The sequence below is a fragment of the Halobacterium sp. KA-6 genome, from assembly GCF_021029015.1.
Taxonomy (GTDB): Archaea; Halobacteriota; Halobacteria; order Halobacteriales; family Halobacteriaceae; genus Halobacterium.
Window position 1 is genome coordinate 169606 of the sequence record NZ_JAJJZH010000005.1, and the last position, 56890, is coordinate 226495.

The window sequence follows — 56890 nt, forward strand, 5'->3', positions numbered from 1 at the left end:
GATCGTACTCGGACCAAGAGTGACCGGCGTCATCGAGCGCCGTTTTTATCTCGTTTATCCGCTTACCCTCAATCCGAAATGCGAGGTGGTGGACGTGCCCCGGGGCGGGATCCGACAGCGACGCTGAGTCACGCTCGTCGGTCACGAAAAACGTCAGGAGACGTCCGTCACCCGTCTCGAAGAAGAGGTGGGTGAGCTCCGATCGATCAAGGTTTGGTTGACTGAGGACGAGCGGCATGCCCAGAATGTCGCGATAGAACTGGATCGTTTCCCCAGGATCGGTCCCCTCTACAGTGATATGATCTGTCCCTTGAACGCGGAGTTGACTGTCTGGCCGGTCTGCCGTGACGGGAACGTCAGTTCGCTCTGCCATGATTGCCACTTTCATCTACAGCGATTACGTGCATATAAGTTTGGGTCAGCCCAAGAGGTCGTGCGTGGGAGCGATACCGTGACAGTCACCCCTGGTGGCGTTCTGCCTCCATACTGTCTAGCACCCAGACGCTGTCTGTCCCCCGCTAGGTAGCGAATACAATCACGTATCAGTCCGGGTGCGTTCCGACGGAGAGATCCGGGAGGACCGCTTCGAGCCTGTCCCGCTCCGTCTCGAGCGAGGGCGGAAGCTTCAGTGCCGTCCCCAGCGAGTCCCTCGCTTCGTCGCGTTCGAACCCCGGACCGTCAGTCGCGATCTCAAGGAGGATCCCGCCGGGTTCGCGGAAGTAGATTGACTTAAAGTATTGCCGATTTTTTACTCGTGTCACTCGCAACGGGAGATCCATGTCCGATAGCCGTTCACGCCAAGCAGCCTGCGTGTCTTCATTAGCAGTCCGAAACGCGACATGGTGTACTGTTCCTGCACCGGGGCGCCCCGGCGCTGCCCCCGGGCGATCCAAGAGGTCGACGACAGTCCGTGGATCACCGGGAGTGGAATACCGAATCCGGTCGCTCTCTCGGCCACGCTGCTCGTAGCCAAGCACGGCCAGAATCCTCTCGGTTGCCTCAAGATCGGCGGATAACAGCGTCACGCCATGTATCCCACGCAGTGCATGCTCCGGCGCTACGGGACCCTCACACCATGGCTCGGCAGCGGCAGGTCCCGTAACAAGTTCAAGCGGTTGCCCGTCGCTATCTTTGAACGGGATTACAGTCCGGCCGAACCGCTCCTCCGTCTGGCCGCGGTTGACGTCGTGGGCATCAAGTCGATCGATCCAGTACTGCACGGCGCCGTCAGGAATGGTGAACGCAGTGGCAACCGGTTGGCCCCGTCCGATCTGCCCTCGATAGCCGGTTCCGAACGGGAAAAACGTCAGCAGCGCTCCCGGTGCTCCAGTCTCGTTGCCATAGTACAGGTGGTAGGTCGTGGGATCGTCAAAGTTTACGGTTCGTTTGACCAGCCGAAACCCCAGCACTTGCGTGTAAAACTCGGCGTTGTGCTGAGGATCACTTGCGACTGCGGTCACATGATGAAGTCCTGGCACGCTTTGCTCGCGCATTACACGAAGCAACAATGCAACCACCCAATAAAGCTTTGCCACGGCCGGTGTCCGGCACTAGGAGCAAGCCGCCCGTCACTCACTGCCTGTGTAGATTTTCTCCGGATCGAGTTCCTCACGAATGAGTCGCAACTCTTCCGCAGTTGGCGGCCGAGTTTCCCTCACAGAGTCGTCGAACTGTAGGTCCCACCCGGTTGCCGCTTGGATCCGCTGACGGGACGCCGTGGGGTGGACTTCCGTGACATACATCTCCCCGTCGTCGTCGAACCGCATAACCGCTTTGTCTGTGATCACAGCATCTGGTCCACCTCTGAGGCCCAACTCCATGCGATTGTCGCGCCCACCGACATACCCAGGACTCGTGACGAAATCGACTGCTTCAGGGAAGCGTCGTTCCGTATGGGGGGAGATGATGATCGTTCTATGGCTGTTGCTAGCAATCTCGCAGGCGCCGCCGCTGCCGGGCAGGCGAACCGTGGGATCATCGTAGTCCCCGATGACCGTTGAGTTGATATTGCCCCAGCGATCGATCTGTGCACCGCCGAGGAACCCAACGTCGATCCGACCCGCCTGGAGGTAGTAGCCGAAGCCGCGGGCCATCGGAACGATGCTCCGTGCTCCGGTGGCAAGGACAGGATCACCGATGGACAGCGGGAGCGAGGAGGGGTCGGATCCGATCGTTCCCGACTCGTACATCATCTCTAGGCCGGGCGCATGTGTCCGTTTGGCTAGGTTACAGGCGAGATTCGGGACGCCGACGCCGACCAAGACCGTATCATCGTCGGTGAGTTCCTGTGCTGCCCGCGTGATCATCAGCTCCGTCTCGGTATAACTTGTCATGAGTTCGAGTAGCGGCCCATGTTGACCGGGGCGGCATAGTTCGTTTCGGGCTGGAGGTCAAGCACGCGATCCGCCCCAAGCTTCTCAAGATACTCCGTGTGGGTTGCGGTACCGTACACCCACTCTTCGAGCCATGCAACCGTCGATTCATGCGTCTCGGAAATGGTGTCCCACTCCAGATAGGCCTCGTTATCGCGATTGTAGTATCCTTGCACGTACGATGGATGCGTCCCATACGGCTCTTTGACGACGTAATCCACCGTCGTTTGGGGGATCTCGGTTCGATTTGGATCGCTCCGAATCACCGATCCATCGACGAGTTCTTCGACGCTCAGGACGACGGTGTCCGCAGCGAACGCCGCTTCGATCGTCTCACCGCAAATCCCCCAAAGATGGGCGTTCCCTGACTCGTCGGCCCGTTGGGCGTGTATGATCGCAACATCCGGCATCAGCGGCGGGACAACGGCAATCTCGGTGGGCCCCTCCTCGTACGGGTTCGTCACTGTTCGAATGTTGTCGTTGGTGTCGATTAGATCCGATCCCGTGTACGACTTAAGCGGAAGAAAAGGCAGTCCCTGTGCCCCGGCGGCGAGGCGGGAAACCATCCCGAAATGGGAGTACTCCTCAATCTCGATGGGGGCCGGGACGCCGTCCTCGACAGCCCGTCGGAACGCGCGGAGACTGCCGACCCCTGGATTTCCCGCCCAGGAAAACGTCACTTTGTCCGCACACCCGGCCGCAATCATCCGGTCGTAGATTAGGTCCGGCGTCGCACGGATTAGGTTCAATCCTTGATACTCCTGCCGGATGATTTCGTGCCCGGCGGCGAACGGGATGAGGTGTGTGAATCCACCTAAGTAGACATCCTGTCCATCGTCAAGTGACCGCTTGATCGCGGTCTGCATATCGGTTACTTTGCTCATGGTGTGGTCCTCCCCGGTCAGTGAGACCCGCCTGTAGCGCGGCCACAGAGGGTTCAGCCCACCTCGCGGCAGCGGTGTTCGTTTCCGTAGGGGATGGCGTCCATGCCGGAGTGGCGGGACATCCTGCGGACCGGAACTCCATCCCGGTTTTCCATCGGTCACCTCTTAATGGTATGGGCTCTGAACCGATGCGGGTTGGACCTTGCTGTCAGGTATAGGCAACGATGGGTGATACCCCAATATATTTGTATTGTGGCAAAGAACCCCGAGGTGTAGTATGGCAGATCAAGCCATGGACCAGACCACGGACGAGTATAGCGTGTACGTGCCGGACAAAGATGATGCCGAAGGATTTCCGATCGACATCGACGATCCGGTGCAAGTCAACCTCATCGAGGAGACTGGCATGGAGAGCATGCGGGCTCGCCTCTGGTATTTCGAGCCTGGCGAGAAGGTGAGTTATCACTATCACCACGAACAAGAGGAAATTTTCTACGTTGTACAAGGCACCGGCCAGGTTGTCGTCGGGGAGGACCAAGAGGAAATTGAGGTCCCGGAAGGCGGGTTCTTCCGTCCCGAGACAACGACGCCACGCCAGCTGCGCAACGATAGCGACGAGGAGGTCGTGTGGCTGATCATCGGTGCACCGCCCGAAGTCGAAGCAAAGATCTGGGACACGTACGACGAGGCCGGCCAGCCTGCTGACGACGGCGAGTTCAAGGACTTGGACCACTTCTTCTGACTTCGCCGCCTTCCAGCCATTCTTCCTGCGGAGTCCGGTGGTGGATATGCTATTTCGTAACGTTACAATCCGGCGTCTTGCCGATGTCTGGCGTCTGTCGATCAGCCTATTGCGGTTCGCGCTGCCCCACAGCCACCCATCATCACGGTGGCTGCCGGTGGTGTCGCTCATAGCGGCTGCCTGCTGTCCGGGCGAGTGGACACCGTTGACCGGCGGAGATGGACTGCAGTCCTAGTGCCGGTAGGACAACCCGCCACGCACCACGGCGCAAGGCCCGTGCTGTCAGGCTGCGACAGACGCCGTCCTGCCGGCCGATGCGCTCGCCTCTATCCCCACGGTACACGGCCTAGGTGGCCAGTCTACGCTGAACGAATCCGAACCACTATTACCTAGGGCCAGCATAACTCTTGCTGTCGCATGACTACTAATGACACACCATCTGCCGACGACCAGCCCAGCACTCACCACACGGCAGTCCGGAAGGCGTTTGCCCACCTTGGGCATGAGGGGCGCTTACTCGTCCTATACGACTTACAGACGGGATCGAAGCGATTTACTGAGATCAAACGCTCAACCGGCCTGTCCGCGGCGACGCTTTCGCGAACGCTTGCGTCCCTGCAAGCCCGTACGCTCATCACGAGCCGTACCGCACAGACGTCCCACGCCGCGACGTACTACTGTCTCACCGAGAAAGGTGCGGCACTACACGAGATGTTCAAGACGCTCGAAGAGCAGGTCACACCGGCCGAGTGGTCAGAGTAGCTGCACATCACGTACGTCCTACCACGACAGCGCGGACGAGTATGGCCATCAGCGGCGCTCTATTGGGCCTCGGTTGATGGTCGTGTTTCAGGGTACTATGCCGTCGATCGCGGCGATAGTGGCGCATCGATCGTCGTAGCTGGTGTCATTCCCGCCAGCGCCGGACCTGTGTCCACGTCGGTCGCGTTCCCTACCACATGGATGCAAACACCTCCTCGAGCTCCGACGGGTCGGGATTCAGGTCCGGGGGGGCGTTCGACATAAAGGCGTCCTCGATGACCGCCACCGCGAGCTCGGGGAAGTGGTGTTGCTTGGCCTCAGCCACGTTTCGCAACCGAGCGGGGAGCTCAAGCTCGTTGCGGACGGCCGCCACGGCGTTGACCACCGCCTCAGCGGTCGCCTGCTCGCACCTGGCGCCGTCGCCGACATTCAGTGCTTCCGCGAGCAGGTCGCGACGGCCGTCCACAGTCGCAAAGAGATAGTCTAAGACGTGCGGTGCGGCGATTGCGTGGGCTACGCCTTGCTGGATCGGATACCGGCGCGTGAGGGCGTGGCCGAAGGCGTGAATGATTGAAACCCGATACGTTCGCGGGGTCGACAGCCCGTACTGGACGAGCGCAGTCCCCTGAAGCACCTGCGCAAGGGCCGCCTCGCTGGTCGCCTCGTCAGTAATCGACGGGAGCCCAGCCTGTAACAGTCGGAGGCCTCGCATCGCTGTCGCGTCGGTAATAGGCGTTCGGTGGCTGGAGTAGAGCATCTCGATTCCCTTGTCGAAGCCGTTCATCGCCGAGCGTGCGAGAATCCGCTTGGGGGTTGTCGCGACCAGCTCGGTATCATAGAACACCGCGGTCGGCATCAACCGTTGATCGCCCACACCTCCGCTCGGGATGTCGGCGAGGGGTGTCTCCTCAGGTTCCATACTCAGTTTCACACCCGCAACTTGCGAGAGGTCCGCGCCCGGCAGGGTCGTTGGAATCGCGAACAGCTCCGGTAGAGCCCGGTCCGCGGGGGGTAGGAGCATCTCCTCACGGGCCAGAATTTCGCCGGTAACAGCGTCCAGGGGACAGTCATGACCCGCAAGCACGCTGATGATCTTCGCCGTATCGAGACTGCTCCCACCGCCGACTGGTACAAGAGCATCAATCTCCTTCTCACGGACCAAGTGTGCCCCCTCGTAGGCGGTCTGCAGGTACTTCTCCGGAGTCACTTCCGCAAACACGTCGATGAGACTCGAACCTAGACCGTCGCGGACCGGGTCCAGCACGGCCGGCGTGGCCGCGATTGTCGACCCTGTGATGATAAGGGCTCGTGACAGCCCCTGTTGGCGGAGTACTGTCTCCAGATTGGCGACAATACCGGGGCCGTGATGCATTGCTGGCGGCGCGTATTCGAAGGTAAATGACTCGTCGTCCATCGCAACTCGACATGCAGCGTAGAGTGGTATAATAGTATGGCCCCCTTTTCGTGTGCCGGACCCTCACTGCCTACTGCGGGTAACGACCATCCCATTAGTAGCGTTGGCACCAGACTCCCACCCAGCATATGCCCTTCCTTTTTATCCCCTTACAGATACACGTGTGTCACGCTGCTCGCCTGACACTGTTCATGCCCCGCCATACTGCTGCCAGCATGGCCGCACCGGCGCCGCTCCGAACTAGTCGAGATCGTGTGCCGCTCCGGTGCTGCTGCGCTCGCTGCACCGTTGATACCCATATTACTATAATAGGAGAATTACAGTACTACAGATGTAAAGTTAGTTCGAGTACCGTGACTATCAGCAGAGGTAGTCCTTCCCATTACACTAACCCATGTGTCATGTTATATAATACCATTATCTCAGCACGGATAGGCGCTTGAACCCAGATCACCAGCCGTAGAAATACATATTTAGAACATCTTCTGTAGTCTAACCTGACACTATATAGTATCGATTAGAAATAGTTGCTCACTTTTGGAATAGAGGTGGTTGAGAACGGTATCGATCACTGCTGTAAGATCGTCGTACAACGCAAAGAAGTGGTGGCTGAGACATGCTAGATGCTGGCTCCAGCGTTCCTTGACAGGGTTCAGCTCTGGCAAATACGACGGGAATGTCCGGAATTTGAGGGCGTCACGGCCGCTAGATCCGTGACGGGCGACACCTGAAAATACGGCGCTCCATCTAAGACGACAATCAAGCCATCTTCGAATTCTTTGTATAATGCTAAAATGAGATGTTTCGCGTGCTCTGCGATGACGTACTCTTCGAATAGGAAGAAGCGATCACCGTTCTCGGTGATCGCGCCCAGCAGACACGTCCACTCACGTTAGCCTGAAAGCTCGACTGAGGGCCGCGTGCCCTGTGGAAACCACGCGGCACGCGGCTCAACTTGGACGGATTTCTTGGTTTGGTCGATACAGACTACGGTGGCGTCCATTTCCCGCCGCTTTTTTTGAGCTCGTCGTGGAACGCTTCTTGCTCGTCTTCATCGGCTTCGGCGGCTGAACAGCGTGGTTTTTGATAGCTCAATCCCGCTTCTTTCAGCAACCGCCGACAACTCGGGATTGAATACTCAGCGCCGTATGTTTCTTCGAGATACTGTTGGGCAAGCGCCGGCGTCCACGCCGGCGCGTCGATCCCGACCTCGCTCGGTGGGTCGTGAACGGTTTCTTCGAATTCTTTCTGCTGTGGTTCTTAGAGTTTCCGTTTTCTCCCAGTTCGTTTATCATCAGAAACTGCTTGCTCAAGCGACTCGTCGGTGTCGAGTCGGTTGAGCCAGCTGTAGATGGTCCGTCGCTGAACGTCGTACCACTCGGCTAGCTCGGTTTGGGTGACACCGTTCTTGTACGCGATTGCGGCTAAGAGCCGTTGTGTCGGCTTCTTTCCGTCCACGTTGTCGAGAGCGTCTTGCAATTCCTCGACGGAGATCTCGTCGAGATGGTTCACTAGCTACTGCAACTATCTCTGAGTAAAAAGTTCTACCGGTTACTATAGTTTCGTAGGTGTAATATCCGTTTTGGCGTCGGTGAGATCAGTTGGTAAGGGGTCCGTGTAGACAACGTCAGGAAGAGTAACACCCCATCGTATGGGAGTGTAGTGCCAACTGCGGGAGTTTCAATGAGCGCTGCGAGAGTCTCGACTACGTCGGTTGCCGGAGTTCGCGTTACTGGTACATCTTGAGCGGAGAGAGACTGTGTAAACGCCTCCACGTTGGTACTTAACATATGGTGACGAATAACTTGAGGACAATTAGTTCTTCTCCAAGCGCCACCCATCCTGACAGTACGAGCTTTCAGGACGGAAATCCACGCTGAAAGTCCAACCTTTCGGTGAAGCTATCCGTATACTAGGGAACGAATGGTGAGGATGAGGCGACGCGCTACTCTGCAACGACGTTGTTCTTGAGGACGCCAATGCCCTCTATCTCCGCCTCAACATTATCACCTGGCTCAAGTAGTTCCGGTGGGTCACGGAAGATACCGACGCCGCCAGGCGTTCCTGTCGAAATTACGTCGCCAGGACAAAGTGTTGTGAACCCGCTAATATACGAGATAAGGTCGCCGATGTCGAAGATGAATTCGTCAGTATTCGACGCCTGCTTGACCTTCCCGTTCACCCGTAGCTCCACGTTCACAGAGTTCGCGTTGAAGCCGTCGCCGGCAACAAGCGTTGGCCCCATCGGCGCGAAGGTGTCGTAGCTCTTCCCACGAAAGAACTGTCCGTCATCGAATTGAGCGTCCCGCGCACTAACGTCGTTCAGCACCGTATACCCCGCAACGTAGTCTTCAGCGTTTTCCTTCGAGATATTAGATCCCGTCCGGCCAACTACTGCCGCAAGTTCCACCTCGTAGTCTACCTGAGAGATGTCCTCGGGGTGTATAACTGCATCCCCAGGGTTTGCGACGGCGCTCGGCGACTTCGTGAACAGCATCGGCTTCTCGGGCGGTTCCTCGTTCTGTTCCTCAGCATGGTCATGGTAGTTTAGTCCTGCACAGATGATTTTCCCTGGAGAAGGGACCGGTGCAAGCAGGGAGACCGATGAACGGTCGTTGGTCGGGAGTACGCCATTTTCGACGTCCCGTTGAATTGCACTTCTGACGGCTTCGTCCCCAATCTCCGCAAGTAACGGGGCTCCGTTCGGTCGTGCATCAAGCGCGTGAATGCGGTTATCGTCAAGTACACCCCAAGCTGGTGTTTCACCGGTCGTGTAACGGACGAACTGCATACTAACCTGAGCTTGCGCTGCGGACATAAATCTTCCCTCTGTGGCGGTATTCCGGCCTCACATAAATTTAAGAACATGCCGGTGGAACAACGTGTGCATGGCGCCCGAAATAACCCATATCGAGAGCGTCGAATTCACCTATCCCCTAGAGGATGTCGGCACCGACGAAGCGGGGTTCAATCTCGTCTACGATCCAGGGGCATCGACTGAACGCGCACTCTACGGTTTGCGTATCTACACGGATACCGGAATTACAGACAAATATGTTGGCGGGAACTCCCCTGGCGCCGCACAAATTAACATGTTCGCGGACTACCTCGTCGGGCGAAATCCGCTTGAACGAGAGAAGCACTGGAGCGAAATCAAGCGTGCGCTCCGGAAGTACGACCGCATGGGTATTGGGCCAGTTGACATCGCGCTCTGGGATTTCGCGGGGAAATATTACGACGCGCCAATTCATGAACTTCTCGGAACCTACCGGACCGAACTCGATGCCTACGCCTCAACGTACCACGGCGACGAGAACGGCGGCCTTGACTCACCAGAGGCGTTTGCAGACTTCGCAGAGGAATGCCGGGATAAGGGATTTGGTGGCTACAAGATTCACGGCTGGGGTGGTAGCGATGCATCCCGGAAACTGGACAGAGAAATAGAGACGGTGCGAAGGGTCGGCGAGCGCGTCGGTGATGATATGGATTTAATGCTTGACCCGGCTTGCGAATACGAGACCTTCGCAGACGCGCTAAAGGTTGGCCGCGTGTGCGACGAGCAGGACTACTACTGGTACGAGGACCCCTTCCGGGACGCTGGTATCTCACAACACGCTCATCGCCAACTCCGCGAGACTCTCGACACGCCTATTCTCCAATCCGAGCATGTCCGCGGACTGGAGTCCCACTCGGACTTCGTACAGGCGAACGCAACTGATTTCTTACGAGCAGACCCCGAATACGACGCGGGTATCACGGGTGCTATGAAAATTGCACGGACAGCCGAAGGATTCGGTATCGACGTGGAGTTCCACGCCCCGGGCCCCGCACAGCGTCACTGCATGGCGTCATGCCGGAACTCGAATTACTATGAGCTGGCTCTCGTCCATCCGAATTGCAATAATACCCAACCCCCTGTTTACAAGGGAAGCTACTCGGATCTTCTTAACGACGTCAAGGGCGGTCGCGTTCCCGTGCCTGACGGCCCGGGACTCGGAGTAGAATACGATTGGGAGTATATTGAGGCTAACCAGACTGGCAGCAAGCACGTTTACAACTAACTCATGACTTACAGAGCTGGCATCATCGGCACCGGCGGCATCGCGGGTATGGGCATCCTCGGCATGCATGACGAGGAAGCGATCGGGAAGGAGAAGATTCGTGCGAGCCACGCAGGCGGCTACGACGCGACCGCCGGCGTCAAGCTTGTCGCGGTGGCGGACGTCGACGAAGAGAAACTTGAGCGGTTCGGTGATGCGTGGGATATTCCCGAGGAGCGCCAGTATGTCGGCCATAAGGCGATGCTTGACGCAGAGGACCTCGACGTAGTTTCGGTCTGCACGCCGTCATTCCTCCATCACGACCACGTTGTTGACGCCAGCCGGTCCAAGGCGTCACCTTCGGTCATCTGGTGCGAGAAACCCATCGCGTCCCGGGTAAGCGACGCCAACGAAATGGTTGAAATATGTAATGAGAATGATACTGAGTTACTCGTCAATCACTCGTTCCGATTCACGGACAAGCTTCAACGCCTCCGTGAACTCGTCCACGATGAGGAAATACTCGGTGACATCCACTCTGTGACCGCACAATTCCGTATGGAGCTACTGCGGAATTCTACGCATCTCCTCGATACGCTTGTCTACCTTCTGGATGCCCGCGCTGACACGGTCAGCGGACACATCACCGAGGAGAACGAGGCCGTGGAGTCGCTGGATGCCGATAAGGCGGTTGACGACTCGGGTGGCGGTGGGTTCGTCGTATTGGACGACGGCACGTTCGCAACCATCGATTGTACAATTCCCCGAGAGAATTCCTCAATGACGTTTCAGTTCATCGGTAGCGAGGGGAAGCTCTACCTGAATAATGACGATGGTGAGTGGCGGTACTGGCGCCTTGAGGATGGCGAGCACGTTGAGAAGCCCTTACCGGGTATTGAGGGGTCGTGGACGTGGAATAACGACTACACGGACTCGTTCGCGAACGCAGCAGAACATGTCGTCAACCTGCTAGATGGTAGTGCCGACAACCATTCTACTGGGGTTGAAGCGACGCGGTCGCTGGAGATTATTGTCGGTTTCTACCTCTCCCATTACACAGGGGGGCAGGTCGACGTGCCTTTGGAACGTCCGCTTCGTGAGGTCAACATCACTTCCTGGTAAGTAGCCGGAATCTCAGCGGGGTTGAAAACCCAGGAAACTATTTACGGATTGATCACGGCCGTTCAAAATGATGAAGTACCGACAACTCGGCAATGCTGGCGTACGCGCCTCAGAACTGTGTTTCGGGACATGGCGATTCGGTCGGAAGACGAACGGCGTTAGGGAGACAAACGAGGAGCGCGCTCACGAACTCCTCGACGCTGCCCACAATATAGGTGTTAATTTCATCGACGGTAGTGTTCAGATAAGCTGATTCCATGCGAAGCTGAACGATCTGACCTAGTCGTCAGCGGTTTCTGCTTCGGCGTTGCTGAAACAGTTTGAGAAACAGAGAGTCCGGCGTTTTATCTTTCTAAAGCGCTCATGGGAAGCACATTGTTGGTGAGTTAGAGCACGGTTCGGACGATCTCTTTGAGAGCCTTTCGACCTGGTTTGCGGAAGATTCGTCGCCGGAGCTGGAATGCTCTGAGATAGGGCGTCAGCTTGTCTTTTGAGACGCCTCGATGCGGCGAGAGCCACCGTCGCGTCAGCGACACCTGGCTCTCGCAGGTATTCACGTGAGTGTCTCCAGCAACGTACTCTCCGTCGCCGTGGACGATGTATTCGCGGTCAAATGCGTCGGCCTCGTCGAGCGGGTACGCCCGAAAGCCGTCAGTATAGACGGTTAACCACTCCCGCTGGCGGTTGACCAGCAGGAGTCGAATCGTCGATTCATCTGCGGCTTTCGCCGGGATCACGTACCGGTCACCGCTGCCACGATTCGCGAGAATGGACACCGGTGGCTTGTCCTCAGGGTACGTGCCACGTCCGCGCGTGGAGAGGCCACGCGAGCGCGACTCCTGGTCGCGCTCGCGGCCTTTGAGTCCGGCTTTCACGTACAGTTCATCTACTTCGACTGGGCCTTCGAGCTGTGGCCGAGGCGCGTTCAGCGCTCGGAGGAAGCGCTGGACGCGCCGGTAGATCGTCTTGTAGGAAACGTCGAGTTCCGCGTTTAGTTGTATGAGACTGGTGTTAAAGCGGATGGAGGTGTAGATGGTGAGATACCACTTTCTGAGTGCGTCCGTCGAGTGTTCGAAAACGATGCCGGCCTGATCGTTGAACGTGCGGTCGCAATTCTTACAGCGCTACCGCTGAAACACGTGATCGCTGTCGTGCCGAATCCATAGTGACTAACGCAACTTCTGAATGAATCCGTCGAGGTGATTTTCGATCCACGAGCCTGCGAAACTCAGCTGGTCGGTCAACTTCGTGAAGATGTCATCGGATATCTGTTCCCTACTGTTTCAAAAGAAAACCAAGGCGGATTCCCCGCCCCACCGTGGGTGGGGAGGAAGCCGACAGTCGCTGCATCATACCAGTCTTTGAGTGAATCCCATCCCAGATTTATAGTAGTGGTCGGCGGCCAACAGTTGTCGCCGGTCACGGGCCGCGGTCAACCGGCCCCCAAGGTCAGGAATGATGAAGACAAATCCGTTAAACAAGCCCAAGCTGACCTCTCTCAGATCCTCTCAACATTAGATACGACCGTAATCCCAAGCTGGTGCCGGGACACACTTACTGAGCAACTCAACACGATTGGGGAACAGCGCCAACAAACGCTCCAAAGACGCACGCACGTAACATACCCTGATGAATTTCCACTCTGCAAGTATCTCTATGGCGATCAATCTTGGAACTATCCAGTACTAACAGCAATCGCACGGCTTCGAGAAACAGTCACGCTTGAGGATACGCATACGACGAAACTCACCCCCTTCGACTACAGCAGGCCTTAGGAATTGCAAGCTAATTGAGTGCGGAAGGGTTGCCTAGAGGACACTGTAAGCCAGGAAAGGGTACAGAACTCTCAAGTAAATGCCCGCGGCTTTAGCCAGAGAACGCCACTCTATTGATGTCCCGCTCCGCCTTCAAGCGGAGAATATCGAGCGTTATGGATTGCAGCCTCTTTGTGCTCTCTGTGTGAACCGGTGGCTCTCGCGGTCGAACAGGTGGACTGCGGGCTGTGCCAACCAGCAGTTACTCATCCTCCGTTGGGGGAGTTATCTTTCGGCAGCTGTTCACCGTGCCGTTTACGTCTGCGTTCATCTTCGTCTCGCAGGATGAACAGACGTACAGACCGCGCTCCACATGGTTGTTATCACGCATCTCCCCCGCGGTGTTCAGATAAGGATGAAGAGTGAGGCGGTTCGTTTTCTAAGTGGTTCATGCCCGAAAACGACCACCTCAACGGGTGTTTAGAGGAGATTGACTTAGAGTTTGTTGAACGAGAAGCGCCATCGCGATTGCTGATGAAGCTCAGTAACTGTTTCTATTCTTGAGATATTCGGTGTCGAGCGCGCTCGATCCACCGTTCATAATTGGGTTCATAAGGCCGATCTACAGCCCGACCCTGGTCGGTGCCCGGATCACATCGCGGTTGACGAGACTGTGATCCAACTCGACGACGAACAATATTGGCTGTACGCCGCTGTTGATCCCGAAACAAACGAATTGCTCCATACAAAGCTTGAACCGACGACAACGAAGGTTCTCGCTCATTCGTTTCTGACGGAGCTCTCCGAGAAACACGACGTCTCCGACGCCGTGTTTCTCGTCAATGGATCGCACTCGTTACAAGACGCGTGTCAGCGTCACGGCTTCGATTTCAGATACGAGAAACATGGAAATCGGAATGCTGTCGAACGTGTCTTTAGAACGCTCTTCGGAAGCAGGTTGTTGGTCGAGTAGAGCTGGCGCTGTTGAAGCGTAGCGGGCAAGGGTGACGCGAACGCGTCACCCGATGCAATGTTCCCAGTTGAATTGCTGAACTCAGAGGCGAACGCCGCGAACCTGCTGGAGCAGGTTCGCTGGCGCGATAGCCTCTACTGCCCGCACTGCCGGTCTGAGTCAGTGATCAAACACGACAGCTATCGACAGTATCAACGGTATCTCTGTACGGATTGCGACCGCACGTTCAACCCCAAGACCGCCACGATCTTCGCGCACGCGAAGATCGGCCTTGACAAGCTCTTGTTCGCGTTCTACACGTTACTCCGGTTCAACACGAGTATTCGTCAACTAGACGCTGAACTCGACGTCTCCTACCGGTCGCTTCGGCGGCGCGTCGAGCAGTTCGCCAGAACGCTCGACGCGCCAGCTATCGATCTCGTTGGCCCAGTCGAAATCGACGAAGTGTACGTCACTGCAGGGCTGAAAGGCTGCGAGCGCGACCAGGAGTCGCGCTCGCGTGGCCTCTCAAAACGTGGTCGTGGAAGCTACGCCGAAGACAAGCCATCAGTGTTCACACTCGTTGATCGCGGCACCGATCAGCGATACGTCGTCCCAGCGAAATCCGCTGACGAATCAACCGTGCGACTCCTGCTGGGCGACCGCGAGGAGGAGTCGCTTACCGTCTACACCGACGGATTTCGAGCATACGATCCACTCGAAGACGACGAGAATTTTCAGCGAGAAGCGGTGATTCACGGCGAGGGCGAATACGTCGATGAAGACGCACACGTGAACACCTGCGAGAGCCACGCGTCGCTGACGCGACGGTGGCTCTCGCCGCATCGAGGCGTCTCAAAAGACAAACTCACACCGTATCTCAGAGCGTTCCAACTCCGCCGTGAAGTCTCCCGAAAACCAGGAAAAGAAGCGCTGAAAACCATCCTCGAAACTGCACTCTAACTCCCCAATAACCTACGCCACAAGAGCGTCGATTGATTAAGGAAGTATCTATACTTCTAACCAGTATGCGTCGGCTGTTGAGCGGACAAAGAATTGGTCGATCACGATCAACATCAGCTTACTTGCCTCCGCTTACGACATGCTCCTACGTCAACGTGCAAATCTGAGTTTCGAAAAATAGTTTGTTACATCCATACGATCGTAATTCCTTATCGGGAATAGTTGCTTTAACGACAGTATCGTCTGTCGCTCTTGGGTAGCAAATTGTTGGTGAGGTCTCAGCAGTAGCTGGAAGCCGTAGCGTACAAGGGTGGCGCGAACGTGCACCCGACGAAGCATGATTCCACTCAAGACGTTCGTCTCGGAGCGTCGGGCCGGGAATCTGCTGGCACAGGTTCGCTGGCGTGTCGGCGTCTATTGCCTGCGCTGCCGTGCCAAACCATACCTAGCGTAACTTCTGGAGGTATCCGGCGAGATACTCGACAATCCACGAGGCTGCGAAACTCAGCTGAATCGTTAGTTGCTCAAAGAACTCAGTAAGGAGAGCGCAGTATTCTGCCGCGCTCCCCACAATCAACGGCGACGCTTTCCATTTGAGGCTTTTCCAGACCTGTTCGATTGGGTTGAGATCCGGTGAGCCAACCGGAAGGAACACGAGATCGAGACCAAGTTGGTGGGCTCGCCTCCGCGTTGTACTCGTACACGTGCGATTAGAAGTTATCCAAGATGAGCAGAATCCGCTGGCTCGGATTCTGCTCGTGGATCCCCTCCAGACACTCACAGATGCGTTCTTTCTCTTGATTGACCGGAAACTGAACAACACTCTCACCAGCGAGGGCATAGAATCCGACCACTGGTTCGTCTACCTTCACCAGCGGTCGGGTGATGTGCGGATCATCTACGGTGTAGAGCGGCTGTGAGTTGTCCCATGGTTGCGGATGGGATGTGTCCAGAAATCCAAGGCCGGTTCCGCCGTCCGTCCGAATTTCCTCGTCAACGACCCAGTCTTCCTCGTCGTCACCATCGCGTTTGTTGTGCGGAGTGTCGTCAGACTCCTCGTCGAACGCGTCAGCGACGCGTTCGTCGAGAATCTCTTCAACATTCTCTGGGCGTGATGGGCGCTTAGTCCGGGAAATTGCGTAGGAAAGACCGAGCTTTTCGAGGAACGCACTCAGGTAGACCGGGTAAAACTGGATGTCGAATTCTTCGTTGATGAGGTGCTGTATTTCCTGTTTCTTCCACAGTTGCCCGTCACAAAGAAGTTCCAAGAGGCGTTCGCGTTGGTCCTCGCCGATAGGCCCCCGAAGTTCGGCATCAGGAGACGGAGACCACCCTTGTTCCACCGGCGGGCCCAGCGTGTTCCTGTCCGGAGGACACTGCCGACGATGTCGGCAGCGTCCTCCAGGGTGGCTCCCTTGTAGATCCGTTTGATGAAGATCAGCCGCTCAGTGAGTTTTTCATCAGTAGACTCCGCAAGGAGTCGGTCGAGACCGTCCTCACTGAGGTGACGGACGATCTCTTTGCGGCAATCTCCAGATATACTTTCATATTAGACATCACTTCGATAACTTCCCCTAACCATTACCGGTCGTTCAGGCGTTCACCTCCGGTGGGTCATACCTGTCACCACGGATCGGGGGCAGCGACTCGTCGAAGTCCCCAGATGCGACGCCGGACCGGGCGCCCCTCTCGCTCGCCGAATCTTTCATCAACGATAAAATGGGTCGTCGCAATCGTGGAAGTTACTGTCACGATTTTTCCCCACGTCGAAGCCGCCGTTTTCACGGGTTCTGAACGGGATACGTAACGCACTGACGACGGAGCGGGAGTCACTGATGGTGCCCCCGTAACAACACCAACGGTGTTAGTGGACCCACTGGGTCTCACCTGCTTTGACGCGTTTCCGTCGTATCGGGGCTTTCCGACCGTGACAGGACGTGGCCTGTAGGGTTTGTCACTCACTGTCGCGGCCCTTAATACGTCAGACGGTGCCAACCCACCTTTCAACTTCGCCAAAACCGCTGCGGCGCCTGTCGCCTTTCTGACTACCAAGGCTCCTATCGCCGGTTTTCGGCGGAAAAGGTCACGAGCGTCCAATCGGACGTGGCGGATTCGGTATCGCCGGGATTTGTCGTTTTGCCGGGGGAATAATTAATATTGCATAATTCGGAAAGGACTGCTGAACCACTTGGGACGGAGTGTACCCTGCGACCGGTCGGGGGTTTCACTATGACCAAATATCGATCCGGTCGTGGTGGGGAATTGTTTTATACTCGGCCATGTATTCACTACCAACGAATGAAGGGCAACGGATCGAGCAACACCATCAACGCCGTCGAAACGACGCTCACGATCGTCGAAGTCCTCAAGCAGATCAACGCCGCCGGCGTCTCTGAGATCGCCGACGAAGTCGGGATCCCGGTGAGCACGACCTACATGCACCTCAACACGCTTCGCCACCGCGGCTACGTGACGAAGTCGGACGGCGATTATCGTCTCTCCCTGCGATTCCTCGAACACGGAGGGGCGGTCCGTCAGCAGATGGAATTTTTCGGTATCATCCAGGACGTCGTCAACCAGACTGCGTATCTCACCGGGGAGATCGTCGGTTTCGGCGTCGAGGAACAGGGGCAACGCGTCGCCCTCTATCGAAGCGAGGGAGGGGGCGCCGTCGGCGATCAGATCCCGATCGGGGAGTACACGTACCTCCACTGGACCTCGCTCGGTAAGGTGATACTGGCACACCTCCCGGACCGGCGTGTCGACGAGATCATCGACGAACACGGTCTCCCGCAGGGAACGCCGTTCACTATCACCGACCGATCGGAACTGGAAGCGGAACTCGCGTCGATCAGAGCGGATGGATACGCCACCGACGACGCCGAGCGACGACGGGGCATTCGCGGCGCCGCGGTCCCTATTATGGACGCGGACGAGACGATAGTGGGCTCGCTCGGAGTCGCCGGTCCGGAACACCAGTTCACCGAGGCGTACCTCTCCGAACTAATCGACACGCTGCTCGAGAAACGGAACGTCATCGAAATTCGGAGCGAGTTCTACGAGTGACCTGATCACGGTTGCCGGCCGGTTCGTGTCGACGCGGGTTCTTCTCTGTGGTCTCGCGCCCGGGCGACAGCAACGGGGCAGGCGTGGACGCGGAACGGCGGTGATGTCCGTCAGATCGAGACCTCGTACTTGATGCCCGACCCCTCGGAGACGCGGTACTCCTCGATTTTCTCCTCGGAGACGGAAACGCCAAGGCCGGGTTCGTCGGGCACCGGCATCGTTCCGTCGTTGACCCCGAAGGGAGTCTCGATGACGTCGTTTTCGAGGGTGTAGTTGACCCGGTCCGGGGGGAGGTTTATCGTCGGCGAGGCGGCGGCAAACTGCAGCACTGCCGCGGTCTTGATGCCCAGGTCGAACGTCGAGTGGTGGGCCACGGAGATCCCCGCGTCGTCGTACAGCCCCAGGTTCTTCTTCGCGGCGAGGAGTCCCCCGGCGGGGATCACGTCTATGACGGCGGCGTCGATAGCGTCCTCGCGGACGAGTTCGAAGACGTTACGGGCGTGGTAGGCGTCTTCGTTGACCCCGATCGACGTCCGTAGCCGCTGGCGGAGCCGCTTGTAGCCCCCGATGTTGTCGATCCGGAGCGGTTGTTCGAGGTACTGCAGGTAGACGCCGTTCTCTTCGAGACGTGCGCCCGTCTCGGCCGCCTCCTCGAAGCTCATCGTCTGGTTGCCGTCGAGGCGGAACTTCATCTCGCCGTCAACGGCCTCGTGCATGGCGACGAGGCGTTCGATGTCCTGATCGACGTCGAGTCCACCTTTTGTCTTCAAGACCTCGAAGCCCCGGTCGTGGGCCCACTGAGCGTACTCAGCCGATTCCTCGGGGTCCATGATACCCAGACAGTACGCTACCGGCAGGTCGTCGGTCTGCTTGCCGCCGAAGAACTGGTGGATCGGCGCACCGAGTTTCTTCCCGAAGGCGTCCCAGAGCGCCATCTCTACACCGCCGACGTAGGGCGTGATGTGCATGTACGGGAATTCGAATGCCTCGATCAGGTCCTCGACTTCCCAGACCTGCCGGCCGACGACTTCGGGCGCGATAACGTTCTCGATGGCGGCCATCGCCATACTCGGGTCAGGGCCCCACGAGGTCTCCCCCCATCCGACGATACCCTCGTCCGTCTCGACGCGAATGACGAGTCGGGGAGTCGTCTCCTGGGTCATGTACCCAGCGACGTACGGCGCGATGCCGAACTCCTCGCCGAGCGGCTTGATGTCTATCTCCACTGGAATGGCTTCGACACTAGTGACTTCCATACAGGACGATTAATTCGCTAATAGTACAAAACACTTCTTCCAGGGCGGACGAGTATCGGTTCGTTTCCGAACGAGACGGCGTCGGATGCACCCTCGACGACTGCCTCTCGACGGGGGCAGTGTTCAGATTAGTTGGTTCCAGGCGAACGCGAAGGTTTGCAACCATGTTTCTGCAGAGTCAGCAGTTGCGTGGCGGAAGTGGGCGGCGAACTGCTCAGTTCGGCGTTTCAGCTCCTTAAACACGCGTTCGACGGCATTCCGATTCCCATGTGTGACGTGTTGGAATCGGAGCTCGAGCTCGAATAATGCGGCTTTGAGCCACGGTGCGCCATCGACGAGAAACACGGCATTTTCGACGCGATGTTTCTCGCGGAGTTCCTCCACGAACTGTTTTGTTAAAACGGTTGTTCGAGTGGGGAAGAGTCTGACATGCAGGAATTCGTTGGTTTCGGGATAGACAGCGGCGTACAGCCAGTAACGCTGATCGTTGAGTTGAATCACGGTTTCGTCGAGTGCGACGTGATTCGGATTCTTCCCGGGATTGGGCTGTAGACCGGTTTTCTAGACCCAATTGTGGATAGTTGAGCGAGCATGTTCGACACCGAAGGAAGCTAAGACTGAGACGGTATCCGAGAGTGATAATCCGGCGGCATGGAGTCGGATACCCAATTTCATCGCGGGCTCCGGTGTCGCTTCTCGCTCCACAATTCTAACTCGAAGCAGTCGCTATCACCGGTGAGGCGGCAGATTTCGGGCATGGACACCTATAGTAATTTTCAGAAGTGTCTACTCACAACTCTCACCAAATCCTCAAGAACCGACTAAGCTCGCCGACCTACGATGGGTGCCACTACAAAGACTTCCAGATTCTACTATAGAAATCCCTCCGCCTCACTCTTCAATCCTAATCTGAACAGTGCCCCGACGGGGCTACCAAACTTTTATATGTCGGGACTGAGCAACAGAGATTGTACCATGGTAGAAGATAACAGCCGAAGAACGTTCCTGAAAGCAACTATCGGTTCTGGCATCCTGACCGGACTGGCTGGTTGCGGACAACAGAACAACACGGTGGCCGTCACGCCCACCAGCGAAAGTAACGCCGACGGGGGCGATAGCAGTGGAACCGGGAAGAAGATAACTCCGGCCGAGGGCGAAGCGGACAACTACGAACCGTTCGATGAACCGTTCAACTGGGTCGGGATATCCCGAGACAGTTCCACGACGCGATACACGGCGCAGAATCTGGCGAAGAACACTTGGGAGCAACTCGGGATTACGTTCAACCTCCAGCCGATGAAACTACCTCCGCTGTTTGAGCGGTGGACGAGCAACAACTTCGACGTACTCACTCTCTGGTGGGTCGCTCGTGCCTCGCGGCTGGACCCGTACTTCATGCTGTACTTCAACTTCCACTCCAAGTTCACCGACGAAGGTGAGAACATGGAGCAGTACGTCAACCCGAAGTACGACGACATCGCCGATAAGTTCAAGACGACCTACGACAGGGAGGAGCGAAAGAAGTACGTCTACCAGGCCCAGGACATCATCGCTCGGGACCAACCCGGGATCCACTACTGGCACACGTACTCCCTCGCGGGCGCGAACAACCAGTCGTACTCCGGATGGAACCCCCAGATTGGGACGCAGGCCTACTGGAACATGGCCAATCTAACCAATGTCAGTGCGTCCGGTAACGATCAGGCCCTCATCTGGGCGTCCACGCGAAGCCCGACGGCCATCAATCCGATGTCGATCCAGGGCAACGCCGCCGCTCAGGCGACGAAGATGATCTACGAGCGACTCGTTCGCTGGACGGCGAACGGAACCGCCGAGCCGTGGGCCGCCGACGAGATCATCGTCCAGAACGGGACGACGATCGATGTCCGCCTCAAAGAGGGACTTACTCACCACGACGGTGAGCCGTTCACCGCCGAAGACGTGAAGTTCACGCTCGATTACTACAACGAGTACTCAGTCCCGTACCTGTCGGCGTACTACGGACCGGTCGAGGGCGTGGACGTTCAGGACGAACTCACCGCCAGGTTCCACCTCAGCGAGGCGAACTCCGCGTTCCAGAACGTCCACCTCTCCCAACTCAACATTCTCCCGAAGCACATCTGGGACGGCGTCGTCGAGGAGAACGGACTCAGCCACCCGAGAGACTGGAGCGATCCCGACCTCACCGGGAACGGACCATTCGAACTCGACCGGTACGAGTCCGGCGGCCGCATCGTCTACTCGCCCTACGAGAACTACCAGCTCGCCGACTTCGGGTTCGACCAGCTGGTCTGGAACATCTTCTCGAACCAGGCGGCAGCGGTCGGTGCCGTCCAGAACAACCAGGCCGCGTTCGTCCAGGAGATCAACCCGAACAGCTTCAGCCGCCTCCAGGACGCTCAAAACGTCAGCGCGGTCGCGAACCCGTCTCACGGCGCCTCGAACTTCTGGGTGCAAAACCAGCGCGACCCGTTCAACGACGTCGCCTTCCGGCAGGCGCTCTCGTTCGCGCTCGACAGGGAAAGCATGATCAACACGGCCATGAGGGGACGTGCGGACCCGTCGATTACCCCGATCGCCCCCGCTAACGAGTTCTGGTACAACCCCGACGTTCCGTCGTACTCGGGCGGTGTGGAACGGGCCATCGAGGTGCTGAAGGAAGCCGGCTATCGGTGGAACGATAACGGCCAGCTGCTGAAGCCCATCGACCGATTCTCCGGCGACGGTCCGCCGAAGCTGGGGAACGAGGCCGACCTCGAAAACGGGTACACCTACACCGTCGGCAACTAACACTACACCAGGATCACATTATATGGCCTCACGACTCGAGTTTATTGTAAAGCGCCTGGCGATGATGGTGCTGACGCTGTTCTCGATAGCGACAGTGCTGTTTCTCCTGTTTCGACTGATGCCGGGGAACCCGGCCGCTGCAGTCGCGAACCCGTCTATGCCGCCAGGCGTGCGCGAACAGTTGCTTGAACAGTACGGACTGGACGAGCCGCTAACTGTCCAGTACGCGCTGTTCATGAAGAACCTAGTGATGGGCGACCTCGGAGTCTCGTTCTCCCGGCAACAGCCCGTCACGGGTCTGTTGATCGGCAAGGCGCTGAACACGATGGTGTTGATGCTCTCGTCGCTGCTGATCGCCTTCATCATCGGTCCGGCGCTTGGGGCCCTGTTTGCGTGGAAGCGCGGATCCACGCTCGACACCGTCGGCGTCGGCACCGTCCTGACGATGTACGCGGCGCCGGTGTTCTGGACGGGAATGCTCGGTATCATGGTGTTCTCGTTCAGGCTCGGCTGGTTGCCGAGCGGGGGCATGCACTCACCGGGGTTCATCGCGTACTCGATCTGGGACCAGTACTTCTCAGTCGACTTCCTGCGACACCTGATACTCCCGCTCACCGTGACGACACTCTGGTGGCTGACAATGCCTACCTTCATCATGCGAAACAACATGCTCGACGTCATGAACGAAGACTTCATCGAGATGAACAGAGCGGAGGGTCTCTCTGAGTTCCGCATCATGTACCGCCACGCGGCCCGCAACGCGTTGCTCCCCGTCTTACACTACGGAGCGACGGCAGTTGGGTTGGCGATGGGGACCTCCGTCATCATCGAGAAGGTGTTCTCCTGGCCGGGGCTCGGACGAATGCTCTGGAAGGCCGTCATCGCGTCCGATTACCCGCTCGCGCAAGGCGGCTTCCTCGCCATTGCAACCATCATCGTCGTCATGAACTTCCTGATAGACGTCCTCTCGGTGTACATCGATCCACGACTGTCGGAGGGTGACATATAGCATGGCGACCACAGGTAGTCTCCTCGAATCGTGGCTGTCGCGGTCCCAGCGAGCGACGCTCAAGCGGACCGGCGAGCAACTCAGAAACGTCTGGTCGGCGATCAGGAATTACCCGACGGCGCTTGTCTCTCTCGGGCTCCTGGTCGCGTTCGTCCTGATCGCCGTCTTCGCTCCGCTCATCGCCCCGTACAACCCTGATACCATCTTCAAAGTGCAGTCAACCGGCCTCCCGCTCGCGCTAGAGGGTCCGTCCCTGGCGCACCCGTTCGGAACGACCCACCTCGGGCGCGACGTGTTTAGTCAGTGGGTCTACGGGAGTCGGGTCTCGCTGCTCGTGGGCCTCCTGTCCGGGTTCTCCGTGATGATCGTCGGAACGTCAGTCGGGCTCATCGCGGGATACTACAAGGGGACGGTCGATCTGGTCGTGATGCGCGTCGTGGACGTCCTCTACGGCATTCCGCAGACGCCGCTCGTACTCGTCATCGCGATGTTCATGGGCGCGTCCGTCTGGAACGTCGTCGTCGCCATGACGCTCGTACTCTGGCGAACGATGGCGCGTATCATCCGGTCGCAGACGCTCTCGCTGTCGGAGCGGCCGTTCGTGAAGTCGGCCCGCGCCTCCGGGGCGAGCGACTTCCGGATCATCTTCTATCACATCGCACCGAACATCCTCCCACTGATGTTCATTCAGACGACGATCACGGTCTCTGGGGCCATCGTCCTCGAGGCCGGCATCTCGTTCCTGGGCCTCGGGGCACAGGACATGACGAGCTGGGGGACGATGCTCCAGCTCGCGTTCTCCACCGGCGCGATCCGCGAGGCCTGGTGGTGGGTCCTGCCGCCGGGCTTTAGCATCACGCTCCTCGTGCTTGCCTTCTTCTACATGTCGCGGGCGCTCGAGGAGATCACGAATCCCGAAGTCGACACGGAGGTGATCTAATGTCGGTACTCGAACTCGACGGTATGTCCGTCGACTACGCCACCGAAAACGGTCGGTTGAGAGCCGTCGACGACGTCGACCTGACCGTCGAGGAGGGCGAGATCCTCGGCATCGTCGGCGAGAGCGGCTGCGGTAAGACCACGCTTACCAAGGCGATCCTCGGCCTGCTCGCCAAGAACGGGCAGGTGAGCGAAGGGGAGATCCGGTTCAAGGAACAGAACCTCCTCGAGTGTTCGCAAAAGGAGTTCAACGGGCTCCGGTGGGCGGACATCTCGTACATCATCCAGAACGCGATGAACGCGCTGGATCCGGTGTACACCGTCGGGCAGCAGTTCACCGAGGTCATCCGGAACCACGAGTCCGTCTCGAAACGCGAGGCCCGGGAACGTACCCAGTCGCTGCTCGAGAGCGTCGGCATCGACGGAGATCGCGCCAACAGTTACCCGCACGAACTGTCGGGCGGACAGCGACAACGCGTCGTGATCGCCCTGGCGCTCGCTTTGCAGCCTGACCTCGTCGTCGCCGACGAGCCGACGACCGGGCTGGACGTCGTCGTCCAAGACGAGATCCTCGACCTCCTGACTGACATGCAGGAGGAGTTCGGGAACTCGATGATCATCATCACGCACGACATAAGCGTCGTGTCGGAGATCGCAGACCGCGTCGCAGTGATGTACGGCGGCGAGATCGCGGAACTCGGGCCCACCGGCGACGTGTTCAAACGGAGTGGCCACCCCTATACGATGGGGCTGTTCAACGCTTTCCCGTCGGTAGACGAGGGCGACCAGGAACCGGTCAGCATTCCCGGCTCGCCGCCGGACCTGACAGAACCGCCCGAGGGATGCCGGTTCGCCGCCCGGTGTCCGTTCGCGACGGTGGAGTGCGAGACGACACCGCCGTTCGCCGAGGTGCGCGACGGCCAGCGAGCGCGATGCCACTACGTCGACGACGCCGCGGCGTTCAGGGCCGAAAGCAAAGACCCCGAAACCTGGATGGGCCAACAATGACCGAGAACGCACTCTTCGAAGTGAACGGACTGCGAAAGCTCTACCAATCGCGCGAGGACACGCTCCTGGCGAGCCTCAAGGCGACGCTCACGCGTGACCACGACTACCTGAAGGCGGTCGACGGCGTCAGCTTCGATATCCGGGAAGGCGAACTCCTCGGTGTCGCCGGCCAGAGCGGCTGCGGGAAGTCCACCCTCGGCGAACTCCTCGTCGGTTTACAGGAGGCGACGTCCGGAGACATCCGATTCAGGGGCGAGGACATCACGGAGTACTCCTCCGACGAGATGCAGGAGTTCCGTCGTCAGTGTCAGGTGATCTTCCAGGATCCCTACGAGTCCCTGAACCCGCGCTTCCCGGTTGCGCGGACGGTGGCCGAACCACTCGTGATACACGACATCGGGACGAGCGGCCAGCGCGACGAGAGAGTGAGAAAGGCACTGGAGGACGCCGGTCTCCGGCCCGCCGAGAAGTACCTGGACCAGCTCCCGTCGGAACTCTCGGGAGGCGAGCGCCAGCGGGTCGCCATCGCCAGGGCACTCGTCCTCAACCCGGACTTCATCGTCGCCGACGAACCCGTCTCGATGCTCGACGTGAGCGTCAGAACGGGAATCCTGCGCCTGTTCAAGCGTCTCCAGCGCGAGCGCGACCTGACGATGTTCTACGTCTCTCACGACCTCTCGACCATCCGGTACCTCACCGACCGGACGATGATCATGTACCTCGGGAACGTCGTCGAGCTCGGACCGACCGAGCAGGTTATCGAGAATCCCCAGCATCCCTACACCGAGGTGTTGCTCGATTCGGTTCCGAACCCGGATCCAGAAGCCATCAGGGAGAAGGCGGACCGGAACGTCGAAGCGCCGGACCCCGTCGACCTCCCGTCCGGCTGTCGGTTCCAGCCCTACTGTGAGTACGCCACCGAAGACTGCGCGGCGTCGGAACCGGAACTCGACTACCACGTCCGACGTAGCGCAGACGGAGACGAGACGCAGATGGCGGCGTGTTACCACCCGCTCGAAGCGGAGGAGGTCGATCGACCGCGTTCGTAAGTCGAAACGGACCCTGAGACGCCTCGGTCCGTCGAACCATCGCTCGGACGGAGTTCCGGGCAAACTTACGATTCTGTGCTGTGACGTTCCGATTCGGATTTTCGTGACGACAGAGCGGACGCCTCCGCTCGCATACCCCTGGCGGCAGAGTTACGACGGGTCCTCCTCGCAAACGATACCCGATCGCCGCTCGGGCTACGCGTTCCGCTCGTGAATCTCGGTCAGTAGTTCCTCCATCTCATCGCCGAGTCGTTGATATATTTCCTCGCCCTTCGCGGCGCTGGCCAGTTCGGGCGCACCGATGGCGCCTGTGTGGGAGTACTCCTCGAACTCCCGATAGACGGCGAGAGGGCCCCCGTCGAGCAGGTCGTGGGTGCCGAGTTCGTACGGTTCGTCGAGCATCGGCGCCTCGATCTCTTCTTCCTTGACCAGCTCCTCGCGGAGATACTGCATGAGCGAGGTTTCGAACTCGCCGCCGTGGGACATCCCGCCGACGTCGCTCTCGCGGATGTCGTCAATGAAGCGATCGGCGAGGGTGAAGTAGGTCAGTCCCAGCACCTCCACGTCGCCGTGTTCGTCGCCGATCGTGCTGACCGCCGCGGAGATGAGGGACATGTTCCCGCCGTGGCCGTTAAGCAAGAGGAGGGAGTCGAACCCGTTCTCGAGCGCGCTATCGGCGATATTCTCGATCGCCTCAAGCATCACGTCGAAGTCGAGCGTTATCGTCCCGCCCAGCGACATGTGGTGGGGCGAAAAGCCCGACCAGAACGGCGGCGTCACCATGACGGGCACGTCGTCCTCGACGCGCTCGGCGCCCAGGTGGGCGACCGCGTCGACGAGGATCGTGTCCGTCGCGACGGGCAAGTGGTGGCCGTGCTGCTCGATACTCCCGATTGGGAGGATCAGTAGCGACCCATCCTGTTCGCCGACCGCCTCGATGTTCTCGTACGTCTCCCCTGCCCAATCCGATCGGGCCGATCCGAAACTCTCGTACACCATACGGGATCCTCCGCGCTCTGGTACTTATATCTAGGTCGTCGACAGGGCCTGTCGCAGCCGGCCGGCGCGCTCGACCAGTTCCCGGCTCGAATTAGTTATAATACGTTGTATACTGATGAAAATTAGAGTGCTTATGATGATATTCCGTCTCTCGACGTCGTTCAATGGGCCGACGCGAAACGAGCGACACACACGGAGAAGCGAAGCTTAGGCCCCTGATCCCGTCCATACCGGCCTGGTTCCGAAGGATCGTTCTCAGATGATCGCATCGCCTCCACTCCGGACCTGTATCCGGAGTGCATTGCCGTAAACGGCGAGTACGTCGGGTTATTCCCGGACAATCACTTTGAACCGCTCGCTCGGACGCCGTCATGATAGCCGAGTTGGAGATACACGAACACGAGCACGACGAACGCGACGGCCACGAACACGGCTGCCACAAGGACCATCTGGCCGCGCCGACTCACGCGTACCACATCCGGATGGTTACCGGTCCCTCGGTGGTCGTGACGGTCGCTTGGCCGGTCTCGACGCCGCGTGGAACCGGATACCCGACGGCACCGCGGGACGTCACAAGGCGAAACAGCAGATTAGCCGGCAGGACCCGTCCGACGCGCGGTCGAAGTGATCCTCGCTCACGCCGAAACGAAGCGTCATCAGGTGAGACGCCTCTTGGCTACTACGTTGGAAGCCCGAGGCCGGGCGAGAGTGGATTGTCGGTGCGTACCTCGACCGCCTGGCTGAACACGTCAACTACTACTGTTTACTGGCCTACGAATCCTCACGTGCGGCTGTCCTCGACGATTACCGGACGGTCGATGCACTTACGCCAGACGTACCACTCCACGTCGGCATCCTGCCCGGGTACCCTGCCAACCACGACGAGATAACTGTCGTCGACATCGTCGACGAACTTCAGTCCATGAGCGTCCCGCGAGTGTCCTTCTACAACTACGGACTCCTACCCGAACAGTCACTCAACTGGATCGAACCAGCGATTCACTGACAGCGCTGAGTTGCCTCGAATCTAGTGTTGTTCGGCGACAAGCCGGTAGATTCTTTGGGCCTTCGGTGCCAGAACCTCACATGGAGATCATCGACGTGACAGCTACGACTGTCGACGTACCGCTCGTCGATCTTGAGGAACGCCTTGGGATCGGTCCGTACGTCACCAATCACGGACAAGTCAACTCGATGGAGCGTGTTCTCGTCCGCGTAGACACCGACGAAGGAATGTCGGGGTGGGGAGAGATGCGCACCTTCCTCTCGCCCGCAGCCACGGAGTCAATCCTCGAAGACGGTATTGCCCCGCTAATCAAGGGCCAGTCCCCCTTTGAGACCGAACGCCTCCGTCGGCAGGTGTTCATCGAGTACACGAATGTTGAACTATTCTTCGCTGCCGTCGAAACCGCCTGCTGGGACATCGTTGGCAAGGCACTTGGAAAGCCCGTGTTCGAACTCCTCGGTGGTGCGAGCGCTCCCCAGCAAACCACTGCAATGAACGCCGACGCGGCGAACGCCAAGTCTGAGACCGATCGCGACATCGAGTTCGCGTTCTGCCTCGGTATCCTCCCACCGGCTGAATCCCGCACCAAAGCTCGCGAGGCGCTTGACTCCGGATTCTCGGTCCTCAAGACGAAGGCTGGCCGTGACTGGCAGCAAGACATCGCCCGCATCGAGGCGATGCATGATGAGGTCAATGGGGAACTTGAGTTCCGTCTAGATCCAAACCAGGGCTGGTCGCTCGACCAGGCCGTCCGTATCGGGGCCGCCCTCGAGGACTCGGGAATATACCTCCAGTATATGGAACAGCCAATCCGGGTTAATTCCCACGACTCGCTCTCGACGCTTCGACAGCGACTCCGACAGCCGATAGCCCCCAACGAAGACACCTATATACCCAACAATATCCGTTCACTCATCGAGACAGGATCGATGGACGTAGCCGTCCTCGACCTGACGCCCGCAGGTGGTATCGGCGGTCTCAGACAACAGGCCGCCATCGTCGAGGATGCGGGTATTCCGTACACTCACCACTGCGCTTTCGACCTAGGGATCAGAACCGCAGCCATCCTCCATGCAGTCCATGGTCTTCCCGGCTTCTCGCTCCCGCCAGACACTACCTACTACGCCTGGGAGGACGACATCATCGAAGAGCCATTCCAGGTCACTGACGGCTGTATGACCGTTCCAGACGACCCTGGATTGGGCATCGACATCGATCTTGACGTGGTCGAAGAATATCAGGTTTGATCGAAGAGATTCCGTCCTAGCTGCTGCTGGAGAGTATCCTTCTTTGTTTCGGCAAGCTTCGCTTACACCGATATGATTGAGCTATCCCTATCTGACCGTCCAGCAATCATCACTGGCGCGTCCAGAGGGATCGGCCGCCAAATTGCGACGACATTTGCCGCGGCGGGTGGCGATGTCGCCATCTGCTTGCGGTCGTACGAGGATGTCGAACCAGTAGCTGTAACAGATTATGGACGCACATGACGGGCGCGTCGTCCCTGTTAAGTGCGACGAAACTGAGGGCGAAGAGGTTCGCGAATTCGTCGACACTGCTATCGAGGAGTTCGGTAACCTACACTCTCTGAGTTCACGGGTGTTACAGTCTCTCCGAACAAAGACACAGTCTGGCGAGGGAAAATTTCACTATCTGGGCGGAAAGAATGACCTCAATTCGCGGCGTGGAATCCCATGAATACTCTCGAACCGGACTACCATCAGCCGTCGGAGTTCGGGCGTCTCGTCTTCGGGTAAAACAACGACCGACAGATTCAATGGAGAGTTGTGTCTTCGTGGTCACATGGAGGAGATTGAAACTAAGCACGCCCCGAGTGCAATCGGACCGTACTCACAGGGTATCAAGGACGACGGCCGCGTTTATGTGTCAGGACAAGGGCCAGTAGATCCCGAATCAGGAGATGTTGTCTCAGACGATGTCCGCGAGCAGACCGCTCAGACGGTGGAAAACCTCGCCGCAATTCTGGAGGCCGCAGGGGCGTCACTCGACGACATACTGAAGGCAAACGTGTACGTCACCGATATGGACGATTACGAGGCAGTAAACGACGTGTATGCGGAGTATATGAACGAACCGTATCCAGCTCGAGCGGCCGTCGAAGTATCACGTCTCCCAATCGACATAAAGGTCGAGGTTGAGGTCGTTGCAGCCACAGATTGAGATTCTCCTCACGCTAAACGCAAGGATTTCACCGGCACTGTCTAGTTGAGTTAGTTTGAGAAGCGAGCAGGTCTTGAGTAACTTGTTCAGAGATGCTCGCAGACCTGCTCAGCGAGAGCTATGAACCGGATGGAACTGGGATCATCGAAAGAAAGGTGATCAAACAGCGCTAATTTGTTTGAGTTGGGATTGACGGCAGCGTACAGCCAGTACTGCTGGCCGTCGATGTGGATCACCGTTTCGTCAACCGCACTGATCCGGACACACATCGCTGGCGGGCTGTAAATCAGATTTCCCCAACCAGTCATGGATGGCTTTCCGCGAGCGCTCTTCGGAAGCAGGTTGTTGGTCGAGTAGAGCTGGCGCTGTTGAAGCGTAGCGGGCAAGGGTGACGCGGTAGCGTCACCCGATGCAATGTTCCCAGTTGAATTGCTGCACTCAGAGGCGAACGCCGCGAACCTGCTGGAGCAGGTTCGCTGGCGTGATGGCCTCTACTGCCCGCGCTGCCGGTCTGAGTCAGTGATCAAACACGGCAGCTATCGGCAGTATCATCGGTATCTCTGTAAGGATTGCGACCGCACGTTCAACCCCAAGACCGCCACGATCTTCGCGCACGCGAAGATCGGCCTTGACAAGCTCTTGTTCGCGTTCTACACGTTACTCCGGTTCAACACGAGTATTCGTCAACTAGACGCTGAACTCGACGTCTCCTACCGGTCGCTTCGGCGGCGCGTCGAGCAGTTCGCCAGAACGCTCGACGCGCCAGCTATCGATCTCGTTGGCCCAGTCGAAATCGACGAAGTGTACGTCACTGCAGGGCTGAAAGGCCGCGAGCGCGGCCAGGAGTCGCGCTCGCGTGGCCTCTCAAAACGTGGTTGTGGAAGCTACGCCGAAGACAAGCCACCAGTGTTCACACTCGTTGATCGCGGCACCGATCAGCGATACGTCGTCCCAGCGAAATCCGCTGACGAATCAACCGTGCGACTCCTCCTCGGCGACCACGAGGAGGAGTCGCTTACCGTCTACACCGACGGATTTCGAGCATACGATCCACTCGAAGACGACGAGAATTTTCAGCGAGAAGCGGTGATTCACGGCGAGGGCGAATACGTCGATGAAGACGCACACGTGAACACCTGCGAGAGCCACGCGTCGCTGACGCGACGGTGGCTCTCGCCGCATCGAGGCGTCTCAAAAGACAAGCTGACGCCTTATCTCAGAGCATTCCAGCTCCGGCGACGAATCTTCCGCAAACCAGGTCGAGAGGCTCTCAAAGAGATCGTCCGAACCGTGCTCTAACTCACCAACAATGTGCTTCCCATGAGCGTTCCGCGAGAATGGTGATAGTATTCTCGACGGTGATCTCAAGGTCATCGTGCTAATGACGTAACATTCGGCGCTCGAATGGTTTCCGGCAGTAGATTTTTGCACCATGTTACTGTAAGACACACGTATGAGAGATGCAGATAGTAAATGGAACCCACAGTACTTCGTGGACTCTCTCCAGCAGCACGTGCTCGCGCCGCTGTCGACGGCCGAGTGCCGCCTCGATCGGGAGCACGCCGAAGTGAACGTCGAACGAGTCGCTTTTAAGGCGTTCCGCGAACGCCTGGATAGCATCGACCCGGCACCGTCGACGCCGCCGGACCGGGCGACACGACTTGCGAATCACGCGTCTACGACCGACAGAGTCGACCGCGTTCGTACTGCCTACCGCGAAACCGTCCTGAACATGCCACACTATGACGACACGTACGACGAGTCGCTCGTCGAACACCTCGCCGGCGAGTTCGGCCCGGAAATCGCGGAGGGCGTTCAGCCCAAGTCGTCGGTGTCGTTCACTGCAGCGTACAAGCACGTACTCATGGGGGCAGCGGCGGAAGCAGTGCGCAGACGTGAGGACTTCCTCGAAACGCTCGACAAAGAAGTACGGTCAATCGAGTCGGCGCGGACGATCCTCAAGGACGTCTTCGCCACGCTGGACACGACAATAATTCCAGAGTGGCACTGCGAGTCGTTCACGGAACAACTCGATGCCGTCGCGCAGCGCCGTCAACGAACGATTCAGCAACGGAACTCCGTTCCCCGCTTTGGCGAACACTCCCTATGCGCGTACCTCTACGATGATGAACCGTGGACGTACCCAGTGTTGACGGCGGTTGCGCGGACGCGGGAAGCTGTCAGCCTCGAACGCTCGACCAGCCCGGGAACCACGAACTCCGCTCGCGGCTGACCCCATCTCGGGAGACGGAATTCGTGTCGAATCATCTATTCTATTCGCATCGATAGGTGACAGATATTTCTCGGGGAGATCGGCCTTGGAGCGGGCTATCTCACCGACCACTCCACTTCTCGTACGATTTCCTCGTCAAGAGCGACTCCGAACTTTTCTTTCGTCATAGCTACGACAAGCGAAGAACAGCGTGCACCAAGTACACGGCGCTTTCAATTCGTCAGATCCGATTCAGCAAACCATGTGAACCCTTCTATGACACCCTCGTTGTCGGGAACGATGCCGGTTCAGTCGTTGTCACCACGGTCGCTGGCGGCCCACTCGGGAGTCCGATCTCGCTCCACAAACGACAAGTCTATCCACGCGATACTCTCACTGAGGCGGTCGATTTCTGCCATAGACACTCAGAACTCGTCCGACTCATCCTCTAACTTAACGCGACCATGGGGCACAACCAAACAGTCATTAGTATGGGATTACGGGTTGGCTACATGGAGTTACATGGTCGGAGCGTGCGGCAGGACGTTCGCGAACTCGGTGAGACTCTCGGAGATGTCATTTCCAGCCACGCATCGGATATCTCGTTCGAAGCCGTCGAGGCAGCCCGCACCGCCGCCATCGACTATCGCAACGGTGACGCACCGGACCGACGACCACTCGAACGATCGCTCAGACAGAACTCGGAAGACGTCAACACAGACATCGCCCGCGCGTTCACGAACTACTTCGAACTCATCAATCTCGCCGAAGAACGCGAACGCGTCCGGGCCCTCCGCCGCGGCGAACACGAGAGCCGCCTCGGGGACAGTCTCCGCGCGGCCGTCGAAACTCTCGCCGACGAGGGCGCAACATCCGAAGCCGTCGCCCGCGTCCTGGAGGACGTTCGTGTCACACCGACTTTCACCGCGCACCCTACCGAGGCACGTCGCAAGACCGTAAAGGCCACCCTCCAGCGCGTCAGCGACCTTATTGAGGAGCTCGACGAACGCCGCCTCACCGACAAAGAACGGGAGGCCAAACTCAAGCGCCTCGACGCCCTCGTCGAGAGCCTGTGGACGACCCGCCAGGTCCGCGAACGACGGCCGGAACCGTTCGACGAATCCCGAAACGTCCACTGGTATCTCGCCAACGTCATCTTTGACGTCGTCCCCCAGGTCTACGAGGAACTCGAAGACGCACTCGAGGCCGAGTACGACGACCCACCCGAGGTTCCCCAGGTCCTTGACTTCCGCTCTTGGGCCGGTAGTGACCGTGACGGCAACCCTTACGTCACCCCCGAAGTCACCGAGAAGACCCTTGACCGCCAGCGCCGACTCGTCGTCGAGCGCTATCAGGAAACCCTCGCCGACATCGCCGGCGTCCTCAGCCAGGACGCCACCCGCGTCAATGTCAACGGCCTCCCCGAATCCCTCCAAACCGACGCCCACGCCGTTCCTAGCGTCGTCGAACGCACGAACGAACGCTACCCCGACGAACCCTTCCGCCAGAAGGTCGCCGTCATGCTCGAACGCGTTACCCGCGTCGACGGCGTCCAGCCCGGCGGCTACGAGGATTCGGCGGCCTTCCACGACGAACTCGAACTCCTCACCGAGGCACTCCGGAACGCCGGCCTCGACGACGTCGCTACGGAGTACGTTGACCCACTCATCCGGCAGGTCGAGACCTTCGGCTTCCACCTCGCCGCCCTCGACCTTCGCGACCACCAGCAGATGCACACCGGTGCCCTCGAACAGGCCCTCTCGCAGAAGAACATCGACTACACCGGGATGAATGAGGACGAACGCGTCGAGTTCCTCACGGACGCCATCCTTCAGGACCAACCCGTCCTCGACCTCACCGACACCGAGGGACTCAACGACGACGCGAGCCGCGTGTTGCACCGTTTCGACGCCCTTGCGGACTGGCAGCGCGAGTACGGCCCCGAGGCCATCGACATGTACGCCATCAGCATGACCGAGGAACCCAGCCACGTCCTCGAGGTCCTCTTCCTCGCCGACCAGGCCGGCGTCACCAGCCTCCCCGACCACGCCGGCATCGATATCGTCCCTCTCCTAGAGACCGAATCCGCACTCTCCGGTGCCCGCCACATCATGGGCACCCTCTTCGAGAACGACGCCTACGGCCAGAGCCTCCAAGCGCGCGACGGCGTCCAGGAGATCATGCTCGGGTACTCGGATTCCAACAAGGAGAACGGCTTCCTTGCCGCGAACTGGGAACTCGACCGCGCCCAGCGCCGCCTCGCCCAGATCACCGACGACTATGGGGTCGGTCTCCGTTTCTTTCACGGCCGCGGCGGCTCCATTTCCCGTGGTGGCGGCCCCATGAACGAAGCCCTCCTCGCCCTCCCCAAAGAGACCATCTCTGGCGAGGTCAAGTTCACCCAACAGGGCGAAGCCATCGCCGAAACATATGGAAATCCGCGCGTTGCCGAGCGCGAACTTGAACAGATGCTCAACGCCCAGGTCCGGTCCCGGCACGCCGCCGTCACCAAGCCAGATGACCCCCTCCCCAACCACTGGGAGGATGCCATGGACACCATGGCCGAAGCCGCCCGCGGCGCCTATCGTGACCTCCTCGAAACCGAGGGATTCGTCTCCTACTTCGAGCAAGCCACCCCAATCACTGTCATCGAACAGCTCAACCTCGGCTCCCGCCCCGCTTCCCGAAGCGGCGAGCGTAGCGTCGAGGACCTCCGCGCCATCCCCTGGGTGTTCTCCTGGACCCAGTCCCGCTGTATTATACCCGGCTGGTACGGCCTCGGCACCGGCATCCAGACCTACCTCGACCAGGGCGGCAACCCCAAAGTGCTCCGCGAGATGTACGAGGAGTGGCCCGTCTTCCAGACCACTCTCGATAACGCCGCGCTCAGCCTCGCTCGCACCGAGATGGAGATCGCCAGCAAATACGCTAATCTCGCCGAAGACAACCTCCGCGAGGATTTCTTCCCACGCATCCAGGCTGAGTACGAAACCGCGAACGGCCACGTCCTCGACATCACTCAGCGCGACGACCTCGTCGACCGCCCATGGCTCCGCGAGAGCCTCGACCGCCGCAACCCCTACGTCGACCCACTCAACTATCTCCAGATCAACCTCCTCAACCAAAGTCACCGTACCGACCAGGTAGAACGCACACTCCGCCTGACGGTCAAAGGAATCGCCGCCGGCATGAAGAACACCGGCTGAAAATTTTCACCGGCCACTCATAGGCGATGCCACAAGAAAAAGTAGAACGCTCTTGCGTAGGAGATTGCCGATTCGCTCATGGGAAGCACGTTGTTGGTAAGTCAGAGTATAGATCGAACGGCCTCTTTGAGAGCTTCTTGACCAGGTTTACGTAGAATTCGCCGACGAAGTTGGTGGGCTCTAAGATAGGGCGTGAGCTTATCTTTTGAGATGCCTCCATACAGCGAGAGCCGCCGTCGGGCTCGCGTGGTCTGAACGATACGCCCGGAAGAGAGTATTCCCGACGGTTGCGAATGTATTCGGTATCTGTAAAGTGCGTCATCGAGGCAGAGCTCACATCATTGACGAGCGAACCATCGTTGTGGGCGAGCAGGTGGGTGTGCCACCACCCCGGCCGTCGAATGTAAATGCCGCATAACGCCACGTCTGACGCATGTACGACAGCATCAAAAACTCTGCGTAGCTGGCAATGTTACAGAGTACGACAGGACACACCAGGTGTCGAATGAAACCAGTTGCCCGCTCCTAGCGCGTTAAATGTTTACGTTATTAACGTCAGCAAATCGGTCATCCTGGTGAATAACTTGCTTAACGACCTCAGGATCTTCCATCAGGAAGTAGTAATGTGTAACACCTTGCCCGCGGCCACGACCGACGCGTTCAGACCGGCCGAGAATATCAAGGAACACTTGTTCACCGAGCCGGTCAGCCATCCGCCGATGCGAGAGTGTATCCATATCTAAGAGTGCCGTAAGTTGCTTGTACACGTCGTATATCTGGCGTGTCGAAAATTCGCTGTCGTCAGGATTGTTGTCTGCGAGGAGTGAAAGAGAGTACACGGTGGCTTTAATCTGCGGTGGCTGCCCCTCGAGAAGTTGTGCGAACCGATCGATGTCCGCTTTCTCCCGTGCATCTCGAACGTGTTCCTCCAAGACTTGGTCCGCTCCAGCATCTTTGGCTAGCTCTCCCGCATTGCGAAGGATATCGAGCGCTTTCCGAGCATCACCGTGTTCTTGCGCAGCAAATGCAGCACTTAATGGGATCACATCATCTGTGAGAACACCATCATGGAACGCGTCAGACCGGTTATGCATGATATTTCGAAGTTGGTTGGCGTCGTACGGTGGGAATACGAATTCCCGGTCTTGCAGACTACTGAGCACGCGTTCATCGAGCGTATCTTTGAACGAGATCTTGTTACTAATGGCGATGATGCCGACTTTACAGGAGTCGACTTTCCCAGCTTCCCCCGCGCGTGACAGTTGCATCAGTATCTCGCTGTCCTTGAGTTTGTCAATCTCGTCGAGGATAATAACGGCTACATCGTACAGTTCGTCGAGAATATCCCAGAGTCGGTGGTAGTAGACGTCGGTTGAGAGTCCGGTAACAGGGATCGAGATGTTCGTTGCTTCTGGGCTGTTGAGGTTTCGAGCGATATTGATGACGACGCGGGTTTCCGTTGTGGATTGCGTGCAGTCGATGTAGACACGCCCCATGTCTGTGTCGTTGGTTTCAGCGAATTGCTTGGCGCTTTGTGTGACGTGTTTCGCTACGAGTGATTTCCCAGTCCCGGTTTTCCCGTAAATGAGTGTGTTCCGTGGGGATTTGCCACGGACTGCGGGGTGGATACTGGAGGCCACGTCTTCGATCTCTTCGTCACGGCCGATGATCCGATCTTCGTCGGGAATATGGTCGATGTCAAGGAGTTCTTTCCTGGCGAAGATGGCGTCCTCACTCGCCCAGATATCGTTGAGTGATTGTTGCGACCCGGTGTTATCGGCCATACACTCGACACCCGGTTGAATGCATATAAATCCACAGGTCTGTCCACCCCAGGTGTCGAATGTAAACACCGAAAATCAGGACTTTTACGCCCTATAGACAGGACTAAGTAAAGTACGCCACACCATCCGTCGGATGAAGATTGAGGGTCGACCGTCGAGTGTAAACCGTGACATGTGTGGCGGTAATTACGGCACGGTTCTGAGACACCCACACCCCAGGTGTCGAATGTAAGTCCCTAAAATACCCAGGTAAAGACGCTTACAACGCTATACAGTATTAATAACAGATTACAGATGATGTGGGAATTCCCAAAACAGGCTATCCTAGGGGAAAGATATAACTTATTAGCGGTAAAACAGTAACCGTACTGCAACAAAGTAAAAGAGAAAAGGAGCGGCTAGCTCCTTCTTCCTATTCCTCCAGAACAAAAACGCGAGTATTAGCCTGTCTCTCCTGCTTCTCGTATGGATTTACACTCGACACCTGGGGTGTGTGCCCGAGACCATCTATCTTTCTTCGAGGAGAGAAAATCTCTCTCCAGGAAACGTGAATCCGACAACGCTCGACCAATCCACGGCCAGCGGGAAGTTGCATTCCAACGCGCGGGCCCAGACACGCTTGTCATCGACCTGGACCCACAAACGATCCTCTTCGATGTCGGTGAACATCGCAGCGACCCAGACGCCGACAACATCGGCCGACACATCCTCGAACGGCCAAAGGGTGAATTTGGAGATCTCATCGAGACCAGCAGCGAGGGTGTAGACATCGTTCCAAGTCACGACATGCTTGGTGATTTTACCAGCAATCTCGAGCAGAAGATCACCTACGAGGCACAGATGGAGAGCATGGACAGAGAAGACTACCCCCGGTTTGAACTCCTCCACGACCTCCTCTGGAAGGAAGAACAACTGCAGAACGAGTACGACGCTGTTCTGATCGACCCGAATGCTAGCAGAAGACCTGCTGTTTGACATCCTCCTCCGCCTGAAGGCGGAGGAATCCCGAGCGGTGGGAGTGCCAGGTTTGCAACCACGGACGCCGCCACTTTACGGGAGTTCACATCTAACCCAGTCGTCGTGGTCGGTGGCTGTCTAGCCGTGCCAAGCGGCTGGTACTCCTATCCTCAGTGTCGGTGACTCCCAGCTGTTGTTTTTGCCAGCAGGGAGTCGCTGACACGTCGCCGGACTCGGAGGTATCGTCGGGCTTGCTCAGGCCGACGGGCACACGGCGAACCCTTCGAGGATTCGTGTTCACCGCGTCGGCGTTTCGGATACTGTCTTATTGAGTGGCGGGTAGACCGCCTCCGAAGGACGGTTCGGAATCCGCTCCATTCCGACCTGACCTTACCAACGTATAGCGGTCCTTGGAATTTGAATGGTAGGATTGGAAACTCGGCTCTGCTATTGACAGTGGAAGATGGAAACCGCTAGCAGTCGTGGGGAGGTAGATGTTTCCCGTTCGTACTTCCGGGGGAATCAGTCCGAAGACGAAAATAGCGGGAGGGCGCGTGGTAGAGATGCGAAGAAGGCCGGCTCGCGGAGCGTGTCGACTCTGAGAGGAGGTTGGAACTGCGGCAGCCGTAGTCGGTTAGACGATCGGCTCGATGACGACGTGGTCCTGCGTGAGGATAGGGCGCTTCGCCCGGCCGTCTTCCTCGTAGGTGATGATGTTATGCTCTGCTAGCTCACGGAGGTCGCGGCTGACGGCAGCCTTATCGCGGCCGAGCTGTCGAGCGAGAGCGCGGACTGACTCCGGGGAGCTCTCCTTGAGGGTGTTGATGATTTCGTGGCGCCGGTCAGTGAGGACTGCGTTTGCGGTGTCGTGGCTGACGACGTGGACGTCGTCCATGCCACCCTTTGCGAGTGCCCGGGCCATCTGTTGGCGGAGGCGCTGCTGGTCGGTTATCTGGGGTTTTGTTTCTGCCATAGTGTATTCCCTTACTGTTGTGTAACGAGGTCAACGGTGATAAGAATATCGGTAGTGCTTGAGAAGCCGACTAACGGCTGTTCTCGAATTTTATCCATTCAGTTGTGTCGAAAACTTTAAGCACCTGAAACTGTTACACGTTAGTAGGGACAAACCTACTCTACCAGCATCTCATCTCAACTATCTACTATGGCAGGATTCGATTATACCTACGAGATTCAGGAGTACAGACAGAGAACCTACCAGATAGGCGTTCGAGTGGACCCATCTTTCAACACCGTTGAATCGTTCGCTGTCGTTCTGTTCTTCCGCCGAGCCGACGGTGAACGTGTCACGGTGGCGAAGGTGGACAACGCCGAACACGACGAAGGGCGCATCCACATCGACCGCCACTACCGAGAGCAAAGTGCGGAAACCAAAGACTTCGACATCGACGTGACGTCGTGGGAAGAAGCCGAGGAGTACCTCCTCGAACGCTGGCGTCGGTATGCCGACCGCTATGAGGAGACCCACGGTACGTCCCACGTAGAGTAGCAGAGAAGGCAGCCCGCTTGTTCCTCGATGGCACTGCGATGCCGTTTGCGAGCTGGTAGAGAGTGCGACTACGTCCTCACTTCAACTTACGCCACTCCAATTGTTGACATCCTCCTCCGCGTAAACGCGGAGGAATCCCGAGCGGTGGGAGTGCCAGGTTTGCAGTCCAATCATCGGACTACCAGCCCTTTCGGGCACGGGTAGTCCCACGGTATCGGACTGGTGGACTGCTGACGGTGCCAAGCCGCCGTTACCCCTATCCTCAACCGTGTACGGCGTCCCTGTGTTGTTTTGGCCACGGGGACGCCGGCAAGCGTCAACGGACTTGGGGGTATCGTCTGGTTTGCTTTGAGCAGTCGGCACGGGCACACGCTTCTAGCATGTGTGTTCACCGACTGCCCTTTCGGATACTGTCGTCCGAGAGACGACGTCTCTCGTGATCACGAAAATCAGTGATTTTCGAACGACCTCGTTACGTGGGTGGACAGGCCACCTCCGAAGGACGGTTCGGAATCCGCTCCGTCCCGACCGATTCCTACTCCTCAGTAGGCCGGCCTATCACTTAAACGTCACTGTGGGAAACTCGGGGAAAGCGTTTGAACGGCGGGCTGTTAGCACAAGTGACGGCGCGTATCCACGGCCTGAAGGCCGTGGTATTGCGCCTGCTCAGCGTATTCGGGGATCAGCCGATTCCGTTATCTACGTTTTCAAGAGCCTCCGTCGCGACATCACCCAATTCACCAGCTTCAATATGCGAATAGCGCTCACGAACCATCTCCTCAGAGTTGTCTAAGTACCGAGCAGCGACAGTGTACCCAAACGCGCGGACAAGTACCTCTCCCATCCCACGTCGACCACCGTGCGGCGCGAGATAATCGTGTTTCGGATGGTCGATATCGATCTCTGCGGTCTTAGAGAGCCGTTGGAGAATCGACCGTGCGCCGTCCGTCGTGATCGACGGCGGCCGGATATCCTCATCGAGCGCTAGCAGCAGGTCACGGGCGTACTCATCACGTCGCTCAGCAATTGCCTCTGGGTGTTCCCCTCGTTCGGCTAGCTCCTCCTGAACGAGGCCTGCGAGCGTCCGTTGGTCGAACGTCGGAAACACCGGCCACCGCTCCGTCGGCGGATCCATCAGCTGGCGGTAGCTTCGCAGCGGGGAAATCACTGGATCGGGGAGACTCGCGGCGTCCCACTGCTGTTTCTTCCGGTAGACGTCCATACTCCCATCGTCGAGGGAGAGATCCTCCCAGCGAACGCCGCGCCGGCGCGGGTCGTTCGGATCCCGGAGGAGTTCCCCAACGCGGACAGCAGTGTACGCGAGAACGAACACTAGAGCCCGGTCACGAGCCGCCTTCAGCGCCGCGTAGCGCGCACGCTGCTTGTCAAGGGGGCCAGTATCCTCCGGAAGTGTCGTGTAGGCCTCGACGGCGTCGCGGACCCGTTCGTCGACGTAGCGAGTGAGGGCGTGGCGCTGTTCGGATGTCCAGGCCTGCTGGTCACCGGGCTTGCGGCCGTCGTCCTCGGGGAGGGGAGCCATCGCACTCGCCCGCTGCGCGAAGTGCGCTTCAAGGTACCCCTCGTTGACGCACCAGCCACACCATGCAGAGATATAGCGATAATAGGTTTGTACAGTATTCTGCTTAAGTCCACGATCACCAGCAAGATGCCGAGCGTACTCCCTGAAAACCCGTTCATTCAGGTCCTCAAAGATAGGTTCGCGATCGGCATCGTCAGGAACGATCCCGGTCCAATCGTCGTCACCGCGATCGCCGGCGGCCCACTCGGCGAACCGCTCAAGCTCGCGGCCGGCGTTTCGTCGATAGTTCCCGCCGTCCCCACCACGGCCTTTCCCCTTGTCCTGGAGGTATCGTTCAAACGTATTGGTGAGGGGAGTCAACTGCGTTCGGTTTGTAGATGAGTTTTGGTCCATTATAGTTCTCACGAGGATTGCTGTCTGTAGTTAATCACAGAGGCAGACTCCGCCTTCACGGATTTGACTAACTGAGAACTGGTGGACTGCAGTTGCTAATTCAGTCATCGCATCTGCTTGCTCTGCCGTCGGACGACCTCCTCCGTAATAGCTCTCCGTCCGATTTTCGCTGTAAAGAGCCTTCATCTCCTCTGCAGTATCCCGTTCAAACAGCCCGATCTGATGCGCACGGTCGTAGCCGAACTGGTGATTCTGGAACTCTTGGAGCGTATCGCTGGTCATCGAGAGCGCATACGCCTCAATCGACCGCTCGATAGCCCCGAAACAAACCTCGATGACAGCGGTATAATATCCGTCCTGTACTTGGAGTGTGTCGACGACTTCGAGTAGTCTACACGCTTTCGTCAGCTGTGTCTCCCAGTCTGCATCGGCGCTAATCCCATCTTCGAATTCAGTTCGACCACGTCCAACCATCTCGAAGGCATCTTGGGCACGCTCAAGTGCTGCGAGCACAGAATCCGGGTCCGAGCCGCTACTCATCGCCAGCACCCTCCTCCAAGAGCAGGTTTTCGACGGTTTCGAAGTCACTCGTCTTGTAGACCGGAATTCCTGAAACGATGATTTCTCGAATATCATCGGTGTAGGCCGGAATCGCTTGGACGGCCTCAACGTCGATATCGTAGGCGTACCGGTCACCATCAAATTCCATGTCTTCGAGGTCGCGTGCAATCGTGTTCGCTTCACGTTGGCTTTCCGCCCGCCCTGACCGAGTCAGCACCCAGAGATCGATATCGCTCCGTCGATCCGCATCACCCCGGGCAACACTCCCATACAAGATGATGCCGACGACGTCACTAATTATCTCCCGGAGCTTCGTGACAGCAGTTTTGACCGGCTGGTGATACTCCGGCTGGGGAATACGGAGGATCGGGTCATCTGGGATAGAGAGGCGTTGTCTGTTGATCTGTACGAGTCGCTGGTTGCTTTGAGGTGATTCGGTGATCAAGTCATTCGCACTGAGAACATTCACTGCCCGTCGGACGGACTGGTGTGAATGACCAATCTGCGTTGCGAGTTCTCGCAGTGAGAAGTCACTAAACCGATGGTTGGTTAAAAATAGAAGGACATCACTCGTTGCTTTGTGTTTGAATAAATCCGGGTCTGATGGAGGTATCGAAAGCGAAATAGATGCACCTGAGGAATCGGGATGCTCCGTCTCACGGTTCATATGCCGTAACACGGACCATTACTATATAAAACTTATACGTGTATCGGAGAAGGGTGTCAACCTTAGCGTGAAGGAGGCGGCCGAGCAAGGGTAAGTTGGGTGTTGAGCAATGCTCGACCGCATGGTTGAGAAGGCTCGCCAGCAGGAAGTATTTTCCCGCGAGGACACGCCGACAGAGCGGCGTGTCCTCGCGGCGTTTTTGTACCATGCTGGCCTCTCATACCGGCGAATCGAACCGTTCGTTGATCGCTCGTATGAGGCAATCAGACAGTGGTTTCATCGGTTAAAGCACCTCTTCGAGCCCGACTGCCGGGATCGACAAGAAGTCGCCGTCGATGAGACGAAAATCGAGATCGACGGCACCGAGCACTACGTCTGGGCGGCAGTCGATTGTGACACTCTCGAAGTGCTTGCCGTTGAGGTCTCTCCCGGTCGATCGAGCCTCGATGCGCTCCTGTTTTTGAAGAATGTTCTCGAACGGTGCCGCGGTCGCCCGGTGGTGCGGGCCGACCGCGGCCCGTGGTATGACTGGCCGCTTGAACTCTTAGACTGCGAGTACGAGCGTGAAACGTGGGGAAATCGGTCGCTTATCGAAGCGTGGTTCGGGATCTTCAAATACCGAACCAGACGTTTCTACCACCGATTTCCCATCCACAGCACCGCCAACTCCACCAGATCGTGGCTGACAGCCTTCGCCGCCCTCCACAATGCTACGCTCTAACCTTGACACCTTTGTATCGGAGGTCGCATAAATTCTTACTATAGACTCAACGTCAACGTGTTGGTGCAGAACACATCTATTAGCTGCTGGGCTCAGCTGGCTCTCTTGGGGCGAGGAAGTCCCATTCGCGGATGGCGAAGCCGACGATTTTGATGCGGCGCTGGAGATGCTCCCATTCGCGGGCAATCTCACGGCGACGGTCTTCTTCCTCGGCGTCGAGGGACTCGTCAACAAGCGTGCCGCGAAGCTGGTTCGGTGACTCAACGTCGAATTCGCCCTTCCAGTCCCGAATTTGGGTTTTCATATCCGCGAGACGGTCCGTGAGCTCCTCGACAGTGTGCCCGCTGTCTCGAAGACGCATCGCCTCCTGCATCGCCTGACGCCGGTAATCAGGGTAATATGTGGTGTGAGTCCCGCTGTCGTCGCGATGGAGGATGCCATCGTCAACGAGCCGTTCGAGGACGCGTTTCGTCGGCTCGTGTGACCAGCCCGCTTCGGAAGCGATCCAGTTGGCCGTCCGCGGCTCCGACAGCTGCCGGGCGGTCATCCGCACGCGGTCTTCACCCGTGGTCTGGCGTTCCATCAGGCCCTCGGAGTTCGATTCGTCTTCGGTCATACAGCATCGTTCGGGCCTTGTCCTAATATAGGTTGAGGTCATTCGTTCTATACCGAAAGGGCTCCATCGCCCATCGCTTCGACCTCAGCTGAGGAGAGCCAGAGCAAACTCGAGCCCGGTATCAGTGGCGCTACCCGGGGGAAGCGCCGTCGTGAGGCGGTTGCAGCATTCGTGCTTCACCGACGGCGGCGGGGTACTTCAAAGTGGTCGTGATTATTGGAGTAATCACGACCAGTAGCCAACAAGGGCCTATTGGCCAAATTCAGCAAGTACAGCCCGTTATCCCGCCATATCCAACTTCATAAATCACATACCACTATACCAAGTTCTGTACCGTCTGCGAAGTCGTCGGTTTCTTAGCTGAACAGGTTCGACGCGTATTCCGCGAGTGGGGTCGGCTCGCAGACCGGAATTCGAGCGCGTATCCGAGTCGTTTACCGCCCCAAGGGTCGATGTGGTAGATATGAAGAAGAAGCATGAGGAACTCGCCGATCGCTTCTCGCAGATGGCCACAGACTACGACGACAAGCAACACAACGACGAGTACAACGCGTGCGCCTCGCTCGTTATCGACCACGCCGACCCACGTCCCGACGACGTGGTACTCGACCTCGGTACAGGCACGGGCCTGATTGCACTCGCGCTCGCCGAGAACGCTGAGCACGTCGTCGGGCGCGACATCAGCGAGGGGATGCTGGAGAAGGCCCGCGCAAAGGCCGACGACGGCAGCATCGATAACGTGGAGTTCGGCGACGGCGAGTTCCGCGACCCGCAGTACGACGGTGAGGTGGACATCGTCGTCTCGAACTTCGCCATGCACCACCTTCCCGACGAGGAGAAACGCGAGGCCATCGAGGTCATTGCCAGTCTCAGCCCACGCCGGTTCGTTCTCGGCGACGCAATGTTCTTCGGCTCGCCCAACCCCGAGGAGCCATTATTCGGCCACGGGGTTGACGCAGCAACCGTCGGACTGCTCGTTGACGAACTCACCGACGCCGGATTCGTGGTGACGGCGGTCGAACGCGTTCACGACCAAGTGGGCGTACTTGTTGCCGAGCGACTGGAAATTCCGCAGAAGTAGCAGACCCTGGGATGTCCACAACCGAGGAGAGAGATTGGCATCCCTCTGTCCCCTCCCTAAAAGGGAAATAGAATGCTATTCATGCTATTTTGAAATCGCATTCTTTCGTTCTTGCTCGAATCGTTCAGCCACCTCGTCAACCAAGTCTTCCTCTACAACCGTGCGCAGCAACGCGTCAGTCATCTCACGGACAACGATATTCTGATAGCCGCGGGTACTGAGCTCGCGCTCTAATTCGTAGTTCAACCAGGAATCGAAGTTCTCGATAGTCTCTTCGCGTGCGTAAAACGGCCGTTGATTGGCTGCCTCGTATGAAAAGGCAGTGTCTGTCATCGGGTCCAGTTCCTTGACGTCCCCCTCATCCGGTTCGTCGACGTGTTCGGTTGTCGTGTCTGAGGCGGGTGGCTCGCGCGGCTCCTGTTCACTCTTCGTATCGTCTTGCTCGTCGGCATCGTCATCCAGCGTCTGACTAAGATCTGCGAACGGATCACCGTCGTCAGCCATGCCGGACCACCTCACCGGCCTCGACGATGTGTGCGAGTTCGTCGAAATTCTTCAGTTGATCACAGTTGGCGTCGTAGTCCAGCAGCGGTTTGCGTTCACCGTACGCTTTCGTGATACTCGTTCGGTCTCGGATACCTGGTGTCGGACTAATGTCGCCGGTGCCCACAGCATCCCAATCCGTGATTCGAGCGAAGTTCGGAATACGGTCCTGCAAGCTGTTGTGGGAGTTTAGTCGTTCGAGGAGCTGGCGGTCCTGCGTCTGCTGGTCGATACGCCCATCCAGCATATTCGGGACGAGTGCGAGGACGTCGACGTCCATATGCTTTCGCAGCGGAGCAATCTGGCGCTCGATAGTGCGTTCCAGTCCGGACATCGCCTCGTTGCCGGGCGCTAGTGGAAGCACAAGATTAGACGTCGCGACGAGAGCGTTGTCGGTCAGTCGTGAGCGATATGCGGGCGAGTCCGTGACGATGAAGTCGTATTCGTCGCCCAGTAGCGGCTCAACGACTTCACGCTTCAACAGAGCAGACGGCTGGAAGACGTCACCGACGACGATTTCTCGCTCGACCTGCTCGAGATCCTCGCTCGAGGGAAGGATATCGAATTTATATCCGGTATCGTAAACGACTGAGGTTGGGTCTGCCTCGTCGAAGAAGACCTCACCGATGCCCTCGTCTGTATTGTGATAGTGGTCATCGAACCCGAGACCGACTGAAGCGTGTCCATTCGGATCAAGGTCGATGAGGAGGACATCATGGTCGTGGGTAGCAAGCTGACGCGCGAGATTCACTGCGATGGTTGATTTGCCAACGCCACCCTTCAGCATACAGACGGAGACAGCCCGAGAATTCCCCGCTGTATCCACAGATTCGTACGGGCTATTTGGGCTATTCGTGCTATCTATGCTATTCCTGCTATTCGTTCCCGCCATGCTATTCTGGAATAGTGCTCTGTCCCCTCTTATAACTAAGGGCAATGAATAGCCCGAATCGCCAAAATAGCTTGAATAGCAAGAATAGTATGAGTAGCAAAGGTAGCCTGAATTGCTAGAATACCATAAGTAGTATAGATAGAAGGGTTCCTATAGATAGGATGCTATCTTGGAATAGTATCCGATTTCAGAATACCCCTAATAGTGCAGGCCAGTACGTGCCGCAGGCGAGAGGATTCGTACCTACTCCGTTCCTTTGTCAATGACGGCCTCGTCCAGTCTTTTCCAAACAGTATCGAACAGAGGTGGATCACCAGTCAGGTCTGGGAGTGAGGTTTCCCACTGGCGCTGAATGTCCTCGCGCTGGTCAACCGGCAGACCCGTGGTGAGATCGACGTCAAGGTCGTCGTGGTCGCACTTTGCTTCGAAGGCAGGCAGGACAACTTCGAACTCAATCTCAACAGATTCGGTCTCTAAGAGCTGGTAGAGATCGTAGTAGTCTCTAGCAGCACCCCGTTGGAAGATCGCCCGAAGTTTCTCCGCGAAGATCTCTTCGACACTATACGCCTGCAGTTCGAACTCCGGGATATCCTCGTAGGAGTGCGTATGGTGAACCGAGTCGAATGCGACGTACTCGTCGACCATCACGTCGAGACTGGTCGTATTCGGATGGTCAAGCACCGCCCGATATTGGATGCTCATGTCGACGTAGTGTGTCGGATAATATTGCTGGCGGGACTCATGGTGCTCGCTGATGGTGAACTCAATCCCGGAGCGCTCGGTAACTGTGTCAAGGACATCACGGAGGTCGTCTTCTGATCCGTTGTACTGGCCTTCGACGCCGAAATCGAGATCCTCTGAGAATCGCCACGACTGGGGGAAGTACAGTTTGCTCAGCGCCGTTCCACCTTTGAACATGAGGTTCTCGCCAAAGCCACTCGTGAAGACACCCCAGAGAATCCAAGAATTGACGTAGTTCTTCTCAGCATAGCCCTGGCGGACACCTAGCTCACGGGCAAGGACACGGAGTCGATTTTGACTGATCATTAGAATCAGGACTCCGTCGGACCGAGCGTGCCCGGGTCGACGTTAATTCGGAGGCGATACTCACTGTCGTAGGATCCCTGCTCGCTCCGCGTTGGGTCGAGCAGCGAATACCCGCTCGTGAACGACGCGACGAGCGTCTCACGCGTCGGGAGGTCGATACCCAACTGGTCGGCCAAGTAGACGATTCGCTTGGTTGCCGCGCCATTGTCGAGTCGCTTGAGGTACTCACCGACGGTCGCCCACGAACAGTCCTGGTCGTCCGCGGCGACCATCGCCTTTGCGAGTTCCCGGATACCACCACAGTACTCAGGATGGTCAGCACAGTCTACGAGCGTCTTCTCCAGGTCGGTGACGTTCACGGCGGTTCCCTCAATGGACGTCGGCTCGTAGCCGAAGAACTTCCGTTCCGTGACCGTCGCGACGCGATAGGGGACGCCGTGAATCTCGCGACTCTGGGCTCGCGTCGGGGTGACGACGTACACGGTTTGGGGAACCTGTTCGGTCAGCCCGTGATGGCTGAGGGCGCTGTAGTAGCCGATGTACATCGGCTCAGCGACGTGCGAGGCGATGAGATACTCGTGGGTCGTATACACGGCCTCCTCCCCAGCAGCGAGTGGGATGATGAGATATCGGCCGGGGAGCAGCCGATCCAGCCACCCTTTCTCGGTGAGGCGGGAGGCGATCTCGCGGGCGGTATTAGGCGCGACCTCGAGGGTCGCCTCGACATCGTCGATCGAGATTATTTGGTGGCCCTCCGCGGCGAGATGCGAGAGGAGTCGGCTCTCACGGGACGAAAGGCCCTGCCGTATATTTTGTGTGTCTGATGTGGAACTCATACCTGCATTTCGTACATAAAACATGAAGGCCAGCAGGCTTCAATCTTATGCAACCCTACCTCCCCAAGATGATGCCAAACAGTGAGTCAAGATGGGTTTATTTCGATTTATTCCAAGTCAATTAGTGCGTCTTCATTCCCTTCGAATTCGAAGAGCAGGTCGAAGGCTGGGTGTTTGTAGAGGATTTCACCGCACTCTCAACATCTGGTAAAGAGTCGGCGCTTTGAGTCCCAGAAATCAGTTCGTTCGATAATAGCAGTTCCGCGAGGTCCATAGTGGCCACCAGAAACAGTGAAATGGTCGAATTCGTGATGACCACAGTTTGGACATGGATCGTCGATGCCCTGCCAGTCATTCCGGTTGATCCCTACGATTCGGTGCTCCGTTCCGTTTTGGCGAATAACTCTGAATGGTAGTTCCACTGAAAATCGCCTCCGCCCTTAGGGGGGCGCGAAAAACCATCGGATAGTGGGGTTCAGAGTGCGAATCTCCTACGAGATCACAATATCTCTTGGACAAACTCCGCTGTAATATCCGGTTGATTTTCGTCTACTGCCGAGTCCAATATCCTGCTACACACGGAGAGTACTTGTCTGATGTTTCCCTGTGAACGCTGTAGTACTTGATCAAGACTCTCTTCAGTGAACGGCCGTACCGTATCGTCAGTAGGATTGCTCGTCCGCTCACGATTCAGGTACCCTTCTACCAGTTCATAGAGATGCTCACTAGTCAACGGTCGAAGCGCTACCTCCTGGCCGATACGTTCGCTGAACGCATGGTATTCACTCATCACGTCCTGCCAGACCTCTGGGGCGCACCCGAACAGCATACACAGACCTGAACTATTTTGATCCATTAGGTGGCGGATGCTGTTGAGTGTGGCCTGCTCATTCTTCGGCGAAAGGCGAGCAATACTCTCAAACTCGTCGACGAAGACGAACACGCCTGTGTAGCCGAGATCAAGCAGCATGTTCTTGAGTGCAGTGAAGGCTCGTACACCCATTGTGTCGTCATCGAGTGCGCTGTGGATCTCCATCTCTTTGCGTTGTTCATATCTAATCCCCTCTGCTGTGAGCCACTGCCAAGCGTAGAGGTTAGTGTCCTCGTACACCATGTGGACGATTGCACGAGCGAAGTCGGCAAACTTCGTGACGTCGCTCAACTGCCGAATCGCCTCTGGCACGATTTCGGAGAGGAGTACATCCCCGTTATCAATGAGCGACCGCATGGCTGCGGGGGCCATCGGATTAGCGTCAGTGATCTCGCGCGTAATCGATGCCAGATACTCGTACGCCAAGTTCTGGAGACGGTTGAAACCGATATCGTAAACGAACTCGTGATAGATATCTAGGAAGCCCTCCCCCGGCTGGGCGACGTAACCGACAACCACGTCTTCGCGGTCTCGTAGCAGAGATCGGGTGTATTTGAGAGTATGGGACTTTCCATTGCCATACTTCCCTGTGACTACGAGATGCTTGGACTTCCCAGTGGAAAGCATCGATGAGACAGTCGAACTGATCGATTCGGTAACATGCTGTTGCCCGCAGAAAATCTCCGGGTTCTCCGCTGGAACAGGGCTGTATGGGAATGGATTTGCTTCGAGGTTGTACTGTGAGTAGTCGCGCTGCTCATCGGTGATGGTGAATGCGTCGGACATTAGGTATCCTCCTGGTCGAAGGTGACGTCGCGGTCGTGAACTGCGAGGTAGTAGTATTGCTTATCGAACGATTCCACACCGACCATCACTTGCTGGCTCGATTGGGACGTCGAGACCAACTCACCGCCGCCGGCCAACTCAATTCGTTTAATCCCGAGCGCAGAATCCTTAGCTGCTGTATCCATCGGAGCTCCCGACAGTTCGAGCTTTCCCACGTTCTGCTGGCAAAGCGCCACTAGTGCGCGGTCGAACGCGCTTCGAGAGCATCGCGTTCGCTCACAGATCTCCTCACGGAGACGGGGAATCGATAGGTATCGCTGCCGAAGATTTACCCCTGCAGTTTGCTCCAAATCGTCGTATGCGCTGAGTAGTACGTAGGCGAAGTTGCTCGAAACGTCGGTTTGTGAGGATAAATAGTAGCTCCCAGTGAAGGCGTTTCGCTGAACTTGGCCTAATCGCTCGGCCCAGTCACCGAGAACTTCGATACTGGTCTGATTGTACGAATAGGGAGTGAACTGCTGGTTCTCCTTGAGACCGTCCAACACTGTTTCTAAGTCAGCTGGTTCCACCTCTTCCAGCGCGTCCAGAAATGTGCCGTAGTGGGGGCTTCTCGTCGCAAGGATATTGCTTACCTGAGGCCAGTCTTCGGCGCGTACCGCCTCTAGGAACGACTCGCCGATGCTAGTGGTGGAATAGAGCAAATCGTCATCAGGGTCATCCTCTTGTAACAAACTGATACGCTTCGCCTCTATGATAGTCTCGCGAGCGCGACGGTGTGACACATCGAGCGCTTGTTCGATCTCTTCTGTCGGGATGTTCTCCTCTTCACAGAGGTACGTCAACTCGACAAGTCGACCGAGTGTGACTGGACGGACAGTGGCGCGTTCGTCGGTCATGTGAGCCTCCGAACCTGCTGCTTCGCGGTTTCGTACGCCCGTTGAGTTACCTCGTTCCCTTGGAAGCGGAGATCGAGATAGTGCTCGACATTGCGATCCGATTCCGCAATGTAGCGGAACCGGCGAAGTTCAGTTGCGAGCGCCCAGAGGTTGTGCTGCGTGAGAGCGGTTCGATCTTCTCTGATATCATCCAATTTTCGCTGTCCGCATACCGGACATGGACAAGGCAGCATATCCATATCCTCGATATTTCGTAACTCTTCACCGCCGAATCCTGGAATCAGGTAGTTCCTATTACCAGCACTTCTAATGAATGCTGACGAGTCGAAGCTATCCACACCGAGGTACAGCAAAAGCGGTTGATACACGAGACCCCCTAACCCATAGACGTGTAGGTGTTTGTCAGTGGCCTGTCGTGCTGCAATAACTAGTTTTGTGACCTTTTTGTAATCTGTTCGGATTGGAACTAGACTGCCAAGCGCATAGCCATCGAATTCACCGTGTTTTTCGAGGTACTGAATATTGTTACGTATGGTTTCCGGGTCATACCCGTGAACACTCGCCAGAAGATGAGCGTCGCAGTCATGATGGTCGCTCGCTTCCAACGCAAACTGGGTACTCTGATCAATTCGTCGCTGGTTTTCTGCGGCCCGGTTCTCACGGGCGATCGGTATGTCGACTGTTCCGTAGATGTCGGCTTTCAGTTGGTACTGGGTCTCCAGAGTATCTTCCGGGGTAGTGTCCAATTCTTCATTGGCGAAATCGAATCCGCCACTATCCGCGAAGACAATGGTGTCCTCTGGTACCCCCATCTCCTCTCGTAGGGTGACGCCGTTCGTTAGACGTTGGCCGCTGAGATCACGGACACCGTCGAGATCCGTCTCGAATATGAAGCCGAGTACGAGTGGGTGGCGTTCGTTCCCCAGCGCGAGAGCGACGCCGGCGCGCTGACGAAGTACTTCGGGAAGATCGCGGACGAGGATGAGTTCAAGATACGCGGCATCGAAGCCCGGCAACGATCGACACCCGAGTTCATTGAAGACGTCCAGCGCGACTGTCTCGAGATCCTCGGTCAAACGCAATCTCCAGACGCGGTTATCAGTCGCTTGGAACGGGCGATTTCGGAACTTCACGCTGGAGATGTCGATTTTGACCGACTCGTCGAACGGAACCGTGTCTCCAAGCCTGTTGAGGCATACACGCAGTACACCCAGAACGTGGCGGCACTCGAGCGTGCTCGCGACCAGAATCTCGCTGTCCATCCCGGTCAAGATGTCGAGTACGTGGTCGTCGACGACGAGAAGGCGTCACGAGAGCGTGTCGCCCTCGCTCACGAAGACACGAATCAGTATGATCCATCGTACTATGAGACACAGCTGGTTCGAGCTGTCGAGAGTGTCGTCTCACCGTTTGGATGGAGTCGGACGGATATTCGACGAAGGTTGGCAAAGACACGAACGACTAAGATCACCTCGTTCTGACCCTGCGGTTGCAACAAGATACGGGTAGAAGGACACACCCCCCTCGTTCGGAATGAGATTATACCCTCCATACCACCTGATTAGAGGCCACGGTTCCACCCGATGAGAAGGTTGCAGTAATGGATTCGTCGGGTATACGCCCTCGACGTATGGTCTACTGCTTCAATTCAAGGGATAGAATAGCTGTACTTCAAGTGTTAGGCGTATTCACGAATACTTCTAACTAGTGCCGTATTCTACTTAGCGAGCTTTTAGAGCAACTAGGTAATAAAGCTAGGGTTATAACTAGACAATTGATCCTTGGAAGTCTACGCTATCTTGCGGTTTGGAGAGAATGACTCGTCCTAGTTAAGAACCGCCTAGTTGGTTGTTGGAAGATCGCGCCCATACGGTCAGTCTTACGGGATCTCATTCCGAATCAGGGGGGTGTGTCCTTCCAGCTCCAATCTACATCCATCCTGATTAAGCTGGCATCAATATCGTCCATTAGTTCGGTGAACACCTCACTCCGAATCAGGGGGGTCTCTATAGCATTCCCGATTCTTGGCTGATGGATCAACTCGTACTACCTCATTCCGAACGAGGGGGGTTATCTGAACCCCGCTGATCATTTGAGCTGCTGACAATCCTCTCGTTCTAGGAAATAACTCACTCCGAATCAGGAGGGTGAGATCATCAGAAGACGCAGATTTGAACGACAGCTCACTCTGAATCGGGTATCATCGGGTATGTCGGTGCCACCTATCGATTTTCCGCTGTTTAGCACCGATATCCAATGAATCTCATTCCGAACTAGGGGGGTAACGACTAAGTGGGTTCCTTCCCAGGATGAATCTATGACAGACAACGAGGAACCAGATGGTGGAGGTGACTCGTCTATCACGGACCAGCAGCTGGATGATTTCGATACAAACAGGGAGGGCAGTTCTGCTTCTGAAATCTCGTCGACCTCGGAGGAAATCCAACGACAAGACTCGAACGACCCGGCAAATGACCCGTTGTTCGTTCGGGAAGGCGATGAAGACGGTTCTTCAACTCATATCTGGGCAGATCGAGATTTACTCTCAATTGGAACAGTTCCTGGCCCTGATCGCATCGTCGGTCGTGACACGGAAATCCAATCGGTTGCTGGAGAAATCCGACACCTCATTCACGAATCACAACCAAACCACGTCGTCATTTATGGGGAAACCGGAACTGGAAAATCACTTGTCAGCCGTCACGTGTCCGACCGTCTCGTTGATACTGCCACGGCACGTAACGTTCCCGCTGCTAGCGTCTACGTTGAGTGCAAGAAGAATAATACCGAAACACGAGTGGCCCGAACAATCGCTCGTGCGCTAAGCGACAAATCTGATTCTGATATAGATATCCCTCGTATCGGTTTAGGTTCCGCCGAGTACTACGATTACGCCTACGACATCATTGACGAGTACTACGATGGGCTCATTGTCATCCTTGACGAAATCGACATGGTTGATAACGCTGAGGGGCTCCTCCATGAACTCTCGCGGGCTCGAGAAGCTGGTCACACCGACGCCTATATCGGAATCATTGCTATCAGCAACGACATCGATTTTGGACAAAAACTCAACGCACGCGTTCAGAGTTCGATGCGGACAACGGACTTCGTCTTTGAACCATACCAAAGCGATCAGATCGAGCAGATCCTGGAGTATCGACGAGACGCGTTCCATGATGGTGTTGTTCAAGACGGCGTCATAACCGAGACTGCCGACCGGTCGGCGGATGAACACGGTGATGCAAGGAAGGCAGTCGATGTTTTGCGGATTGCTGGTGATATCGCTGACGACGCCGATGCAGAGGTCGTTAGTCCAGAACATGTCGACAAAGCAGTCAAGCGTGCAGAGGTTAATCGAGTCAAGGAGACGATCGAGAGCACCTCACCCCAGTCTAAACTCGTTCTCTACACTCTCGGTCGCTTGACTGGCTCGAATAATCGCCGCTTCCGCACCTCTGGTATCTACAGTCAATACGAGACGACCTGTGGCGACGTCGGTGCTGATCCTCTCTCATATGATCGAGTGAGCCAAATTCTCAGCACGCTCGCGCTAATGGGGATTTCTGAGTCACATCAGGTCGGTGGCGGACACAAACAGGGTGTCTACCTGGAACACCAGCTTATCAAGGACAAAGATGTAGTGATGAAGGCAGTTGTAGAGAGCGATGAACGGCTTTCAGAACTTCACAACGGTACCTACGAGATTTGATTAAGCATCATGAGGGTTCGTTCTATCTAGAACCCTTCTGCTGAAGCTCATTCCGAATCAGGGGTGTCAAATCTTCTGAGAAGTGAACAAGCTCACTTCGAATTAGGGGGGTTGTTCTCGAGAGAACCAGGTTAGCTAATCGTCTGGACTGACCGGTCCTTTGTACTGTGAGCGCACCTTCTCGCCTTCCCGCCACTGCCAATAGTAGTAGCGGTTGTCGTTGATCTCCTTGATCGTGATTGTAGCCTTCGAGGGGACGTCGTCCGGACGATCTTCCGGTCGCTCCTCGATCTGTTCTTCCTCGTCCTGTTCGGCCAGTCGGGCTTCGCGTTCGCGATGTTCGGCGAGCCCCTCGGCGTACTGGGCGATATGCTGGAGCACCTCTGGTGATTGCTCATTGAGCATCTCCACGATGTCGTCGGGGATTTCTTGCGGTGGGGATGGTGGCGAGTAAGACATGGATCACGGCGTGTTAACCAACACTGGCACTGGAATCTTAGTGCTGTTGGTTAATCTGGGTATTTATCGAATCGAGAGCTCTTCGAGGATCGCCACTGTTGCTTCGAGTTCCCTCCGCCGGGCTTCTCGTTCGTCGATTTCCTGCTCTAGTTCGAGAATCCGCTCCGAAAGCTGCTCCGTCACGTCTACTGTCGCAGGAAGCCGTCCATCGGGACGGGGGACGCTCCCGCTCCGAATCTCGATGTCGACCCGCCGTAGATGCTTACAGCCACCGCTCGGCTGGCGCTTCGTGAAATCTGGACACGTACACGTCTTACTCGCGACGTCGACCTCGTAGGTGTTCCCCGACGCCGACTGCACCTCGTAGACACCACCTTTCCTGAGTAACGAGACGTCCATCTCCTCAGTTCGAGCACGCTCGGTACGGGGATCGCTGTCCTCCTGGTGTTCGTCATCGCCAACCGTCGGCTGCTGCACATCTCCTCCGAGGGTCGTGGTCGTTGGAACAGTAGCGACAACGCCGCCATCAGGGGCGTATCCATCTCGTTCGTGTTCGCCTCGGACTGTCTCTTCTGCCTCGATTGAATTCTGTTCGGACATGGATTAGTCTGGGTCTGTCCGACGTGACGAGTGCAGTCACGCCGCCACCCTTCGCGGCGAGAAAAACAACTCCTGAAACACACTACTGCAGAAACCTCTGTAACTTCGTCTGCCGGAGAGACACAAACTCGTTACTCGTCGACGGTTTCGATGAGCTCCTCAGCGGTCGACCCGATTCGACCAAGCCGCTCCTGAATCGCGTCTGCGTCGTCGTCCTGCCACGCGGCCAAGTAGAACGCGGACCCACTCGTATCCAGTCCGAAATACCGCCCGACGATGTACGCGACTGCCTCGGCCTCAACCTCGCGTTTCGATCGCTCAGTCTCGTCGGTGACATCGGCGTGGAGTAGGGCGTGAGCGAACTCGTGGATGAGTGTCACGGCGAGGTCGGCCTGATTCGAGCGGGCTTTCGCCTCGACGACGGGTTGGAGATCACGCGTACTTCGGTATTTGCAGACGCCCTTGGCGTCGCCATGCTCCCACTTGGCAGCGTCGACGATACGAACTGTCATGCCAATCTCAGCGGCTGCATCCTTGAGTGCGGGCACGAGGTCGTCGGCATCGCCAGTCGCCTCAGTCTCCAGCTCGGGAAGCGGCTCACCCTCGGTCTGTGAGATGTCGAACACAGCCGTGGGCTTGAACCCGACGAGCCCCTCGGACCACTCCTTGGGTGGCGTCTCGTCGTACTCACAGTC

47 protein-coding genes and 16 pseudogenes (2 of these 63 running past the window's edge) are annotated in these 56890 nt (G+C 57.3%); 28 read left to right on the forward strand and 35 right to left on the reverse strand.

From position 1 onward, the window contains the following. From LPA46_RS11880 to LPA46_RS11895, 4 genes are all read right to left on the reverse strand, one after another. On the reverse strand, positions 1 to 373 hold the 5' portion of the coding sequence (locus LPA46_RS11880; RefSeq protein WP_230892727.1) for a VOC family protein. The gene continues 242 nt to the left of window position 1, outside the view; only the first 373 of its 615 coding nucleotides appear in the window; its start codon is at positions 371 to 373; the stop codon falls past the left edge of the window. 169 nt (positions 374 to 542) lie between these two features. Further along, a complete protein-coding gene (locus LPA46_RS11885) occupies positions 543 to 1493 on the reverse strand; it encodes a ring-cleaving dioxygenase (RefSeq protein WP_230892676.1) in 951 nt (316 codons plus the stop codon). A 75-nt stretch (positions 1494 to 1568) separates the two neighbouring features. Continuing rightward, complete coding sequence (locus LPA46_RS11890; protein WP_442908245.1) at positions 1569 to 2333, reverse strand: CoA-transferase subunit beta; 765 nt, start codon at positions 2331 to 2333, stop codon at positions 1569 to 1571. After that, a complete protein-coding gene (locus LPA46_RS11895) occupies positions 2330 to 3256 on the reverse strand; it encodes a CoA transferase subunit A (protein WP_230892678.1) in 927 nt (308 codons plus the stop codon). The genes LPA46_RS11890 and LPA46_RS11895 overlap by 4 nt, the downstream gene beginning before the upstream one ends. Positions 3257 to 3533: 277 nt before the next feature. On the opposite strand from LPA46_RS11895, the gene LPA46_RS11900 reads away from it, so the two are divergent. After that, positions 3534 to 3998, forward strand: a complete 465-nt coding sequence (locus tag LPA46_RS11900) for a cupin domain-containing protein (RefSeq protein WP_230892679.1) — start codon at positions 3534 to 3536, stop codon at positions 3996 to 3998. A gap of 417 nt (positions 3999 to 4415) precedes the next feature. After that, positions 4416 to 4760 carry a winged helix-turn-helix transcriptional regulator gene (locus LPA46_RS11905; protein ID WP_230892680.1) on the forward strand — a complete coding sequence of 115 codons (345 nt, stop codon included), beginning with the start codon at positions 4416 to 4418 and terminating at the stop codon, positions 4758 to 4760. A gap of 190 nt (positions 4761 to 4950) precedes the next feature. Here LPA46_RS11905 and LPA46_RS11910 read toward each other — a convergent pair whose 3' ends face one another. The 3 genes and pseudogenes from LPA46_RS11910 to LPA46_RS11920 all read right to left on the reverse strand — a co-directional run bounded on the left by LPA46_RS11910 (position 4951) and on the right by LPA46_RS11920 (position 8965). Beyond that, the gene (locus LPA46_RS11910; protein ID WP_230892681.1) at positions 4951 to 6174 is read right to left on the reverse strand and encodes an iron-containing alcohol dehydrogenase family protein; all 1224 of its coding nucleotides are present in this window, start codon (positions 6172 to 6174) and stop codon (positions 4951 to 4953) included. 517 nt (positions 6175 to 6691) lie between these two features. Next, positions 6692 to 7686, reverse strand: a pseudogene (locus LPA46_RS11915) (IS630 family transposase). A 433-nt stretch (positions 7687 to 8119) separates the two neighbouring features. Continuing rightward, a complete protein-coding gene (locus LPA46_RS11920) occupies positions 8120 to 8965 on the reverse strand; it encodes a fumarylacetoacetate hydrolase family protein (RefSeq protein ID WP_230892682.1) in 846 nt (281 codons plus the stop codon). Positions 8966 to 9062: 97 nt separating this feature from the next. Here LPA46_RS11920 and LPA46_RS11925 point away from each other — a divergent pair, with 97 nt between their 5' ends. The 3 genes and pseudogenes from LPA46_RS11925 to LPA46_RS11935 form a co-directional block, all read left to right on the forward strand. Then, complete coding sequence (locus LPA46_RS11925; RefSeq protein ID WP_230892683.1) at positions 9063 to 10235, forward strand: enolase C-terminal domain-like protein; 1173 nt, start codon at positions 9063 to 9065, stop codon at positions 10233 to 10235. A 3-nt stretch (positions 10236 to 10238) separates the two neighbouring features. Then, positions 10239 to 11336, forward strand: a complete 1098-nt coding sequence (locus LPA46_RS11930; RefSeq protein WP_230892684.1) for a Gfo/Idh/MocA family protein — start codon at positions 10239 to 10241, stop codon at positions 11334 to 11336. 70 nt (positions 11337 to 11406) lie between these two features. Beyond that, a pseudogene (locus tag LPA46_RS11935) lies at positions 11407 to 11568 on the forward strand (aldo/keto reductase); the annotation flags it as partial. A 47-nt stretch (positions 11569 to 11615) separates the two neighbouring features. Here the strand turns inward: LPA46_RS11935 and LPA46_RS19195 are convergent. Continuing rightward, positions 11616 to 11693: pseudogene (locus LPA46_RS19195) on the reverse strand (IS6 family transposase); the annotation flags it as partial. A 29-nt stretch (positions 11694 to 11722) separates the two neighbouring features. After that, positions 11723 to 12496 (reverse strand): annotated as a pseudogene (locus LPA46_RS11940) (IS1595 family transposase); the annotation flags it as partial. 231 nt (positions 12497 to 12727) lie between these two features. Here LPA46_RS11940 and LPA46_RS19200 point away from each other — a divergent pair. Then, positions 12728 to 13111 (forward strand): DUF7260 family protein, encoded by a 384-nt coding sequence (locus tag LPA46_RS19200; protein ID WP_442908250.1) that lies wholly within the window; start codon positions 12728 to 12730, stop codon positions 13109 to 13111. Positions 13112 to 13264: 153 nt separating this feature from the next. Here the strand turns inward: LPA46_RS19200 and LPA46_RS19205 are convergent. Beyond that, positions 13265 to 13487, reverse strand: a pseudogene (locus LPA46_RS19205) (RNA-guided endonuclease TnpB family protein); the annotation flags it as partial. Positions 13488 to 13540: 53 nt separating this feature from the next. On the opposite strand from LPA46_RS19205, the pseudogene LPA46_RS11945 reads away from it, so the two are divergent. The 3 genes and pseudogenes from LPA46_RS11945 to LPA46_RS11955 all read left to right on the forward strand — a co-directional run. Further along, a pseudogene (locus tag LPA46_RS11945) lies at positions 13541 to 14036 on the forward strand (IS6 family transposase); the annotation flags it as partial. A gap of 84 nt (positions 14037 to 14120) precedes the next feature. Continuing rightward, complete coding sequence (locus LPA46_RS11950; RefSeq protein WP_230892685.1) at positions 14121 to 15005, forward strand: IS1595 family transposase; 885 nt, start codon at positions 14121 to 14123, stop codon at positions 15003 to 15005. Between the two features lie 337 nt (positions 15006 to 15342). Next, positions 15343 to 15444, forward strand: a pseudogene (locus tag LPA46_RS11955) (IS1595 family transposase); the annotation flags it as partial. Between the two features lie 6 nt (positions 15445 to 15450). Here LPA46_RS11955 and LPA46_RS11960 read toward each other — a convergent pair. Further along, positions 15451 to 16545: pseudogene (locus tag LPA46_RS11960) on the reverse strand (IS630 family transposase). A gap of 758 nt (positions 16546 to 17303) precedes the next feature. Here LPA46_RS11960 and LPA46_RS11965 point away from each other — a divergent pair. Continuing rightward, entirely contained in the window at positions 17304 to 18071 is a 768-nt protein-coding gene (locus LPA46_RS11965) for an IclR family transcriptional regulator (protein WP_230892686.1), read from the forward strand. Positions 18072 to 18181: 110 nt separating this feature from the next. On the opposite strand, the gene LPA46_RS11970 is transcribed toward LPA46_RS11965, so the two are convergent. Both LPA46_RS11970 and LPA46_RS11975 read right to left on the reverse strand, forming a co-directional pair. Next, entirely contained in the window at positions 18182 to 19327 is a 1146-nt protein-coding gene (locus LPA46_RS11970; RefSeq protein ID WP_230892687.1) for a mandelate racemase/muconate lactonizing enzyme family protein, read from the reverse strand. Between the two features lie 123 nt (positions 19328 to 19450). Beyond that, positions 19451 to 20085: pseudogene (locus LPA46_RS11975) on the reverse strand (IS6 family transposase). A 217-nt stretch (positions 20086 to 20302) separates the two neighbouring features. Here LPA46_RS11975 and LPA46_RS11980 point away from each other — a divergent pair. From LPA46_RS11980 to LPA46_RS12000, 5 genes are read left to right on the forward strand one after another with little or no spacing between them, the layout of a single operon-like run. Further along, complete coding sequence (locus LPA46_RS11980; RefSeq protein ID WP_230892688.1) at positions 20303 to 22117, forward strand: ABC transporter substrate-binding protein; 1815 nt, start codon at positions 20303 to 20305, stop codon at positions 22115 to 22117. A gap of 22 nt (positions 22118 to 22139) precedes the next feature. Further along, on the forward strand, positions 22140 to 23126 hold the full coding sequence (locus LPA46_RS11985; protein ID WP_230892689.1) for an ABC transporter permease: 987 nt from the start codon (positions 22140 to 22142) through the stop codon (positions 23124 to 23126). 1 nt (position 23127) lies between these two features. Then, positions 23128 to 24066, forward strand: a complete 939-nt coding sequence (locus tag LPA46_RS11990) for an ABC transporter permease (protein ID WP_230892690.1) — start codon at positions 23128 to 23130, stop codon at positions 24064 to 24066. Further along, entirely contained in the window at positions 24066 to 25073 is a 1008-nt protein-coding gene (locus LPA46_RS11995; protein ID WP_230892691.1) for an ABC transporter ATP-binding protein, read from the forward strand. The genes LPA46_RS11990 and LPA46_RS11995 overlap by 1 nt, the downstream gene beginning before the upstream one ends. After that, positions 25070 to 26122 (forward strand): oligopeptide/dipeptide ABC transporter ATP-binding protein, encoded by a 1053-nt coding sequence (locus tag LPA46_RS12000; protein ID WP_230892692.1) that lies wholly within the window; start codon positions 25070 to 25072, stop codon positions 26120 to 26122. Before LPA46_RS11995 ends, LPA46_RS12000 begins: the two co-directional genes overlap by 4 nt. Positions 26123 to 26317: 195 nt before the next feature. Here the strand turns inward: LPA46_RS12000 and LPA46_RS12005 are convergent, their stop codons facing one another. The 3 genes from LPA46_RS12005 to LPA46_RS19215 all read right to left on the reverse strand — a co-directional run bounded on the left by LPA46_RS12005 (position 26318) and on the right by LPA46_RS19215 (position 27722). Beyond that, entirely contained in the window at positions 26318 to 27121 is an 804-nt protein-coding gene (locus tag LPA46_RS12005; RefSeq protein WP_230892693.1) for a creatininase family protein, read from the reverse strand. A 341-nt stretch (positions 27122 to 27462) separates the two neighbouring features. Further along, positions 27463 to 27597, reverse strand: coding sequence for a DUF7261 family protein (locus LPA46_RS19210; protein ID WP_442908246.1), 135 nt, complete (start codon positions 27595 to 27597; stop codon positions 27463 to 27465). Then, positions 27585 to 27722, reverse strand: a complete 138-nt coding sequence (locus LPA46_RS19215) for a DUF7262 family protein (RefSeq protein ID WP_442908251.1) — start codon at positions 27720 to 27722, stop codon at positions 27585 to 27587. The genes LPA46_RS19210 and LPA46_RS19215 overlap by 13 nt, the downstream gene beginning before the upstream one ends. A gap of 49 nt (positions 27723 to 27771) precedes the next feature. On the opposite strand from LPA46_RS19215, the pseudogene LPA46_RS19220 reads away from it, so the two are divergent. The 4 genes and pseudogenes from LPA46_RS19220 to LPA46_RS12020 form a co-directional block, all read left to right on the forward strand. Further along, positions 27772 to 28127: pseudogene (locus tag LPA46_RS19220) on the forward strand (hypothetical protein); the annotation flags it as partial. An 80-nt stretch (positions 28128 to 28207) separates the two neighbouring features. After that, a complete protein-coding gene (locus LPA46_RS12010; RefSeq protein WP_230892694.1) occupies positions 28208 to 29374 on the forward strand; it encodes a mandelate racemase/muconate lactonizing enzyme family protein in 1167 nt (388 codons plus the stop codon). A 72-nt stretch (positions 29375 to 29446) separates the two neighbouring features. After that, positions 29447 to 29717: pseudogene (locus LPA46_RS12015) on the forward strand (SDR family NAD(P)-dependent oxidoreductase); the annotation flags it as partial. Positions 29718 to 29930: 213 nt separating this feature from the next. Continuing rightward, positions 29931 to 30308, forward strand: a complete 378-nt coding sequence (locus LPA46_RS12020; RefSeq protein ID WP_230892695.1) for a Rid family detoxifying hydrolase — start codon at positions 29931 to 29933, stop codon at positions 30306 to 30308. A gap of 170 nt (positions 30309 to 30478) precedes the next feature. On the opposite strand, the pseudogene LPA46_RS12025 reads toward LPA46_RS12020, so the two are convergent. Continuing rightward, positions 30479 to 30638: pseudogene (locus tag LPA46_RS12025) on the reverse strand (IS6 family transposase); the annotation flags it as partial. An 84-nt stretch (positions 30639 to 30722) separates the two neighbouring features. Between LPA46_RS12025 and LPA46_RS12030 the strand changes: the two are divergent. Next, positions 30723 to 31607, forward strand: coding sequence for an IS1595 family transposase (locus tag LPA46_RS12030; protein ID WP_230892696.1), 885 nt, complete (start codon positions 30723 to 30725; stop codon positions 31605 to 31607). A gap of 154 nt (positions 31608 to 31761) precedes the next feature. After that, entirely contained in the window at positions 31762 to 32541 is a 780-nt protein-coding gene (locus tag LPA46_RS12035; RefSeq protein ID WP_230892697.1) for a DUF7260 family protein, read from the forward strand. 317 nt (positions 32542 to 32858) lie between these two features. On the opposite strand, the pseudogene LPA46_RS12040 reads toward LPA46_RS12035, so the two are convergent. After that, positions 32859 to 32939: pseudogene (locus LPA46_RS12040) on the reverse strand (IS6 family transposase); the annotation flags it as partial. Positions 32940 to 33032: 93 nt separating this feature from the next. On the opposite strand from LPA46_RS12040, the gene ppc reads away from it, so the two are divergent. After that, the gene (gene ppc, locus LPA46_RS12045; RefSeq protein ID WP_230892698.1) at positions 33033 to 35726 is read left to right on the forward strand and encodes a phosphoenolpyruvate carboxylase; all 2694 of its coding nucleotides are present in this window, start codon (positions 33033 to 33035) and stop codon (positions 35724 to 35726) included. Positions 35727 to 35827: 101 nt separating this feature from the next. Here the strand turns inward: ppc and LPA46_RS12050 are convergent. After that, positions 35828 to 35968: pseudogene (locus LPA46_RS12050) on the reverse strand (IS1595 family transposase); the annotation flags it as partial. A gap of 291 nt (positions 35969 to 36259) precedes the next feature. Further along, entirely contained in the window at positions 36260 to 37510 is a 1251-nt protein-coding gene (locus LPA46_RS12055; protein ID WP_230892699.1) for a Cdc6/Cdc18 family protein, read from the reverse strand. Positions 37511 to 38080: 570 nt separating this feature from the next. On the opposite strand from LPA46_RS12055, the pseudogene LPA46_RS12060 reads away from it, so the two are divergent. Next, positions 38081 to 38504, forward strand: a pseudogene (locus tag LPA46_RS12060) (ParA family protein); the annotation flags it as partial. 597 nt (positions 38505 to 39101) lie between these two features. On the opposite strand, the gene LPA46_RS12065 reads toward LPA46_RS12060, so the two are convergent. Further along, positions 39102 to 39440 (reverse strand): HVO_A0114 family putative DNA-binding protein, encoded by a 339-nt coding sequence (locus LPA46_RS12065; RefSeq protein WP_230892701.1) that lies wholly within the window; start codon positions 39438 to 39440, stop codon positions 39102 to 39104. A 189-nt stretch (positions 39441 to 39629) separates the two neighbouring features. On the opposite strand from LPA46_RS12065, the gene LPA46_RS19225 reads away from it, so the two are divergent. Beyond that, complete coding sequence (locus LPA46_RS19225; RefSeq protein ID WP_442908247.1) at positions 39630 to 39974, forward strand: DUF7718 family protein; 345 nt, start codon at positions 39630 to 39632, stop codon at positions 39972 to 39974. A 682-nt stretch (positions 39975 to 40656) separates the two neighbouring features. Here LPA46_RS19225 and LPA46_RS12075 read toward each other — a convergent pair. Genes LPA46_RS12075 through LPA46_RS12085 form a run of 3 tightly spaced genes read right to left on the reverse strand, consistent with a single transcriptional unit; the run spans position 40657 to position 43135 of the window. Next, entirely contained in the window at positions 40657 to 41907 is a 1251-nt protein-coding gene (locus LPA46_RS12075; RefSeq protein WP_230892703.1) for a phage integrase SAM-like domain-containing protein, read from the reverse strand. A 30-nt stretch (positions 41908 to 41937) separates the two neighbouring features. Next, positions 41938 to 42447, reverse strand: coding sequence for a DNA-binding protein (locus LPA46_RS12080; protein ID WP_230890381.1), 510 nt, complete (start codon positions 42445 to 42447; stop codon positions 41938 to 41940). Beyond that, entirely contained in the window at positions 42440 to 43135 is a 696-nt protein-coding gene (locus tag LPA46_RS12085) for a nucleotidyltransferase domain-containing protein (protein ID WP_230890382.1), read from the reverse strand. Before LPA46_RS12085 ends, LPA46_RS12080 begins: the two co-directional genes overlap by 8 nt. A 109-nt stretch (positions 43136 to 43244) precedes the next feature. Here LPA46_RS12085 and LPA46_RS12090 point away from each other — a divergent pair, with 109 nt between their 5' ends. Next, the gene (locus LPA46_RS12090; RefSeq protein ID WP_230890383.1) at positions 43245 to 43856 is read left to right on the forward strand and encodes a DDE-type integrase/transposase/recombinase; all 612 of its coding nucleotides are present in this window, start codon (positions 43245 to 43247) and stop codon (positions 43854 to 43856) included. 79 nt (positions 43857 to 43935) lie between these two features. Here the strand turns inward: LPA46_RS12090 and LPA46_RS12095 are convergent, their stop codons facing one another. Beyond that, complete coding sequence (locus LPA46_RS12095; protein ID WP_330166335.1) at positions 43936 to 44514, reverse strand: DUF7342 family protein; 579 nt, start codon at positions 44512 to 44514, stop codon at positions 43936 to 43938. A gap of 421 nt (positions 44515 to 44935) precedes the next feature. Here LPA46_RS12095 and LPA46_RS12100 point away from each other — a divergent pair, with 421 nt between their 5' ends. Then, entirely contained in the window at positions 44936 to 45553 is a 618-nt protein-coding gene (locus tag LPA46_RS12100) for a class I SAM-dependent methyltransferase (protein ID WP_230892704.1), read from the forward strand. Positions 45554 to 45637: 84 nt separating this feature from the next. Here LPA46_RS12100 and LPA46_RS12105 read toward each other — a convergent pair whose 3' ends face one another. The 7 genes from LPA46_RS12105 to LPA46_RS12135 all read right to left on the reverse strand — a co-directional run bounded on the left by LPA46_RS12105 (position 45638) and on the right by LPA46_RS12135 (position 52236). Continuing rightward, entirely contained in the window at positions 45638 to 46057 is a 420-nt protein-coding gene (locus LPA46_RS12105) for a hypothetical protein (protein ID WP_230892705.1), read from the reverse strand. Next, entirely contained in the window at positions 46050 to 46988 is a 939-nt protein-coding gene (locus LPA46_RS12110) for a ParA family protein (RefSeq protein WP_269073681.1), read from the reverse strand. Before LPA46_RS12110 ends, LPA46_RS12105 begins: the two co-directional genes overlap by 8 nt. Positions 46989 to 47231: 243 nt before the next feature. Then, entirely contained in the window at positions 47232 to 48035 is an 804-nt protein-coding gene (locus LPA46_RS12115; protein WP_230892707.1) for a nucleotidyl transferase AbiEii/AbiGii toxin family protein, read from the reverse strand. Between the two features lie 5 nt (positions 48036 to 48040). Then, positions 48041 to 48871 carry a type IV toxin-antitoxin system AbiEi family antitoxin domain-containing protein gene (locus LPA46_RS12120; RefSeq protein WP_230892708.1) on the reverse strand — a complete coding sequence of 277 codons (831 nt, stop codon included), beginning with the start codon at positions 48869 to 48871 and terminating at the stop codon, positions 48041 to 48043. 499 nt (positions 48872 to 49370) lie between these two features. Further along, entirely contained in the window at positions 49371 to 50528 is a 1158-nt protein-coding gene (locus LPA46_RS12125) for a BREX system ATP-binding domain-containing protein (protein ID WP_230892709.1), read from the reverse strand. After that, entirely contained in the window at positions 50528 to 51424 is an 897-nt protein-coding gene (locus LPA46_RS12130) for a hypothetical protein (RefSeq protein WP_230892710.1), read from the reverse strand. The genes LPA46_RS12125 and LPA46_RS12130 overlap by 1 nt, the downstream gene beginning before the upstream one ends. Then, positions 51421 to 52236: a tRNA-guanine transglycosylase gene (locus LPA46_RS12135; RefSeq protein WP_230892729.1), complete on the reverse strand. Its 816-nt coding sequence runs from the start codon at positions 52234 to 52236 to the stop codon at positions 51421 to 51423. The genes LPA46_RS12130 and LPA46_RS12135 overlap by 4 nt, the downstream gene beginning before the upstream one ends. Positions 52237 to 52266: 30 nt before the next feature. On the opposite strand from LPA46_RS12135, the pseudogene LPA46_RS12140 reads away from it, so the two are divergent. Together LPA46_RS12140 and LPA46_RS12145 are read left to right on the forward strand one after the other, a co-directional pair. Then, positions 52267 to 52905: pseudogene (locus tag LPA46_RS12140) on the forward strand (DNA polymerase domain-containing protein); the annotation flags it as partial. 836 nt (positions 52906 to 53741) lie between these two features. Continuing rightward, positions 53742 to 55136, forward strand: coding sequence for a Cdc6/Cdc18 family protein (locus tag LPA46_RS12145; protein ID WP_230892711.1), 1395 nt, complete (start codon positions 53742 to 53744; stop codon positions 55134 to 55136). A 135-nt stretch (positions 55137 to 55271) separates the two neighbouring features. On the opposite strand, the gene LPA46_RS12150 is transcribed toward LPA46_RS12145, so the two are convergent. The 3 genes from LPA46_RS12150 to LPA46_RS12160 all read right to left on the reverse strand — a co-directional run. Beyond that, a complete protein-coding gene (locus LPA46_RS12150) occupies positions 55272 to 55595 on the reverse strand; it encodes a hypothetical protein (protein WP_230892712.1) in 324 nt (107 codons plus the stop codon). A gap of 63 nt (positions 55596 to 55658) precedes the next feature. Further along, positions 55659 to 56195: a hypothetical protein gene (locus LPA46_RS19000; RefSeq protein WP_330166336.1), complete on the reverse strand. Its 537-nt coding sequence runs from the start codon at positions 56193 to 56195 to the stop codon at positions 55659 to 55661. Between the two features lie 131 nt (positions 56196 to 56326). Next, positions 56327 to 56890: the 3' portion of an ImmA/IrrE family metallo-endopeptidase gene (locus LPA46_RS12160; protein ID WP_230892713.1), read on the reverse strand. It continues 363 nt past the right edge of the window; only the last 564 of its 927 coding nucleotides appear in the window; the start codon falls outside the window, past its right edge; its stop codon occupies positions 56327 to 56329.

Excerpts from the sequence above, each read along its gene's own strand:
- LPA46_RS11885 (WP_230892676.1), bottom strand. The coding sequence starts at position 1,493 with ATGCGCGAGCAAAGCGTGCCAGGACTTCATCATGTGACCGCAGTCGCA.
- LPA46_RS11890 (WP_442908245.1), bottom strand. The coding sequence starts at position 2,333 with ATGACAAGTTATACCGAGACGGAGCTGATGATCACGCGGGCAGCACAG.
- LPA46_RS11895 (WP_230892678.1), bottom strand. The coding sequence starts at position 3,256 with ATGAGCAAAGTAACCGATATGCAGACCGCGATCAAGCGGTCACTTGAC.
- LPA46_RS11900 (WP_230892679.1), top strand. The coding sequence starts at position 3,534 with ATGGCAGATCAAGCCATGGACCAGACCACGGACGAGTATAGCGTGTAC.
- LPA46_RS11905 (WP_230892680.1), top strand. The coding sequence starts at position 4,416 with ATGACTACTAATGACACACCATCTGCCGACGACCAGCCCAGCACTCAC.
- LPA46_RS11910 (WP_230892681.1), bottom strand. The coding sequence starts at position 6,174 with ATGGACGACGAGTCATTTACCTTCGAATACGCGCCGCCAGCAATGCAT.
- LPA46_RS11920 (WP_230892682.1), bottom strand. The coding sequence starts at position 8,965 with ATGCAGTTCGTCCGTTACACGACCGGTGAAACACCAGCTTGGGGTGTA.
- LPA46_RS11925 (WP_230892683.1), top strand. The coding sequence starts at position 9,063 with ATGGCGCCCGAAATAACCCATATCGAGAGCGTCGAATTCACCTATCCC.
- LPA46_RS11930 (WP_230892684.1), top strand. The coding sequence starts at position 10,239 with ATGACTTACAGAGCTGGCATCATCGGCACCGGCGGCATCGCGGGTATG.
- LPA46_RS11950 (WP_230892685.1), top strand. The coding sequence starts at position 14,121 with ATGTTCCCAGTTGAATTGCTGAACTCAGAGGCGAACGCCGCGAACCTG.
- LPA46_RS11965 (WP_230892686.1), top strand. The coding sequence starts at position 17,304 with ATGAAGGGCAACGGATCGAGCAACACCATCAACGCCGTCGAAACGACG.
- LPA46_RS11970 (WP_230892687.1), bottom strand. The coding sequence starts at position 19,327 with ATGGAAGTCACTAGTGTCGAAGCCATTCCAGTGGAGATAGACATCAAG.
- LPA46_RS11980 (WP_230892688.1), top strand. The coding sequence starts at position 20,303 with ATGGTAGAAGATAACAGCCGAAGAACGTTCCTGAAAGCAACTATCGGT.
- LPA46_RS11985 (WP_230892689.1), top strand. The coding sequence starts at position 22,140 with ATGGCCTCACGACTCGAGTTTATTGTAAAGCGCCTGGCGATGATGGTG.
- LPA46_RS11990 (WP_230892690.1), top strand. The coding sequence starts at position 23,128 with ATGGCGACCACAGGTAGTCTCCTCGAATCGTGGCTGTCGCGGTCCCAG.
- LPA46_RS11995 (WP_230892691.1), top strand. The coding sequence starts at position 24,066 with ATGTCGGTACTCGAACTCGACGGTATGTCCGTCGACTACGCCACCGAA.
- LPA46_RS12000 (WP_230892692.1), top strand. The coding sequence starts at position 25,070 with ATGACCGAGAACGCACTCTTCGAAGTGAACGGACTGCGAAAGCTCTAC.
- LPA46_RS12005 (WP_230892693.1), bottom strand. The coding sequence starts at position 27,121 with ATGGTGTACGAGAGTTTCGGATCGGCCCGATCGGATTGGGCAGGGGAG.
- LPA46_RS12010 (WP_230892694.1), top strand. The coding sequence starts at position 28,208 with ATGGAGATCATCGACGTGACAGCTACGACTGTCGACGTACCGCTCGTC.
- LPA46_RS12020 (WP_230892695.1), top strand. The coding sequence starts at position 29,931 with ATGGAGGAGATTGAAACTAAGCACGCCCCGAGTGCAATCGGACCGTAC.
- LPA46_RS12030 (WP_230892696.1), top strand. The coding sequence starts at position 30,723 with ATGTTCCCAGTTGAATTGCTGCACTCAGAGGCGAACGCCGCGAACCTG.
- LPA46_RS12035 (WP_230892697.1), top strand. The coding sequence starts at position 31,762 with ATGAGAGATGCAGATAGTAAATGGAACCCACAGTACTTCGTGGACTCT.
- ppc (WP_230892698.1), top strand. The coding sequence starts at position 33,033 with ATGGAGTTACATGGTCGGAGCGTGCGGCAGGACGTTCGCGAACTCGGT.
- LPA46_RS12055 (WP_230892699.1), bottom strand. The coding sequence starts at position 37,510 with ATGGCCGATAACACCGGGTCGCAACAATCACTCAACGATATCTGGGCG.
- LPA46_RS12065 (WP_230892701.1), bottom strand. The coding sequence starts at position 39,440 with ATGGCAGAAACAAAACCCCAGATAACCGACCAGCAGCGCCTCCGCCAA.
- LPA46_RS19225 (WP_442908247.1), top strand. The coding sequence starts at position 39,630 with ATGGCAGGATTCGATTATACCTACGAGATTCAGGAGTACAGACAGAGA.
- LPA46_RS12075 (WP_230892703.1), bottom strand. The coding sequence starts at position 41,907 with ATGGACCAAAACTCATCTACAAACCGAACGCAGTTGACTCCCCTCACC.
- LPA46_RS12080 (WP_230890381.1), bottom strand. The coding sequence starts at position 42,447 with ATGAGTAGCGGCTCGGACCCGGATTCTGTGCTCGCAGCACTTGAGCGT.
- LPA46_RS12085 (WP_230890382.1), bottom strand. The coding sequence starts at position 43,135 with ATGAACCGTGAGACGGAGCATCCCGATTCCTCAGGTGCATCTATTTCG.
- LPA46_RS12090 (WP_230890383.1), top strand. The coding sequence starts at position 43,245 with ATGCTCGACCGCATGGTTGAGAAGGCTCGCCAGCAGGAAGTATTTTCC.
- LPA46_RS12095 (WP_330166335.1), bottom strand. The coding sequence starts at position 44,514 with ATGACCTCAACCTATATTAGGACAAGGCCCGAACGATGCTGTATGACC.
- LPA46_RS12100 (WP_230892704.1), top strand. The coding sequence starts at position 44,936 with ATGAAGAAGAAGCATGAGGAACTCGCCGATCGCTTCTCGCAGATGGCC.
- LPA46_RS12105 (WP_230892705.1), bottom strand. The coding sequence starts at position 46,057 with ATGGCTGACGACGGTGATCCGTTCGCAGATCTTAGTCAGACGCTGGAT.
- LPA46_RS12110 (WP_269073681.1), bottom strand. The coding sequence starts at position 46,988 with ATGGCGGGAACGAATAGCAGGAATAGCATAGATAGCACGAATAGCCCA.
- LPA46_RS12115 (WP_230892707.1), bottom strand. The coding sequence starts at position 48,035 with ATGATCAGTCAAAATCGACTCCGTGTCCTTGCCCGTGAGCTAGGTGTC.
- LPA46_RS12120 (WP_230892708.1), bottom strand. The coding sequence starts at position 48,871 with ATGAGTTCCACATCAGACACACAAAATATACGGCAGGGCCTTTCGTCC.
- LPA46_RS12125 (WP_230892709.1), bottom strand. The coding sequence starts at position 50,528 with ATGTCCGACGCATTCACCATCACCGATGAGCAGCGCGACTACTCACAG.
- LPA46_RS12130 (WP_230892710.1), bottom strand. The coding sequence starts at position 51,424 with ATGACCGACGAACGCGCCACTGTCCGTCCAGTCACACTCGGTCGACTT.
- LPA46_RS12135 (WP_230892729.1), bottom strand. The coding sequence starts at position 52,236 with ATGGGGGTACCAGAGGACACCATTGTCTTCGCGGATAGTGGCGGATTC.
- LPA46_RS12145 (WP_230892711.1), top strand. The coding sequence starts at position 53,742 with ATGACAGACAACGAGGAACCAGATGGTGGAGGTGACTCGTCTATCACG.
- LPA46_RS12150 (WP_230892712.1), bottom strand. The coding sequence starts at position 55,595 with ATGTCTTACTCGCCACCATCCCCACCGCAAGAAATCCCCGACGACATC.
- LPA46_RS19000 (WP_330166336.1), bottom strand. The coding sequence starts at position 56,195 with ATGTCCGAACAGAATTCAATCGAGGCAGAAGAGACAGTCCGAGGCGAA.